This window comes from Ralstonia pickettii (genome assembly GCF_001699815.1).
In the GTDB taxonomy this organism is placed as follows: domain Bacteria; phylum Pseudomonadota; class Gammaproteobacteria; order Burkholderiales; family Burkholderiaceae; genus Ralstonia; species Ralstonia thomasii.
The window spans coordinates 1-56999 of the sequence record NZ_MCGB01000016.1 but is presented as its reverse complement, the minus strand read 5'-3'; the positions used below and the strand labels follow the sequence as shown (position 1 = coordinate 56999).

Sequence of the window (56999 nt, the reverse complement as noted above, 5' to 3'; positions counted from 1 at the left end):
GCGTCCATCGGCATCGCTGCATCGGTGCTGGTGCTGATCGGCCGACTGTTGCAGGGCTTCTCGGCGGGCGCCGAACTCGGCGGTGTTTCCGTGTATCTGGCGGAGATCGCAACGCCTGGGAACAAGGGCTTCTATACGAGCTGGCAATCCGGCAGCCAGCAAGTGGCCATCATCGTGGCGGCTGCCCTGGGCTATGCACTCAATCAGTGGATGGCCGCAGAGCAGTTGGCCGTGTGGGGATGGCGCATCCCGTTCTTTCTGGGTTGTGCCATCGTTCCATTCCTGTTCGTGCTGCGCCGCTCACTGAAAGAAACGGCGGCCTTTGAAGCAAGGCGTCATCATCCTCGGTCGGCCGAAGTGTTCGCGATGCTGGTGCGTCACTGGAAGATCGTCATCGGCGGCATGCTGCTCACGGCGATGACCACCACGACGTTCTACCTCATCACTGTGTACACGCCGACCTTTGGCAAGGCCGTGCTGAAGCTGTCGACAAGCGACAGCCTGATGGTGACGCTGCTCGTTGCGCTATCGAACTTCATCTGGTTGCCAATCGGCGGCGCCATTTCAGACCGCACCGGCCGCAAACCCATCTTGATGGCGATTACCCTTCTGGCCATCTGCACGTCATATCCGGCGCTGTCCTGGCTTGCACATGCACCCAGCTTTGGCCGAATGCTGACCGTGCTCCTTTGGTTCTCGTTCTTCTTTGGCATGTACAACGGCGCCATGGTCGCCGCGCTGACCGAGGTCATGCCGGTCGAGGTGCGTGTAGCCGGCTTTTCGCTGGCGTTCAGCCTGGCAACAGCCGTCTTCGGCGGGTTCACGCCAGCGCTGTCGACCTACTTGATCGAAGTGACACACGACAAGGCGGCGCCCGGCTATTGGCTCAGTTTCGCCGCACTGTGCGGGCTGTGCGCGACCCTGGGGCTGTATCGGCAAAAGCGGCGAAGTGCAGATCCCGTAGCTTCGCCGACCCCGTAGCGCACGTCACTGCGAAGGCTGCCGTGAGGTGCATGGCGCTTCCATCACAAGCGTTGCGCTGGGTGCGTTGTTGCTCCGCTGAAACGTCACCCCAGTTCCCCATACCCACGCATGCGCGCCTCACGTGCCATCACGGCGATGGGCCGGTAATGCGCCAACGTGGTCGGCACGATGTCTTCCAGGCGGAGCCTGGCGCGCAGACCGGCGTCATCGTGCAAGGCTTGGCGCATTGCGTTTCTCACGCGCTGCACCAGCGTGTCGCCTGCGCGGCGTGAGGCGATGAAGGGCAGGCCGGCCACATGCCGTGTCGAGCCGATCTGCCGTAGCCCCGCAACCAGGTCTGGCCTGTGCTCTGCGGCAAAGGCCAGCGTTACGCAGTCGATGGCGGCAACGTCGGCCTCGTCGTCGGCCACCGCCGCCAGCGACCGCAGGTGCGAGCCCGTGTGCACGACGGCCCCGAAGAACCGCGCGCCGCGCACCAGCGGCGCAACGGCGTGGCGCAGCGCGTTCATGCCGCTGTGCGAATCGGGGCTGTTGCAGGCCACGCGCGCCCCCCGGCATGCGGCCAGGGTGGCGGGGCCATCTTTGGCGCGCACCACGATTGCACTGCTATAGGCTTCCTGCTGGCAACCGGGCACCACAAAGCGCGGGGTGCCGATCAGCTGTACCCGCGATGCCAACCCGCGAATCAACGGGTAGCCGCAGGTTTGCGACAGCAACACGTCGTCGCGTCGCCAGAAAGCGTGCAGCGCGTCGGGGCTCTCGCCCGGGTCCACGGTGTCCAGCATCACGGGCGACATGCCACGGCCGAGCGCCTGGGCTGTTCGCTCGATCAGCGTGGCCCAGTCGTCCCGCAACGACGCAGAGACGTTGTACATCGGGAGGGCTGCCACCCAGCGCTCACGCTTCGCCATATTCGCGATACCCGCCATAGGAACGCGGCGCATACATGTGCCGATCGGAAGGACCATGGAACAGCGGATGCGCTACCGGCGCCGCCACACGCAGCGCGTAGCGTATCAGCCATTCCCGATACCCGCGGACATGGAAGCCGCCGTTGCGCACGAGGTAGTCGTCAGCGCGCCGACGGTAGACCCATGCCAATGCAAACCACGGTACGGAAGGCAGGTCGTGGTGCACCAGATGGTAGTTGTTGTTGAGAAACAGCAACCGCCACATCAAGCCGGCGTCGTTGATGACGCTTCGGGTGGCGTGGGAATCCGCCGGGCGATGCTCCTGGAAAGAGCGGATCGCCGCCAACGACAGCGCCGGATAAGCCACGCCCAGCAGCATGAGCCAGGCAGGCAGGCCACAGGCCGTCTGCAGCCAGACGAGCAGCACCGCGACCGCAAGCAGGTGGGCCGCCCACATGGGCGCGTCGCGCCAGTCGCCCGAGCGCAGCTTTGCGCAAGCATCCGCTGCAATGGTGAGAATCGAGAACGCGGGTTGCAGCAACATCCGCCCGGCCAGCGTATTGCGCGCGGCATACAGCTTGCGCATTGCCGGACTGGCCGCATGCCAATCGACGGCGTAGAGGAAGTAGCTCTCCGGATCGGTGTCCGGGTGCGTCAGTTCAGCCTCGTGGTGCCGCAGATGCAGGCGCCGGTACAGGCCATATGGCAGCCAGATGCCCAGCGGCGCGGCGCCGAGCAAGGCATTGAGCCACGGCAAGCGTGTCGGGTGACCATGCAGCAGCTCGTGCTGCAACGACAGGTACCACGTGGTGCATAACGTCAGCAGCACACACGCCAGCAGCAAACCGAGTTGCCGCACATGCGTGGCAACGCCAAACCAGGTTGCATAGACCGTGGCGATCAGCAGCCACGTCGGCAGCTCCGTGCGCCACAGCCAGTGACGGGCGGCCCGCGCCAGCTCCGTGCGCTGTCGGTCGTCAAGATAAATGGCCATGCGTGCATGCTTGCGTGGTGGAACGAAAGCACAGCATACGGGCCGGCCCCGCGCGACCGGAACGAAGGATTGCCGATAACGATATGTGGCAGCAATCCCCAGCGCACATGACGTTTGCGGATCGCCCTAATCCGGCACCACCGCCGTCACCTCGATCTCCACCTTCGCGCGGTCTTCGACCAGCGCTCCCACCTCCACTGCCGTCATCGCAATGCTGAAGCTGCCGATCAGTTCGCGGAACGCCTTGCCGATCTCGGGATAGGCCGCCACGTAAGCCTTCTTGTCGGTCACGTACCACGTCATGCGCACGATGTGCTCGGGCTTGGCGTCGCCGGCGGCCAACACGTCGACGATGTTCTGCAGCGCCTGCCGGACCTGACCGGCCAGGTCATCCGTGTGGAACACGCCCTGCGCATCCCAGCCGATCATGCCGGCCACGAACACCATGCGCCCGCGCGCGGATACACCGTTGGCATAGCCCTTGGGGCGCGGCCAGTTAGGGGGGAGGAGTACTTCCATGATGCGATTCCTTCTACTTTTATCGGGACTGTTGAACGCTCGCCTCGATCGCCAGCCGCACATCGGGCGGCATCGGCATCGCGCGATGCGTATTGAGATCGGTAAATACCAGCACCTGCTGTGAGCGCACGCGCTGTTCGTCGCCGGCCCAGCAATCCAGGCCCAACGTGAGCGATGCATTGCCGAGCCGCTCCAGCTTCAGCTTGAACTGCACATCGTCGCCCATACGGCTGATGGCGCTGAACTCGCAATGCAGCTTGACGATGGGCAGGCCGATGCGGCGCGGGCCCAGCATCTGCGCATACGAGACACCCAGGCCGTCGGTAAACCAGTCTTCGACCAGGCCGTTGAACAGCACAAGGTATTGCGGAAAGTAGACGATGCCGGCCGGGTCGCAGTGTGCAAAGCGGATGCGCGCGGCGCGCTCGAAGTGGTAGTCACTCATGATTTGCCGTGCTCACGCAGGCGGTAACGCAGCAGCTTGCCGACTTCACTGCGCGGCAGGCTCGCGCGAAATTCGATGGCACGCGGATACTTGTACGGGGCCACGGTCTGCTTCACGAAGTCCTGCAGCGTCTTGACCATCTCCGGCCCCGCCGGATGGCCGGGGTGCAATACAACGAACGCCTTGACGATCTGCCCGCGCTCTTCATCGGGCTCGCCGATCACCCCGCACTCGGCTACGGCCGGATGCTGCATCAGCGCGTCTTCCACCTCGGGCGCGGCAATGTTGTAGCCCGACGAGATGATCATGTCGTCGGTACGCGAGTGGTAGTGGAAGTAGCCTTCCTCGTCCATCACGTAGGCATCGCCCGTGAGGTTCCAGCCGTTGCGCACATACGCGCGCTGGCGGTCGTCGGCCAGGTATCGGCAGCCGGTCGGACCTTGCACAGCCAGGCGGCCCACCGTGCCCGGCGGCACGGGGTTGCCGGCATCGTCCACAACCTGTGCGACATATCCGGGGACGGCCTTGCCGGTGGCGCCGGGGCGCACGTCGGCATCGGCGGCGGAGATGAAGATATGCAGCATTTCGGTCGCGCCAATGCCGTCAATCAATTCGATGCCGGTGGCGTTCTTCCACAGCGTGCGGGTGGCCACCGGCAGCGCCTCGCCCGCCGACACACAGCGGCGCAGCGGCGTCGCACGCAACTCGTCTCCGCGCGCCGCGATGTTGCGGTACGTGGTAGGCGCCGTGAACAGCACCGTCGCGCCAAACGTGCGGATGCCATCGACCAGATCGTTCGGCGATGCCTTCTCCAGCAGCACCGTCGATGCACCCACGCTCATCGGAAACAGCAGCAGGCCGCCAAGCCCGAACGTAAATGCCATCGGCGGGCTGCCGATGAAGATGTCGTCCGCGCGCGGCTGCAGCACGTGCGGCGGCCAACACGCGCAAATGGCGAGGATGTCGCGATGAAAATGCATCGTGGCTTTCGGTACGCCTGTCGTGCCCGACGTAAAGGCAAGCAGGCACGTGTCATCCGCCGCCGTATCGACGTTGGCGAAGGCGGCCGGCTGGCGTGCCATGGCGGCCTCCAGCCCTTCCGGCGTGTCATCGTGAAAACACAGCATCTGCACCGGCTTGGCCGCTTGCGCCACGGCATCGCGCAACTCGTCGACGAGCCGCGCGTCGCACAGCGCGAAACCGATCTCGCCCTTGCCCAGGATCTGACCCAGCTCTTTGGCGCGCAGCAGCGGCATGGTCGTCACCGCAATGGCGCCCACTTTCATCACGGCAAACCAGCAGGCGGCCAGCATCGGGCTGTTGGGCGAGCGCAGCAGCACGCGGTTGCCCGGCACGACGCCCATCTCGTTGACCAGTACATTGGCGATGCGGTTGGCGTGCTCCTGGAGATCGGCGTATGTCCAGCGGGTGCCGGGCGCCTGGATGCAGAGGCGGCCGCCCTCGCCTGCGGCAACGCGGCGGTCGAGCAGTTCGGTCGCACAGTTCAACTGCGGCGGAAACTGCAGCGCCGGCAGATCAAAGCGATACACCGGTTGCAGCTCCGCCGGGGGCAGCCGGTCGCGGGCGAAGGTGTCGATATGGGCGCTGGGCATGGCGAGCTCTCCGTCTCTGGGCTGGGCAGTGTCAGTGCGCTGCCGGCGTGGCCGCGCGCAGGAGTTCGCGCGCGATGATGAGTTGCTGCACTTCCGTCGCGCCTTCGTAGATCCGCAGCGAGCGGATCTCGCGGTACAGGCGCTCCACCGGCTGCTCGCTCACCACGCCCAGGCCGCCCCACATCTGCACCGCGGCGTCGATCACCTGCTGCGCGTTCTCGGTGGCGGTCAACTTGGCCATGGCAGCCTCGCGCGTCACGTTGCGGCCCTGGTCGCGCTGCCACGCGGCGCGGTACGTCAGCAGCGCGGCGCTGTCGATGGCGGTGGCCATTTGTGCGAGCTTGGCCTGCGTGAGCTGGAAATCAGCCAGCACACCGCTGAACATCTTGCGGGTGGTGGCGCGCGCCAGCGCTTCGTCCAGCGCGCGGCGCGCAAAACCCAGCGCGGCTGCAGCCACCGACGTGCGGAACACATCCAGCGTGCGCATCGCCACTTTGAAGCCCTCGCCTGCCGCGCCCACGCGCTGGCTGGCCGGGATGCGGCAGTTGGTGAAACGCAGGCGCGCGAGCGGGTGCGGCGCAATCACGTTGATGCGCTCTGCAATGTCAAAGCCCGACGTACCGGCCTCGACAATGAACGCGCTGATGCCGCGCGAGCCCGGCGCCTCGCCGGTGCGGGCAAACACGACGTAGAAGTCGGCGATGCCGCCGTTGGAAATCCATGTCTTCTCGCCGTCGAGCACGTAATCCGTGCCGTCTTCACGCGCGGCGCACGCCATGGCGGCTACATCGGAGCCGGCCTCCGGTTCGGACAACGCAAATGCAGCGATGGCCTCGCCGCGCGCCACCTTCGTCAGATAGCGTTCGCGCTGCTCAGGCGTGCCGTGCAACGAGATGGCGCCCGAGCCCAGCCCCTGCATCGCAAAGGCAAAGTCGGCCAGGCCGGAATGGCGTGCCAGCGTCTCGCGGATCAGGCAGATGGCGCGCGTGTCGATGGTCTCGGCCGCGCCGCCGTGCGCCGTGCCGCCCACCGCGTGGCGCAGCCAGCCGGCTTGCCCGAGCGACTTGACCAGCGCGCGGCATTCGGCATCCACATCGGGGCCGTGGTCGTGCGCGATGTGCTTCGTGGCCCAGGCATCGAGTTCGGTTTCGAGCTGGCGGTGCTTGTCGCCAAAGAACGGCCACTGCAAATAATCTTTGTCGCTCATCTCAGTTGCCCTCGAATACCGGTTTTTGCTTGGCGACGAACGCGTGATAGGCCCGCGAAAAATCTTCGGTCAGCATGCAGATGGCCTGCGCCTGCGCCTCGGCCTCGATCGCCTGCTCGATCGTCATCGTCCATTCCTGGTGCAGCATCGTCTTGGTGATGCCGTTGGCGAACGTCGGGCCGGCGGCCAGATCGGCGGCCAGGGCTTGCGCTTGGCTCAGCACCTCGGCCGGTTCGCACAGGCGGTTGAAAAAGCCCCAGCGCTCGCCCTCTTCACCGCTCATCGAGCGGCCGGTGTAGAGCAACTCGCTCGCGCGGCCCTGGCCGATGATGCGCGGCAGGATCGCGCAGGCGCCCATGTCGCAGCCGGCCAAGCCAACGCGATTGAAAAGGAACGCCGTCTTGCTGCGCGCCGTGCCCAGACGCAGGTCGGAAGACATCGCCAGGATGGCGCCTGCGCCGGCGCATACGCCGTCAATTGCAGCGACGATCGGCTGCGGGCACGCGCGCATCGCCTTGACCAGCTCGCCCGTCATGCGCGTGAACATCAGCAACTCGGGCGCCCTCAGTTGCACGAGCGGGCCGATGATCTCGTGCACATCACCGCCGGAGCAGAAGTTGTCGCCCGCGCCGGCCAGCACGACGGCCTTGACGTCATCCGCCCACTTGAGCTGATGGAACAGGTCGCGCAGCTCGGCATACGAATCAAACGTGAGCGGGTTCTTGCGCTCGGGCCGGTTGAGCGTGATGGTGGCCACGCCGCCCTCCACGCTCCACAGGAAATGCTTGGCTTGATAGCCCGCCAGCGGGCGGCGGTTGCCGGCCAGCAGGGCCGGGTCCACAGGGTGATTCGGGTCGGTCATGATTGGGTCGGGTTCGTTCAGGGTTGATCTTCGCGGGCGTCCAGCTCTTGCTCACGCTGCGCGAGGTGGACGCGCAGGTGGCCGAGCTGCGCATACAGCGCGTCTTTGTTGGCGACGCCAAGGCCGTCGAACATCTCGATCAGCCAGCGTTCGTGCTCGGCGGCCATCTCGGCAAAGTGGCGGCGGCCGGCGTCGGTCAGCAGCACGCGAAAGGACCGGCGATCGTCCGGATCCGCCTCGCGTTTGACAAGCCCTTCCTTCTCCAACTGGTCGGTCAGGCCGGTGACGTTGCCGCCCGTCACCATCAAGTAGCGCGACAGCACGTTCATGCGCAGCCCGTCCGGGTGACGATCGAGTTGTGCCAGATAGTCGAAGCGCGGCAGCGTGGTGTTGAAGCGCGTGCGCAGGCGCTGGCGGATCTGCTGCTCGATCTGCGTGCTGCAGGCCAGCAGGCGCAGCCAGATTTTGACGTCCATGTGGTCGTCCACATGCGCGCGCGCTTCCAGCCCGATATGTTCGTCGCCCAGCGCCTGCACGACGGCGTGATGGCCGGAGGCACGCGTGGCGAGTGCGGTTTTGCGCCGGGTGCGTTCGGTGCTCACATCACCTCCCCGCCAGATACCGAGATGGCCTGACCCGTGACCGACGACGCGCCATCGGAGCACAGCCACACGACCGCGTTCGCCACTTCGTCGGGCGTGATGAGCCGGCCTTGCGGGTTACCCTTCACCAGCTCGGCCCGCGCTTCTTCTGCGCTGCGGCCGGTGCGGGCGACGATGCGGTCGATGCTCTCGCGCACGATGTTGGTTTCCGTATAGCCGGGGCAGACTGCATTGACCGTGACGCCGCTCGCGGCAAGCTCCAACGCAAGCGAGCGCGTGAGCCCGATCACGCCGTGCTTGGCGGCCACATACGCCGACACATACGCATAACCGCGCTGCCCGGCCGTGCTGGCGATGTTGACGATGCGGCCGCGGCCCGACGCCTGCACATCGGCCAACGCCGCCTGCGTGCACAGGAACGTGCCCGTCAGGTTGACGGCCAGCATGCGCTGCCATTGAGAAAGCGTGGTCTTGGCAAACGATGCACTCTCCGCCTGCCCCGCGTTGTTGACGAGGATGGAGATGGGGCCGAGCCCCGCGCGCGCGGATTCGAACGCCGCCGACACACTCGCCTCGTCGGTCACATCGCACGTCACGACATGCGCGCGTGCGCTATCGGGCAACGTCTTGGCGGTGGCTTCCAGCACGTTGGCGTTACGGCCCATCAGCGTGAGCGTGGCGCCATGCGCCGCGAGTTGCGCGGCAATCGCAGCGCCAATCCCGCGCCCTGCACCGGTAACAACGGCGTGGTGCCCGGCGAGCATTGCAGAGGTCGCCATCTCAAACCCCCTGCATGCGGTTGGCCTGCTCCAGCGGTGACAGCCCCGCCGCCTGCGCCGCCATCGCGCGCTCGCGCTCCAGGTTGCGCTCCAGTTGCAGCTTGCCCGCGCGGTATTGCTTGGGCCACGGCATGTCGAGATAACCGATGCGGGCGGCTTCGTTCAGCGTCCAGGCCGCGTTGGCGAGGTGCGGGCGCGCCACGGCACACAGGTCGGCACGGCCGGCCGCAATGATGCTGTTGACGTGGTCGGCCTCGGAGATGGCGCCCACGGCGATGGTGGCAATGCCCGCCTCGTTGCGCACGCGATCGGCAAACGGCGTTTGGAACATGCGGCCGTACACGGGCTGCTCCTTCTTGCTGACCTGGCCCGACGAGCAATCGATCATGTCGGCGCCTGCGGCCTTGAAGATGCGCGCGATCTCGACCGCATCGTCCGGCGTGATACCACCCTCCACCCAGTCGTGCGCGGAAATGCGCACCGACATCGGCTTGTTGCTCGGCCACACCTCACGCACCGCGTGGAAGACTTCGAGCGGAAAACGCAGCCGGTTGTCCAGCGATCCGCCGTATTCGTCGTTGCGCTGGTTCGTCAGCGGCGAGATGAACGACGACAACAGATAGCCGTGCGCGCAGTGCAGCTCCAGCCAGTCGAAGCCGGCTTCGGCCGCCAGCCGCGCCGAATGGACGAAGTCGTCACGCACGCGGTCCATGTCGTCGCGCGTCATGGCGTACGACCACTGGCTTACGCCATCCAAATACTGCTGGGGCGATGCGGAGATCAGCGGCCAGTTCTGCCCGTCTTCCAGCGGCAGATCGATGCCCTCCCACGCCACGCGCGTCGAGCCCTTGGCACCGGCATGGCCGAGCTGAATCCCGAGCTTTGCATCGCTGTTGGCATGCACGAACTGCACGATGCGCGCCCAGCCGTCACGGTGTTCGGTGTTCCACAAACCCGGGCAGCCGGGGGTGATGCGCGCATCCGGCGACACACAGGTCATCTCGGCCATCACCAGGCCGGCACCGCCCATGGCGCGCGCGCCCAGGTGCACGAGGTGGTAGTCCGCCGGTTGGCCGTCTTCGCACGAGTACTGCGCCATGGGTGACACCACCACGCGGTTCTTGAGCGTGACGCCACGCACCGTGAACGGCGTGAACATCGGTGGCACCGGGCCGTGCTGCGGCCCGCGCTGGGCGCCGGCCTGCTCGGCAATCCAGTTTTCAAACTGTTCGAGATAGCGCTTGTCGCGCTGGCGCAGGTTTTCGTGGCTGATGCGCTGGCTGCGCGTGAGCAGCGAATAGGCAAACTGCTCGGTCGGCAGGCTGGCGTAGCGGGCCACGTTTTCAAACCACTCGGTCGAATTGCGCGCCGCGTTCTGAATGCGCAGCACTTCCACGCTGCGCACCGCCTCGTAGTGTTCAAGCGCGGCACGCAAATCGCCCGGGTGCTGGCCGATGCTGCGTGCCAGTTCAATCGAATCTTCCAGCGCCAGCTTAGTGCCGGAGCCGATCGAGAAATGCGCCGTGTGCGCGGCGTCGCCCATCAGCACCACCGGCGTGCCGTGCGCGTTGGTGTGCACCCAATGCCTGCAAACCACGCGCGGAAACCGGATCCACTGCGCAGAGCCCCGCAGGTGCGTGGCATTGGAAATCAGCTTGTTGCCGTCGAGGTACTTGGCGAAGAGGCGCTCGCAATAGGCGATAGCGTCTTCCTTCTCCATGGTTTCCAACCCGGCGTCGCGCCACACCTCTTCAGGCGCCTCGACAATGAAGGTGGAGGTTTCGTCATCAAAGCGGTACGCATGCGCCTGAAACCAGCCGTGCTCGGTTTCTTCAAACGCAAACGTGAAGGCCTCGAACAGCTTGTGCGTGCCCAGCCAGACAAAGCGGCAGCGGCGCATGTCGATATCGGGTTGATACGTGGCGGCGTACTTGGTGCGGATGCGGCTGTTCAGGCCGTCGCTGGCGATGATGAGGTCGGCATCGGCGTAGGCCGTGTCATCTTGCACGTCGGTTTCAAAGACGAGCTTGACGCCCTCTTCCTCGCAGCGCGCCTGCAGGATGTTCAGCAGGCGCTTGCGCCCGATGCCGCAAAAGCCATGGCCGCCCGAGCGCACCACCTGCCCGCGGATGTGCACTTCAATGTCGTCCCAGTGATTGAACGCGTCGAGAATCTGCGCGGCGCTCTTGGCGTCGGCACGCTGCAGGTTGCCCAGCGTCTGGTCAGAGAACACCACGCCCCAGCCGAACGTGTCATACGGGCGGTTGCGCTCCACCACGGTGATGTCGTGCGACGGGTCCTGCAGCTTCATCAGCAGGGCAAAGTACAGGCCGGCCGGCCCACCACCAATACAGACAATCTTCATGACAACGGCTCCGCGTTTGATGCGGTATTACCTTAGTCATGAATAGTTTAGTTGTAAAGTAATTTGCTCAGCCGGCACCCCGGGGTTTACACCGAACCGGGCGGCGCCAGGCTCACACCCGCATGTGAGTCCCCACTCAGCACAGGCGCTGCCGGAAGAACGCCAGGATCTCGTCGCGGGCCCCCAACGTTGGCTCGCCAGCCGCGTCGATCAGGTGGGCCGTCACCACGCTGTGCGGACAAGGCACATGCCGGGCAAAGAACGAGGGCGGGTTCGGGTGCGCAGCGCTGTCGGGCAGCACGCGCGGCACAAAGCGAGGGCCCAGCGCCTGTGCATATGCAGCGAAGCGCTCGGCGCGGCAGAAGCGGTCGCCCTCAAACCGATAGGCCAGCACGGTCAGGTCTTCCTGCTCCAGCCGCTGGCGTACGGCGGCCGCTTCCTCTGGCGCGATCTCGATCCCGCCCGGCGCGTTCAATGGCAAGGACGGCTGGCACAGCACGGGCGCCAGCATGGCCGGCTCCAGCATCATCGTCAGCGCGAAATTGCCGGTGAAACACATGCCGATGGCACCCACCCCGGGGCCACCGCACTCCGCATGGGCCAGCCGCGCCAAGCTGCGCAGCCACTGCGTGACCGGGCTCGACTGGTTGGCCGCAAAGGCACGGAACTCCGCACTCACGCACGCATGGCGGAACACCGCGGCACCCGCCTCCGCCTCGGGCACCGCGCCATCCCGCCCGAACAACGACGGTATGTAGACCGTCAACCCCGCATCGCGCACCCAGCGTGCAAACCGCGCCACGTGCGGGCTGATGCCCGGCATTTCGGCCATGACGATCACGCCCGGCCCGGTGCCGGTCACATACACGGTCTTGGTGATGCCATCCATGGTGATCTGGCGGCGCGTGAAGTCTTCCAGGCGGTCGTCTTGCGGGATGGGGGGCGTCATGCGGTCGGCCTTGCGCGGAATGGAGATGCCCCCATTGAACGCCTCGGGCCGCTAGACTGGCAGTGTCGATTTCGACATCTTTCGGGCAACTTTGGTCATGGCGGATTTCACCCTCCTCGTACTCTCCGGCGCTTACGCCACCAGCGTGGCGGCAACACTGGACATCCTGCAGGCCGCGTCGACACTCGCCCCGCGTGTGAAGGCCCCGCGTCCAACCTGGCGCGTACTCTCAGCCGACGCGCCCAGCGCGCAACTGAGCAACGGTATGCAAGTGGAGGCCACCGCCCTGCCAAAGCGCCCCCGCCCCGATGGGGGCACCTGGATCGTGCCGGGCCTGGGCCTGGATCATGCGGGCGTGATTGCCACGCGCCTGGCGCAGGATGATGCCCAGCGAGCAGCGCGCGCCCTGGCCGCGCAGGTCGCAGCGGGCGGGCAGGTGGCCGCATCGTGCTCGGCGGTGTTTCTGTTGCAGGCGGGCGGCTTGCTGCACGGGCGTTGCGTCACCACGTCTTGGTGGCTGGCCCCGACGCTGCAGCAGTGGGAACCCGCATGCACGGTCGACGCAGACCGCATGGTGTGCGCCGACGGCCCGATCGCCACTGCCGGCGCCGCCTTTGCGCAAACCGACCTGATGCTGCATCTGCTGCGCACACGCTTTGGCGTGGCGCTGGCCGACGCCGTGGGGCGTGTGCTGCTGATCGACGGCCGCCACGCGCAAGCGCCGTTTGTGGTGCCCGCCATGCTGGCCAACGGCAACGCGCTGATTGCCCGGCTGGTGGCACGCATTGAAGCCGCCCTGCCCAACCCGCCCAGCGTTCAGGCGCTGGCCGACGAGCTGGCCATGTCGCAACGCACGCTGTCTCGGCACGTGCGGGAAGCGACCGGCAGAAGCACGCTCGCCCTGGTGCAGAGCGTGCGCCTGAACCGCGCCCGCATGCTGATCGAATCGAGCCGCATGACCATCGACAGCGTGGCCGAAGCCGTAGGCTACGAAGACGCCACCGCGCTGCGGCGCCTGATGCGCAAAGTGTCGGGCACCAACCCCAGCCAATACCGCCCGGCAGCCTAGGGTTACAGGCGGTTACACAAGAAGCTGCCGGGCCTTAATGTTGGTTTAAGACTTGGCCCCTAACTTGGTCACGTCGCATCCACCCAGACAGGACTACACACCATGTCCCCGCAAGAACAGCAAGCGCTGGAAAACTTCCTGGCCCAACTGACGCAGGCGCGCGCCGCGGCCAAGGACCCGCAGGCCGAAGCCCGCATCCTGGACGCCGTGGCTCGCCAGCCGGACGCGGCCTATCTGCTCGTGCAGCGGGCCATGCTGCTCGACCAGGCGCTGGCATCGGCGCAAGCGCAGATCGCCACGCTGCAGAGTCAGTTGCAGACCGCGCAAGCCGGCCGCAGCACGTCGTTCATGGACTCGGCCAACAACTGGGGCAGCCACGCCAACAGCCCGGCGCCCAACCCCGCCTACGCCCCGCAGCAAGCCGCCCCAGTACAGATGCCGCCACAGCCCCAGACGGCCCCGGCGCAACCCTCGCGCTCAGGCTTCTTTAGCGGCGGCCTGGGCAGCACGCTCGGCAGCGTTGCCACCACGGCAGCCGGCGTGGCTGGCGGCGCGCTCCTGTTCCAGGGCATCGAGAACATGTTCCATCACAACAGCGGCGGTGGCGGTTTCTTCGGCCAGCAGCCGGTGATGGGCGGCACCACGGAAACGGTCATCAACAACTACTACGACAGCGACAGCAACGGCAACAGCGGCACGACCAACACGGCGTCGCGCGATGACAGCCTCGGGCTGATCGACGACAGCGACCTCGGCGGTAGTGACTATTCGGATGACGATTCGATGTTGAGCTAGTCGCGCAAGGCGCGCCGCGCATCGGCAGACCGGAAGGTCTCCCCACGCGGCCCGCCCTTGATGTTGCGCAAGAGAAGGATGATGGCGCCGCCCCAGCGGCACTCAGTCAAGATAGGGCTTCAACAGCCCTTCGATCCAGGCCATGAAGACCCGGACGCGCGGCGACAGGTTGCGCCGATGGGCCACGACAAACGACGCAGGCAGCGGCTCAGGGCGCAGATCGGGCAGCACTTCCACCAGAGCACCGCTCTCGATATGTGGCGCGAGCGCGGTGTATCCCGCCTGGATCAACCCAATGCCCGCGAGCCCGGCGGCGTGATACGTCTGCACGCTGTTGACCTGCATGGCGGCGGGCAACGGAAGCCACGCATAACCATCGCCATCGGGGTATTGCCACCCCGCGTGCCTGGCGCCAAGCGTGAGCGTGTAATGCACCATCTGATGTCCCTGGCTGAGCAAGTCTTGGAGCGTATGCGGGACGCCATACCGTGCCAGATACGCGGGGCTTGCCGCATTGGTCATGCGCAGCTTGCCGAGCGGCCGCGCAATCATGGTTTCATCGGTGATCGGCCCGAACCGGATCACGCAGTCGAAGCCTTCCTGGACGAGATCGACGCGCCGGTCCGTGCTGGAAAGCTCCAGTTGCAGCTCCGGGTGCGCCGCCATCAGCTGCGGCAACGCTGGAACCACGACACTGCGCGCCAACTCGGTCGGCAGATCGACGCGCAGCCGGCCGCGTAACGGCCCGCCGTTCGCCAGGAACATCGATTGCAATTCCTGCGCTTCGGCCAGCAGGTCGCGGGCGCGCGCATAGAATTCGCGGCCGTCTTCAGTCAGCTGCACACTGCGCGTGGTCCGATGCAGGAGCGCGACACCCACATCCCGTTCGAGCGTGCGGATCACCGTTGAGACGCGTCCCTTCTGGATGCCGAGGCTTTCCGCCGCGCGCGTAAAGCTCGTCATTTCGGCCACACGGGCAAAGATCAACAGTGCGTCGAGGTTTTGCATTGTTCACCCGGGGAAGAACAGAACGTTCAAATTGGCGTCATTTATCACGCCGTCGCTGCTCGCTAAAGTGGCCTCCCATGTCGTCCACAGCGGACCACGTTCACGACAGGAAGCCACCATGACTGAAATCACCACCCAAGCAAAAACGGCCGTCGTCTATCACTCCGGCTACGGGCACACCGCCCGCATGGCAAGCGCTGTTGCCGAAGGCGCCGGCGCGGACCTCGTCGCCATCGACGCCGAGGGCAATATCGCCGAAGACGCCTGGGCCACGCTTGCCCGAGCCGACGCCATCCTGTTCGGCTCGCCCACCTACATGGGCGGACCCAGCTGGCAATTCAAGAAATTTGCAGACGCATCGTCAAAGCCCTGGTTTGAAGGCGCGTGGCAGAACAAGGTCTTCGGCGGCTTTACCAACAGCGCCAGCATCAATGGCGACAAGCTCAACACGCTCGAATACTTCGTTCTGCTCACGGGGCAGCACGGCGGCATCTGGGTCAGCATGGATATCAAGCCTGCGAACGTAAAGGCCTCCAAGCGCGACGACCTGAACCGCATGGGATCGTACATCGCGCCGATGGCGCAAACGCCCGCCGATGCGTCGCCGGAAGAAATGTCGCCAGGAGACTTGGAAACCGCACGCCGCTATGGCGCACGTGTGGCGAAGGTTGCAGCGCAGCTTCGCGCGGGGCGGGCTCAGGCACGTTGAAATGATCGAAGCGGACCTGCCGCCACTTCGAGCTTCAAATTTTCGACCTCGGAGAGCCTCACTCCAGCCTCAGTCAGTCGATCGCCACGGTTGGAGGCTCGCGCTCGGCAGTCTGACCCTGGCGCACGACTCTCGGAGGTCGAGATTTTCGAGCGAAGACAGCGGCATTGCACAGTTTGGGTGCCGTGCGTGAGCCTCCCACGGCGGAACACGGGCCCTTGAGGCCCGAATGCCGCCCTCAAACCTCCACGCTCGGCTAGGTGTCGGTGGCCGCCCGCTGTCGCGCCATCATCGATTGCAGGGCGTGCTGCAACTGATCGAGCGTGTAAGGCTTGCGAAGCGCCGTCCACCTGAACGCAAAGCGATCGTGGTTGGGAATGGGGTTGCCGGAGGCAAAGACGACCCGCAGTTCCGGATGCAGCGCAAACGCGTGCTGCGCGAGTTTAATCCCCGACATGTCCGGCATGATCAGGTCCGTAAACAGAACGTCGAACGCCTCCGCCTGCAGGGCTTCGAGCGCCTGCGCGCCGCTGGCCGCCTGCTGGGGCGTGATCCCGATCAGCATCAACAGCTCGCACACCGCGCCACGCAATGAAGCGTCGTCCTCCACCACGAGGATGCGCAAGCGCGCCGGCTCCCACACCGCGCCCGTGTCGAGATCGGGCGGCGTGTCGCCTTCCTCGGGTCCGCTCGCTTGCACCGCGTCGCTTCCGAGCACCTGGCGAATCTTGAAGGCGAGCTGCTGGCGGCTGTACGGCTTGCTCAGCAGCTCGACGCCCGGATCGAGCCGCCCACCGTGCACGATGGCGTTCTGCGTGTAGCCGGAGGTGTAAAGCACCTTCAGCGCGGGCAGTGTCTGAACTGCTCTCTGCACCATCTCCGTACTGCGCAGGGCACCCGGCATGACTACGTCGGTGAAGAGCAGGTCGATATGCACACCGCTCTCGACCACGGCCAGCGCCTGCTCTGCATTGTTGGCCTTGAGCACGGCATAGCCGAGGCCGCTCAGCAGATCGACGACGGTCTCGCGAACCTTTGCGTCGTCTTCCACAACGAGGATCGTCTCGTTGCCGTGCTTGAGCGCTCCAGCCTTGACGCGTGCGGGCTCGACCGCCGTACCGGTGGAGCGGGGCAGATAGACGCGCACCGTCGTGCCCTCTCCGACCTCGCTGTAGAGGCGAATATGGCCGCCGCTCTGTTTGACGAAACCGTAGGCCATGCTGAGCCCCAGGCCCGTGCCCTCGCCTTCGCGCTTGGTGCTGAAGAACGGATCGAAGGCGCGCTCCATGACTTCCGGGCTCATGCCCGTGCCGGTGTCCGTCACGGCCAGCATGACGTACTGCCCGGCCGGCACATCGGGCAGCGCTGATACATAGCCGTCGTCGAGCGTGGCGTTGGAGAGTTCGAGCGTGAGCTTGCCGCCTTCCGGCATCGCATCCCGCGCGTTGATCGCCAGATTCAGGATGACGTTTTCCAGCTGATGCGGATCGACCGCGGTATTCCACAGTCCGCCCGCGACCACCGATTCGATCTCGATCGCCTCGCCCAGCGCGCGCCGCAGCAGATCGTCCATGGCGCGCAGTTGACGTGCAGGGTTGATCACAACGGGTGCAAGCGGCTGCTGGCGACCGAAGGCCAGCAACTGGGCGGCAAGCTTTGCACCCCGGTCGACGGCATCGATGGCGTTATTCAGCCGCTCGGCGCTCCAGGCATCGCGCCCATGCCGGTTTTCGAGCAGTTCGAGGTTGCCCCGCAGCACCTGCAACACGTTGTTGAAATCATGCGCAACGCCGCCCGTGAGCTTGCCCAGTGCTTCCATCTTCTGAGCCTGGAACAGCGCTCTTTGCGTCTGCTCAAGCTGCTCGCCTGCGCGTCGTCGTTCCGTGATGTCGCGCGTGACCTTTGCAAAGCCGACCAGTTCGCCGTCTTCGTAGATGGCATCGATGATGACGTGCGCGAAGAAGCGGCTTCCGTCGCACCGTACGCGCCAGCCTTCGGCTTCGAATCGCCCGTCGCGCCGGGCCGTCTCCAGGCCCCGGAACGGCACGCCGGCCGCAACATCCTCGGGCGTATAGAAACGCGAAAAATGCGAACCGATAATCTCGGCCTCGGTATAGCCCTTGATGCGCCGTGCCCCGGCATTCCAGCTCGTGATGTGCCCGTCGGTCGACAGCATGAAGATGGCGTAGTCCGTCACGCCCTGAACCAGCAGCCGAAAATTCCGCTCGCTTTTGAGCACAGCGTCGTGAGCGGCCTTCTTGTCGCTCATGTCGCTGATCACGGTACCGAACCCGATCAACGCGTTGTTGCCGTCGCGCAGCGCCGTCATGGCGACGTTCGCCCAAAAGGGCGTGCCGTCCTTGCGGATGCGCCATCCCTCCTCGACGTGCCGCCCTGTCTGGGCGGCAGCATGCAGCGCGGCTTCGGGCGCACCCAAGGCCCGGCTCTCCAGCGGATACAAAAGGGCGAGTGGCTGACCAATAATCTCGTCCGGCCGATAGCCCTGCATCCGTTCGCCGCCAGGGTTCCACGTGGCGACAACGCCGGGGCGCGATAGCGCGAAGATGGAAAAATCCGAGGTGGATTCGGCCCACAACCGCAGCCACGCAAAACCGGACTCAGAAGACAAGAGATCGTGATTCATTGAATTGGCAGATCAGCGCGCAACCGCAGGCGTGTCGGGAGCGCATAGCAATGAGTGGACCGCGCCCGCATCTTTACCGAAACCGGCGCGATGGGCGACTGAAACGCCACTCCATCGAACCGGTCTGTCTGGCCAGAGGAACGCAGTTTGCATACCTTGTAGCCACAAGCGCAGCATTGGCCGTTCCCGCAACAATCGGGATGACAGCGGCGCGGCGCACGAGACGGCTTCCCGACCATGGCTTTCGCCACCATCAAGGAAACCCATGAACCTATCCGACTTCATCGAGGCAAACCTCCCGGGCCTCATCGACGACTGGACGGAATACGCGCGCAAGCTCGATGGCGGCCGCTCCCGTCTCTCCGATCAACAGCTGCGCAACTCGGCGCGCGACCTTCTCCGGCGAATTGCTGCCGATATGCGCGAGGGGCAGACGTCTGCACAACAGCACGCCAAATCGTGGGGCGACCGCGCACCTTCGGAATCGGGCTTCAATGAAGCCGCCCACGAGCACGCCGACGACCGCCTCTCGCACGGGTTCGACATCAACGATCTGGTGGCGGAATACCGCGCGTTGCGCGCCAGCGTGCTGCGCCGGTGGCAGCAAGATCCGCAGGCTCACGCCCTGGCGTTGCAGGAGATGATCCGGTTCAACGAGGCCATCGACCAGATGCTTGCAGAATCGGTGCGCCAGCATGCCCAGCAAACCGAACGCATGCGCGACCTGTTTGCCGGCGTGCTTGCCCATGACCTGCGTTCGCCGCTCGGCGCGATCCTGGCGTCCGCAGAAACGCTGCTGCACGACGATGGCCTGTCTTCGCGCAGCGTTCGGGCGGTCGCATTCATCCAGCGCGGTGCGATGCGCGTGCAGCAGATGATCGACGACCTTCTTGTTTTCACACGCACACGCCTGGGCGATTTCCTGCCCACGAGTTTCAGCACGCAGGATATGGGGCGACTGTGCAGCGACGCCATCGACGAAGTGTGCGCGTCGTACCCCGACGCGAAGATCGACCTGCGCCTGGCGGGCGAACTGCGTGGCAAGTGGGACGGCAGCCAGATCGGCCAGTTGCTGGTCAATCTATTGGCCAACGCGGTGCGCTACGGGTCGGGGCGGGTCGCCATCGAAGCCGCCGGGCGCGATGGGCAGATGACGATTGCCGTTTCGAACGAGGGCAACCCCATACCGCCCTCCGCTTTTCCAACCCTGTTCGATCCGCTGACCCGCGCAACACGGCCGGACCACAGCGGGAGCGCCGCCGGCATCGGGCTTGGCCTGTATATCTGCCGCTGCATTGTGGAGGCGCATCGCGGGACGATCGATGTGCAATCGTCGGAACACGGCACGACCTTCACTGTGCGGATTCCCTTTTCGGTGGCTGCTTGACCTTGTCGGTCGCCGTGCAAAAAAAAGCCGGCACCCTGAGGTACCGGCCCTTTCTCTTCTTTGGGCGAATCGCAGCGTCGATCAGCCCGCCTGACGCAGCGCAGCGGCTTCCTCCCCACGCTTGCCCATCAGCAACTGCACCACCACCGCCACAATGATGTTGAAGGCCAGTGCTGCCAGGCCGGTGTAGATGGTGTACTTGTCGCCGCCAATCACAAAGGTGTGCACGGGCTTGATGCCGTCGGAGAAGGCCAGCCAGCTGCCACCGATCATGCCCGCCGCCCAGCCGGCCAGCAGCGCCGGTGCGCGGAAGCGGTTCGAGATGTTGAACAGACCGAACACCACCGACGGGAACGTCTGCACGATCCACACGCCGCCCAGCAGTTGCAGGTCCAGCGCGAACTTGGTCGGCAGGAACAGAATGAACACCAGCGCGCCCGCCTTGACGATGAGCGAGATCACCTTGGCAACCTTTTCCTCACCGGCGTGCGAGAGGTCCGGCGCCACGTAGGGCTTCCAGAAGTTGCGGGTGAACAAGTTGGCCGCACCAATCGACATGACCGCCGCCGGCACCAGCGCACCAATGGCGATGGCCGAGAACGCAAAGCCCGTGAACCAGCTCGGGAACAGCGCGTTGAACAGCGCGGGCACCACGTCGTTGTTGTTGGTGACCTTGATGCCCGCGGCGTAGGCCATGAAGCCCAGCAGCGCAATCAGGCCCAGCAGCACCGTGTAGGCCGGCAGGAAGACGGCGTTCTTGCGGATCGTGTCTGCACTGCGCGCGGCAAAGATGCCCGTGAGCGTATGCGGATACATGAACGCCGCCAGCGCCGAGCCAATCGCCAGCGTGGCGAACGGCAGGAACTGCGCAGGCTTGAGCGTCAGACCCGTAGCACCGCCCTTGATGGCAAACGCATCGTGCGCGCTCGCAAACACCGCACCGTAGCCACCGAGCTTGGCCGGCACCAGCACCACCGCCACCAGCACCACGATGTAGATCATGATGTCTTTGACGAAGGCGATGAGCGCAGGCGCCCGCAGGCCAGCGGAGTACGTGTACAGCGCCAGGATGACGAAGGCGGCCGCCAGCGGCAGCTCGCCCGTCAAGCCCAGCGCCTTGATCACGACTTCCATGCCGATGAGCTGCAGGGCGATGTAGGGCATCGTCGCCACCACGCCCGTGAGCGCCACCGCAAACTCCAGCGAGCGCGAGCCGTAGCGGCCGTACACGGCATCGGCCGCCGTGACGTGGCCGTTGGCGTGCGCCACCTTCCACAGCTTGGGCATGATCAGGAAGACGATCGGGTACACCAGGATCGTGTACGGCAGCGCGAAGAAGCCGTACGCGCCCACGGCATACACGAGTGCCGGCACGGCGATGACGGTGTAGGCGGTATAGAAATCGCCGCCCACCAGGAACCACGTGATCCAGGTGCCGAAGTTGCGGCCGCCCAGGCCCCACTCTTCAATGTGGGCGCCCTTGTCGGAGTTGCCGCGCTGCCAGCGCGAGGCGATGAAACCCAGCACCGTGACCAGCGCGAAGAAAAAGATGAAGACCGCCAGTGCAGTCCAGTTGATATGTCCGTCCATCATTCTTCTCCTTTGCTCTGGCCGTTCTTGAAGACGATCCAGATCAGCAGCGAGGTGATCGGCACCCAGAGGAACTGGTACCAGTAGAAGAACGGAAAGCCGAAGAGCGCGGGCGTTTCCTGGTTGTAGAACGGCACCCACAGCAGGCCGATGAAAGGCAGTGCGAGCAAGAACTTCATGGGTTGTCTCCTGGTTCGGGGACTTCGGATGTTGTTTTGAACAGGTGAGGTGCCACGCCCGATGCGTGACCAGACGGATGTCTGACGGATTGCTTTCCGCCTTTGTTGTTATCCGGCGCACTGTGATCGCGCGCCTTCTGGAAGACCATCCGCACCTGTACGCAGCAGCCACACGTAGTACTACGTAGTAAGCGTAGACTTTTCGCGTGAAATAACCAATCGCTAAGGTGGGCGCGGGTTTCCTAGGGTTTTCACGAATTCCTGTCATGACAGACAGCCGCCGAATGCGTGAGCAAAACTCGCTGGCCACCACGGTGCCGCATGGCACCAAGCACAACGGGGAGCCGCAGTGGCTCCCCGTTGATTGTTGTGACGCAGCATAAGCCCTGGCGTGCCCAGGGTTTCTGCCGGGTGCAGCGCTGCCGCGTTGCGAATTCCGGGGGGGGCAAACGCGCCCCGAAATTCGGCAAATGCAATTGCCTGCTCGTGCAAAGGTCTGCGTGCCGAGGGACTCCTCACGCCAACCGATCCGATCGAATCAATAATTAAAGACAGAATTGATTTGATTAAATTATCAAAATTGAATTAAACCAATCAATGATTTTTTATTCGCTTTTTTCCCGCCTTTTCTTTAGTCTCTAGGCCGCGATTTTTGTTATGTATTCCATCTAAAGGAAATCGTTTGCCCGCAACCCGCAAATGGCGTGGTCATAAGGAAAAACCCGGACACGGATCTATTCAAGCACCCGTTTCTTTAGAGCAAACACTCAAAAAAGTGTGGTGTTTTGAATTTTTTTTCAATCTGATTGAAAAAATACTTGTAAGGTAGTTCCATCGTGCGCATTCACATCCCACTTAGCCCGGCAATCCCCTCGCCGGGTTTTTTTTGGGCGGTGCATCCGATGGCCTCGTCTGCGGCAATCCGTCGTGAACGCTGGGGACATTGCAAAGCGCTCAGGGGCGCTGGAACACCTCACGGCCATCACCCCCGCAGCGGCCGTGCGGCGCGCCACACCCAGCCCAAAGGCGCGCGAACTCGGCTTCTGCCGCTGCTGCTACGACCACCTTGCGGGGCAAGTGGGCGTGGCCGTCACGCAGGCGCTGCAATCACGCGGCCATCTGCTGTCGATGCCCGACAAGCACTACGAGATCACGCCCGCCGGCGTCACGTGGTTTGGCGATGTGGGGCTCGACGTGCGCGCCATTCGCCCGACACGGCGGGGGCTGGCGCGGCAATGCCTGGACTGGATCGAGCGCACGCATCACGTGGCGGGACCGCTCGGGGTGCAGTTCCTGCGTCGGCTGTGCGATGTCGGCTGGATGCTGCGCGCACGCGATTCACGCGCGGTGCTGGTCACGCCCAAGGGCTGGCAGTAGTTGCATCAGCGCCTGGGCGTGGATGAGGCGACGGTGCGCAGCGAGGCCGAACACCGTCACGCATGACGCCGTCGATCAGTGCCCGGCAAAGGCCAGCACTTCCGGCAGGCGGGCAAGCAGCGCATCGCGCGAGCGGATGCCGCCCGACGTCGGCTCAACCTTATCGTCCTGGATCAGGTTGGCAAACACGTACGTCTTGTCGCCCTTCCTGGCCCAGCCGACAAACCAGCCGTAAGCGTGCGCCTGGTCCCACGTGCCATCGGGCGACGTGTTGCCCGGCGCAGGGCCGGCAGTGCCCGTCTTGCCCTGCACCGCCCAGCCGCCTGGCACCTGCCAGGTCTGCACGGTACGGTCGACCATCTCGTAGGTGCGCGCAGACACCGACAACTGCCGGTTGACGATCCTGCGCATAAAGCCGACCTGCTCCTCCGGCGAAATCTTCAGTGACGAGGTGATCCACGAGCGGTCCATACCGTTGTTCTTGCCTGGATCGCCGCTCACATCCATGTTGCCGTAGCCGAGCTTGCGCACGTACGCCTGGAAGGTCTGCGCGCCCATCGCATGCGTAATGCGCTGCGAATACCAGACCACCGAATACTTGAGCCACAGCGCCGGGTCGATGGGCTGGTGCCAGGCGTCGCCGCCCCAGTCGGGGTCTCCGCGCTTGAAGTACTCAACCGGGGTGTGCTCGTCTTTGAGGAAGCCGTGGTCGAAGCCCATGACGGCCAGCGCGAGCTTGAACGTGGAAGCGGGCGTCACGCGCTCGTCGCACTTGCCTTCGTGCAAGACGGCCTTGCCCGTGGCGGCATCGGCCACGATCGTGCAGATCGGGTGCTCGGCGCGGGCAAAGGTTGCAAGCGCGGCAAGCAGGGCGCCGATGGCGGCGTGGCAGCGTTTCATTATCGATCAACCTCATGTTGGGGGAATGCAGAGAACTGCGCGGCAGCGTAGCAGCGAGGTTGCCGTCCTGCAGACCGCCACACGCGTAACGGCTGTAACGCGGGCGCAACTGCCAACCAGAAAAGAGGGGCTTGCAAATTTTTCGGCGGTCGGTAAAATGCGCCGCTCACCTAGCCCAGGTGGCGGAATTGGTAGACGCACTAGTTTCAGGTACTAGCGGGTAACTCCGTGGAGGTTCGAGTCCTCTCCTGGGCACCAGACACAGTCCCAAGCAGTTCAGGGGCGACAAAAAACCCGCGTGGCGATGAGCCTTGCGGGTTTTTTGTTGTCCGGATGGATACAGCGCGACGAAGCGGTTGCGCCCCGCACCAGCGAATCGCCAGCAAAGCCACGGCACCGCTCCCGCCAATGTATCGACAGGTTTGCGCGATCAGCCCCCGCTCCGATTCGGCAGCGCCGCTCAGAACGCCGCCATCGACAGCGCGACAACACCCCCGGCAGCGACGATTGCGTGGGGTGTCGTCACCAAACGCCGAATACATCAAGCCTTCCTGGCCGTGCCAACCTGACGCCGTAATGGGCGCTGCTTGCGTTATTGACACACCGTGCGGACGGGTCACCAGCCGTGGAACCGCGCCCACGTCTGCACCACACCCCGCGACGACACCGCCTGGTACTCCGGGAACTGCGCCCCCGTGGCGCACGCATGGTTCGGCAGCACACGCAACTTCGCGCCGACAGGAAAGCGTGCCAAGAGGTCTTCACGCGCCGAGCCATCGCTGGCCGCCAGAATGCCGTGCTCCTGGTTCGCGCCGATCAGCGTGAGCCCTTCGAGCAGCGTACCGTCGAGCGTGCACGGCTGCCCGTAGCCAAAGTCATGAGACTGCTTGGCGGTGCCGCGGTCTCGGCTCATCGCCATCCATCCGGCGTCGACAATCACCCAGCCTTTGTCGGGCTGATGGCCGATCACGGTGGTCAGCACGCTCAGTGCGATCTCGTCCATCGCGCACACGCCCACGTTGTGCATGACGAGATCGAAGAATACGTAGACGCCGGCACGCACCTCCGTCACACCTTCGAGGTGTTCGGTGGCCAACGCGGTGGGCGTCGAGCCCACGCTCACCGCCGCACACGGCACGCCAACATCCCGCAAGCGCTGCGCCGCGCGCACGCAACCGGCGCGCTCCTGCTCGGCCAGTGCAGCCAGCGCGGCGCGGTCGTTCAGATCGTAGCTGGAGCCGGCGTGCGTCATCACGCCGCCCACGTCGATGCCGCCGTCTTTCAGGATGCGGCCGACTTCCAGCAGCGCGTCCTGCTCGGGCGTGATGCCGGAGCGGTGCCCATCGGTATCGACTTCGATCCACACTTCGCAGCGCTCGCCGTGTGTGCGGGCGTAGTCGACGACCGCATGGGCGGCCTCGGCGTTGTCAACCACGAGCTTGAGATCGCAGCCACGCTTGCGCAGCGCCATCGCACGCGGCAGCTTGGTGGCGACAATGCCCACGGCGTACAGGATGTCCTTGATACCGGCGGCAAAGAAGGCCTCGGCCTCCTTCAACGTCGATACGGTGATGCCCTGCGCGCCCGCCGCCACCTGTGCGCGCACGACGTCGAGGCACTTGGTGGTCTTCACATGCGGGCGGAATTTCACGCCCAGCGCGTTCATGCGGTGCTGCATGCGGGCGATGTTGTGCTGCATGCGCGGCAGGTCGATCAACGCTGCGGGCGTGTCGATGGTGTCAATCACGTGTGTGTCGGTGGTCATGGCTGCATCCTCATGCGGCAAAACGGCGGGCCCAAGGCAGCAGGTCGTCCAGTGTGGGCGAGGTGATCTCCGGCAACTGGGCGCCCTCCACGGGCGTCAGGCCGATCCGGTTGTGCCAATACGTGCGCAGGCCGACGGTCGCCGTGCCGAACATGTCGTAGCTGGAGCCCGCCACAAATGCCGCGTCGGCCGCGTCTACGCCAAGTTGCTCGAGGGCCATGCGATACGGCTTCGGGTCGGGCTTGTACACGCCCGCCTGCTCGGCCGTGATGACGACATCCCACGTGATCGGCAACAGCGCGGCGGCTTGCCGGCCCAGCCGTTCCGAGCAGTTGGTGACCACGGCCAGCTTGCAGCGCGGCTGGAGCTGGGCCAGCGCTTGCGCAGCGCCACTCCACGGTGCGAGCTGCAACCAGTTCGCTTCCAGCGCTTCGGGCGCGGAAGCCGGCAAGCCGACGTTCTGCGCGGCCTGCCGCACCATCGCTTCATAAGGAACGTACGTGCCGCAGCCGTACGTCAGCCGCAGATACTCGGCGCGCCACGTGCGGCCTGCCTGTGCGGAGCCGGCAGCGCGGTTCCAGAGCGACCACGAATCGAGCAACGCGGTCAGGAGATCGAACAGGATGGCCTTGGGATAGCCGGTGTCGGGAGAAACGGTGGAGGCGGTGGAAACGTTCACGCTGGTCACCTGCAAATCGGTAGGGATCGGTGCAGCCGATTGTAGGTACCCCGCATCGGCTTTCGGTGAAGCTGGCTTGAATCTAAGATTCAGTATCACTACATCACGCGCGCCACGGCGGCTGCGGCTTGAAACGGCTTTGCAGCGCCTGCATGAAGTGACGCGTGCGTTGCGGCAACCCCGCGCGGTTGTGCGTGAGCGCGATCACGTTGGCGTCCGGCGCCTTCCAGCCGGGCAGCAATCGCACGAGTCGGCTTGCGCGCAGGTCGTCGGCGACATCCCATTCCGAGCGCAGAATCACGCCGCGCCCCTCGCATGCCCACTGGCGGATGACATCGCCGTCGTTGCAGATGAGCGCCCTGGGCACGCGCACGCTGCGGCTCGTGCGGCCCTTGCTGAAGTGCCAGAGCGACACATCTTCCTTGTTCTCGCGCAGCACGATGCAAGGCAGCGCGGCAAGGTCATCGGGCGTTTCCGGCAGGCCGAAGCGCTTCACAAACGCGGGCGACGCGCAGACAAAGCGTGCGTTCGGCGCAATCGCATGGCCGACCAGATTCGACACCTGCAATGCGCCGATATGCACCACCACATCAAAGCGGTCCGCCGCCTCGACAAGGGGTGCATCGGACAGCGCCAGTTCGATGTCGACATCAGGATGCTGCTGCTGGAAATCCGCAATGATGGGCGCCACGTAGCGCCGCCCAAACCCCAGCGGCGCATTCACCTTGAGCGTGCCCACGAGGCCGCCCCGGCGCGTGTGCAAATCCTCCGACAGTGCATCGAGCTGGCGGATCAGCTCTGCTCCACGCTCGCACAGCAGCGCGCCCTCTTGCGTAAAGCGCAGGCTGCGCGCGGTGCGGTCGATCAGCCGTGTGCCCAGCTTCTTCTCCAGCTGCTGCAGGCGCTGCGACACGGCCGATGGCGTCAGGTCCAGCGCCCGCGCCGTCGCCACCAGGCTGCCGTTGTCCCGGATGGCGAGCAGGAAGCGCAGGTCGGCGGAATCCGTCATGGGTTACTTGCCGGCAAAGCGGTCCGTTGCGGCCAGCAGCTGATCGAGGATGCCCGGTTCGGACCACGCATGGCCGGCACCTTCGATCAGGTGGAAGTCCGAATCCGGCCACGCCTGATGCAGCGCATACGCATAGCGCGCAGGGCACGGCATGTCGTAGCGTCCATGCACGATCACGCCGGGAATACCTGCCAGCCTGTGCGCCTCGCGCAGCAACTGGCCCTCTTCCAGCCAGCACTGGTGCGTAAAGTAGTGGTTCTCCAGCCGCGCGAAAGCCAGCGCGAAATGGTCGTCGGCGTGCTTGGCGCTGTTGGCGGGGTCGGGCAACAGTGTGATGGTCTCGCCTTCCCACACACTCCACGCGCGGGCAGCTTCGATCTGCTTGGCGGTGTCGTTGCCGGTCAGCACTTTGCGATAGGCCGCAATCATGTCGCCGCGCTCGGCCTCCGGAATCGGTGCCTGAAAGCGTGCCCATTTCTCGGGGAACATCTCCGACACGCCGTACTGGTAGTACCAGCGCAGCTCGGCCTGCGTGACGGTGTAGATGCCTCGCAGCACCAGTTCGCTCACATGCTGCGGAGACTTCTGCGCGTAAGCGAGCGCCAACGTCGAGCCCCACGAGCCGCCGAAGACAAGCCAACGGTCCGCACCGGCGATGGCGCGCAGTCGTTCGATATCGGCCACAAGGTGCCAAGTGGTGTTCGCCTCCAGGCCCGCGTGCGGCGTTGACCGCCCGCAGCCGCGCTGGTCGAACAGCATCACGTCGTAGCGTGCCGGATCGAACACGCGGCGGTGGTCTGCCGAAACCCCGCCGCCCGGCCCGCCGTGCAGGAACACCGCCGGCTTGGCGCCGGGCGTGCCGACGCGCTCGTAGTAGATCGTGTGGCCATCGCCCACGTCGAGCATGCCGGTTTCATACGGTTCGATGGGCGGATACAGCGTGCGCAGTGCAGACATGGTCGGTCCTGTCGAGAGGTTGCCGTGGGAATGGGCTGATTCTACAGACGGGTTCCCGCTTGCACATATTTTTGAACGACGTATAAAATTGCACCTCGTTTAATAATAGCGAGCCCACCATGTCGTCCAGTCCGTCCCCCATCGAAGCCGGCCGCCGCGAACGCAAGCGCATCCAGACGCTGGACCACCTGGCGGCCACGGCCTTTTCCCTGTTCGAGCAGCACGGTTACGACGCCGTGACGATGGAGCAGATTGCCGCGCAGGCCGATGTGTCCAAGGGCACGCTGTACAACCACTTTCCAGTCAAGGAAGCCCTGCTGGCGCACCAGTTCCACGCCGAGCTGGCGGCAGGCGGCGCGCAATTGCGTGGGCAGATCGAGGCACAGCCGGATTTCGCCTCGCGCCTGGCGGTGCTGCTGTCCGCCTCGGCCGACTGGTGCAACGTGCGCCGGCCCTATCTGGCCGCGTATTTCCGCTACCGCTTTGCCAGCGCCGACCTGGCTGCCCGCGACCGTGACGCAGACAAGCGCAGCGGGCTCGAAGCGGTGTTCATGGCACTCATTGACACAGCGCAGCACTCGGGCGAACTCGACACGCGGCTCGATGCGGAGCACCTCGCGGGGCTGTTCGAGTACTTGTACCTCGGTGCGCTGATGCGCTGGCTTGCGCGTCCGGACATCGACCTGCACGCGGGCTTCTCCGCGGTCATCGATCTGTTCCTGCACGGCGTGGCGCGCAAGGAGGCGTGATGAACACGCTCGTGCTCGATTGGCCGGCTGCGGCGGCGGCCGGCGCCGCAGTGGCCGGCGGCAAAGGCTGGCAGCTTGGACGGATGGCGATGCTCGGCGTGCCGGTGCCCGATGGTTTTGTGCTGGTGGCAGATGCCAGCCGCGGGCGCAGTCGCGGAGATGGCGTGCCCGACGCCGTGCTGGCTGCCATCACCGAAGCGCTGACGGCGCGCGGCTGGCAGAACGCGCCACTGGCCGTGCGCTCGTCCGCGCCGCAGGAGGATTCCGCGCAACGCTCGTTCGCGGGCATCCACGAAACACGCCTGAACGTCATCGGCGCGCAGGCGCTGGCAGAAGCGGTACGCGCCGTGTGGGACTCGGCGCACGCACCGCAAGCGTTGGCATACCGCGAGCGCTTTGGCATCGACACCGCCGACCTGGCGATGGCCGTGGTCATCATGCCGATGTTGCCGGCGGTGGCCGCAGGCATCGCGTTCACAGGCGACCCGCTGACCGGCCGCGATGACCACATCGTCATCAACGCGCACTGGGGCCTGGGCGAAGCGCTGGTGGGCGGCCACGCCGATGGCGACGTCGACCGGCTCGAAGTGGCGCCGCAAGACGACACGCTGCTTGTGGTCGAACGCCAGATCGGCACGAAGCGCCACATGACGCGCGCGCTGACCGAAGGCGGCACGACACTCGCCGACACCGCGACAGAAGACGCCCGCCGTGCCGTGCTGGACGACGCTCAGCTCATCGCCTTGACCACGGTTGCACGCGACACGGCCCGCGCGCTCGACTTTGCCCAGCCGCGCTACGACATCGAATGGGTGTGGGACGGACAGCGCTTCTGGATCGTGCAGGCGCGCCCGATCACCGCGGCCGCCCGCTCCACCTACCCCGCCCTGCAAACCCAACCGACGTTCTGGACGCGCGGCAACACGCGCGAGATGTTTCCCACACCGCTGTCGCCCATCGACTGGTCGCTGTACGGCCATGCGGCCAACCGGATGCTGACGCTGGCGTACTCGCTTGCGGGCTACTCGCTACTGCCGGGCCTGGAGCGCGCCAGGCTCTTCGGCGGCCACGTGTACCTGGATGTTTCGTTGATGCAGTGGGAGGCGTTTGACGCGTTCGGCATTGCGCCCGATGCCATCAACCGCATGCTGGGCGGCACGCAGCCCGAGATTGCGCTGCCCCGCACCACGTGGGCGCAGCGGCTGGCGCGAGGCGCACGGCTCGTGCGATATCTATTGAGAGCAGGCGCTGCGCGCCGCCATGCGCAGAGCGATCTGAACCGGGCCCGCAAGCAAGCCGCGCAATGGCGTGAAGACGCGTGGCCGGAAGCGACCGCCGAGCTGGCCACCTGCCTGCGCGAGCGCTTCAACATTGTGCGCCGCGCAGACAGCCTGTTCTTCCTGCAGGGCTCGGCGGGCGGCGCCGTTTCGGGGCTGGTCGACGTGATCGAAAAACAGTGCCCCGGCGAGGGCCACGCGCTGGCCGCCGCGCTCATGGCCGGCACAGAACCCAGCGTCACCGCACAGCAGAGCCATGACCTGATGGCGCTGGCACAAACGGCCGCCACCGATACCGAAGCGCTCGCCTGGCTTCGCGGCGACAGACGCATCGGCACGCAGTGGACGCAGCAACTGCCGGCGCACAGCCCGTTCCGCCTGCACTTCAGTACGTTCGTGGAGCGCTACGGCCACCGCGCCATTGAAGAGAGCTACTTCCGCCACCCGCGCTGGCGCGAGCAACCGGACTACTTGCTCGACCTCGTGGTCGGCCTGATCGGCACCGATGCCGGGGCGGGGCGGCAAAGGCAGCAGACGGCGTCTGAGCGAGCGTGGGAACGTCTGCCGTGCTGGGTGCGGCCGATCGTGCGGGGCATGCTCAAGGGTGCCGTGCGTGACAGCAATCAGCGGGAGGCCGCGCGCAGCGCGCTCGTGGCATATCTGGAAGCGCTGCGCATCGGCCTGCTGAAGCTGGCGGACAGGTTGGTCGGCAAGGATGGACTCGATGCGCCGGAAGACATCTTCAACCTGACACTGGACGAATGCGTGGCTGCAGGCACCGGCGCATTGCCGCTGCGCTTTGCGGCCCAGCGTGCGCGTGAACGCCGCCGGCAATTGAACGATTGGGCTGCTGCGCAGGAGCCGGACATCATCGCCGAACATGGGGAGGTGCCGGTCGCGGCCACTGTGCCGATCGCCCTGGCCGCAGACGCCTGGAGCGGCACAGCCGTCGGCGCAGGCTCGGCACAGGGGCTGGCACGGCTGGTCGACCACGCTGCCGCCGGCACGGCGCTGCAAGCCGGCGACATCCTGGTCGCGCCCAGTACCGACCCCGCGTGGACGCCGCTCTTCTTGAAGGCCGGCGCACTGGTCATGGAGACCGGCGGCTACCTGTCGCATGGTGCCATCGTGGCGCGCGAGTTCGGGATTCCGGCGGTGGTGAACGTGCCCGGCATCCGGGCCCAGTTGAAAGACGGCGAGACCATCCGCGTGGATGGCAACACCGGCACGGTCAGCAGAGTGGCGGGTTAGCCACCCCAATGTGGTGATGAGGCGACACTGGCGAATCCAAATTGCTGCGGCGCAATATTCGGACTAACATTCGGGTATTCCCTAGTAGGGTTATCCCTAAATCAGTCTTCAGAAGGAATCGCCATGAACACCGTCGCTCTCAAAGCCGCTCCCGCCTCGCGTTTCGCCCGTTTCTGGCAAATCGTGCGCCGTGAAGCCAGCCGCGCCGTCGCGCTGCACGTGGAAAGCTGCGGCATGATGGCCGAGTTGTATCGCCGTTCGGGTCGCTAAGCCGAACCGACGGTTCCGGCATTTGTTGCGTCGCACCGTCTCCGGTGTGGCGCTGACACGGCAAGCGTGCCATCCCGAAAGATTTCGAGGGCGCAGCCCCAACCGGCAAAGCGTACCTATTTCTGCGTGCCGTCTGATGGCGCTGGAAGGTGCTGGGCGTCGTCTCCTGCGTCCTGACGATTGCGCGCCAGCGCGCGCGCATACACCGACGGCGCACCCGCTGCATGTGCCGTCACATAGCCGGTAATGCAGGCCAACATGAGCGGCAGCACCACCTGGTAGGACAGCGTCATCTCGAAGATCATCAGGATCGACATGAGCGGTGCATGCGTGGTGGCGGCCAGCAGTGCCCCCATGCCGACCACCGCGTAGCTGACGGGCACCGGCGCCGCATCCGGCAGCAGCGCGTGCATGCCCGTGCCGTAAAGCAACCCCAGCGCCGCGCCACAGAAGAGGGTGGGCGTGAATACACCACCCACTGCACCCGAGCCCGCGCTCGACGCCGTCGCCACCACCTTGCAGATCAGCACCAGCGCCACCGTCTGCCACAGCCAAGGTTCGTGCAGAAAGGCATTAACCACACTGTAGCCGTTGCCCCAGACCTCGGGCACGCCCGTGGACAACGCACCGACAATCAATCCGCCAGCGGCCAATTGCAGCGTGAGCGGCAGCTTGGTCTGTGCAAACGCGTCGCGCGCGCGGTCAATCAAACCCAGCAGCAGTGGTCCCACCATCCCCGCCGCCAGACCCAGGCCCAGATACGTCAGCACTTCCCAGCCGGAAACGAAATCGAAGTGCGGCATCTCGTAGACGGCCCCATAGCCGAAGAATTGGCGCACCACGATGTCGGCGGTGACCGCCGCCACCAGCAGCGGCCCCAGCGTCGCCGTGGTGATGACCCCGAACACGATTTCGCAGACGAACACGGCGCCCGAGATGGGCGCGTTGTAAGCAGAGGTGATGCCAGCAGCCGCGCCGCATGCCACCAGCAGACGCAATTGCTCGACTGGTACGGGCGTCCAGTGCCGCAGCACGCGGCCGACCAGCGAGCCGCACATTGCTGCCAGTTGCACCATCGGCCCTTCGCGCCCGATCGACGCGCCGCTGGCCACCGAGCACAACGACGACGCACTGCGTACCAAACTCTGCCGCGCGCTGAGCACGCCATCGCCCACCGCAATGGCCTCCATATAGTCTTCAGCGCCTTTGCGCGGGATCCACTTGAGGCCCACCTGCAAGGTGATGCCTGCCAGCAGTCCACCCACGGTCGGCACCAGCAGGCGCGCCCACCAAGGCAGCGCCCGCGCCGTAGCCACCAATCCTTGGTCCGTACCCGAGAACCACCATTGCAGATGACGCAGGCACTCGCGAAACAGGATCGTCGACAAGGCGCCCGCGCAGCCGATCACGCCGGCAATCACGAACACCAGATGCTCGCGACCGAAGGGCAGTCGGGCAATCGCGCGCCGCCACCATGGCTGGCGCGGCATATCCGGTTGAGGCGGCGGCGTGTCGGTCATGTCGATTCACATCAGGACGGATCGACATGATAGCGGCGGCGCCGCACCGGTTTTAGGTCGATGTCGCAACCACGGCGTCTGGCAACCACGCCTGCGGTACGTCTGCGCTGCGACGATTCGGGTCCCAGGCAATGACGCGCGCCTGCACGAGGTTTTCGATCACGAAAGGGTCGCGCGCGAGGATGGCGTCGATCTCTTCGCGAGAACCGGCACGCGCCAGGATGCCGCCGCCCTCACGCGGGAAGAACGGCCCCGACATCAGGAAGTGGCCGCTCGCATAGTGGGCATCGAGATGCGCGCGGTGCGCAGGCAGCACGCGGTCGAGTGCTTTGAGCGGTGCGGTGTAGTTGAAAAGAATCAGGTACAGCATGCGATGGCTCCTTATCGGATGAGGTGACACCTTCGAAACACGAGACCCGGCAACGTGAAACAACAACGCCGAGCGTCCCGCAGAAATGGGTACGCTTTGCATGGAAACCCTGCGCCGCGCAGGGTTCTCAAGGGCGTAGGAGCAACGCACCCGAGGTCTGCCCGGCCTCCAGCGCGGTGTGCGCGGCGGCCGCATCTTCGAGTGCATAGGTACCGCCCACCGGCACGCGCACGCCATCGAGCATGCGCTGCAATGCTGCCTGTGCCCCCGTCCGGTAGTTCGACAGATCGGCCATGTAACGGAACACGCCTGGCCGCGCCAGCGCAATGGAGCGCGCGGGCCCAAGCGCCGCGAGATCGACGACGTTCGTTTGCGCGTTGCCGACATCGCCCGCCTGACCGATGCTAGCCACCATCCCGAACGGCCGCGTCACCGCCAACGAGGCCGGCAGCATCGCGCCGCCAACGCCGTCGATCACGTAGTCGACGCCTTCTCCACCAGTGAGTTGCAGCACGGCGTCGCGCACATCTTGCTGGCGATACAGCACGACGTGGTCCGCACCGTGCCCAATGGCGACGGCGGCCTTGGCTTCGCTGCCAACCGTGCCGATCACGTGCGCACCCTGGCGCTTGGCCCACTGCACCAGCAATACGCCCAGACCGCCGGCTGCCGCGTGCACAAGCACCGTATCGCCGGCGCTCACCTGCCGTACCCGCGTCAGCAGCATGTGTGCGGTGATGCCGCGCACCAACGTGGCGGCCACGGTTTCGTCATCCAGCGCATCGGGTAAGGTAATCGCGCGTTCGGCCGGGATGTTGCGGTGGCTGGTGTAGCCGCCGGGCGCGCCATCCATCAGGCCGGCCCAGGCCACGCGCTGGCCAACCACAAAGCCGCGTACATCCGTACCCACGGCTTCCACCACGCCAACGCCCTCAACACCGAGCACCGCCGGAAATGCCGGCACCGGATACAACCCGGCACGGTGATACACATCGACAAAGTTCACGCCGATGGCGGTGTGCCGCACCGTCAACGCGTTTGGTGCGGGCGGCGGCAACATCAGGCTGGCGGGCCGCAAACCCAATGCTGGTCCTGGTTCGCGGAGTTGGATCACCTTGGCATGCATAGCAAATGTCCTCGCAGAAATGGGTACGCTTTTTGGATTCGTCGATGACGGGTCCTACGTTCGTCACGTTGTGAAACAAGCGTAATCCGTTCAGAATCACCCGGGAATTCACAAAAGCTGACCATCTTCTGTGCAAAAAAGCTCAGACCGGCCGAAGAAAGTGCGTGCGCTTGCGCGTGCGGCAGCGGCCGAACCTTCTTCTTCCTTGCAGTGGGATGACGTGCGCTACTTTCTCGTGCTGGCGCGCGAAGGCAGCTTGTCAGCCGCAGCGCGGCGGCTGGCGGTGGAACACACCACGGTGGCGCGGCGTGCCGATGCCTTGGAGCAATCGTTGGGCGTGCGCCTGTTCGACCGCCTGCCGCGCGGCTGGCGTTTGACCGCCGAAGGCAACGCGCTGGCCGAGCGCGCTGAACGCATGGAGCAGGAAGCCGCCGGCTTTGCGCGTGCAGCCGCCGGGGCCGGTAGCTTGCGCGGGACGGTGCGTATCTCCGCGCCGCCCACGGTGGCCAGCCATATCATCGCGCCAAACCTGGCGACCCTGCGCCGGCAATGGCCTGGCATCGACCTCGTGCTGCTGGGTGAAAAGCGCAACGCCAACCTGATGGCGCACGAAGCTGACTTGGCGGTGCGCTTGTCGCGCCCGACGTCGTCTGCCCTGGCGACACGGCCGTTGGGTGACCTCGGCTATGGTCTGTACGCCACCGCAGAAGTGCTCGCACGCCCCGAATCCGAATGGGAATTCATCGGCTACGACGAAAACCTGCGCCACGTGCCGCAGCAGCGCTGGCTGGACAACTACGCAGGCGAACGTCGCGTGGTCTTGCGCTGCAGTGATCTGGCAGCAATGCACCAGGCAGCGTTGGCCGGACTGGGTGTCGCCGCGCTCCCGCACCTGCTCGGCGCGCCCGCAGAAACGGGTACGCTTTTGCGTCGATTGCCCGTCGACGACCCCGCGCTGCATCGAGAAATCTGGTTGGTGATCCACCCCGACGTTCGACGATCACCGCGCGTGCGGGCTGTGGCCGACGCGTTGATCGCGTTGTTCGACGCACAGCGACACGTGTTGACGGGGTTTTGAGCGTACGCAGAAACGGGTACGCTTTTGGGTGAAAAAGAACCGCAAACCCAATGGATATGCGGTTCTTACGCCTCGGCAACATTGCATGCCGAGGCGCGTTCGGAACACTCAGCCGCCCAGGTAGGCTTCGAGCACGCGCGGATTGCCCAGCAGGTTTTTGCCGCTGTCGGCCAGCACGATCTCGCCGGTTTCCAATACGTAGCCGTGTTGCGCGATCTTCAGCGCCTGGCGCACGTTCTGCTCGACCAGGAAAATCGTCAGGCCCTCGGCATTGATGGTGCGCAGGATGCGGAAGATCTCCTGCACGATGATCGGCGCGAGGCCCATCGACGGTTCATCCAGCAGCAGCACGCGCGGGCGAGCCATCAGCGCGCGGCCGATGGCCAGCATCTGCTGCTCGCCGCCCGACAGGTTGCCCGCCAAGCCGTCGATGCGTTCCTTCAGGCGCGGGAACAGGTGGAACACGCGCTCCAGGTCGGAGGCGATCTGCCCCTTGTCCTTGCGGGTGTAGGCGCCCAGCTCCAGGTTTTCGCGCACGGTCATGGTGGTGAGCGTGGCCCGCCCTTCTGCCACCTGCACGATGCCGCGTTCCACACGCTTGTGGGCCGACCACTGCGTGACGTCTTCGCCTTCGAACAGGATCTGGCCGCGCACGTTGCCCTGCGACTTCGGAATCAGGCCCGAGAGCGCCAGCAGCGTGGTCGATTTGCCCGCACCGTTTGCACCGACCAGCGAGGTGATCTCGCCCGCCTTGAGCGCAAAGTCGATGCCCTTGACGGCTGCGATGTGCCCGTACGACACATCCAGCCCTTTCACTTCCAGCAAGGTGGTCATGCCGTCTCCTTCTGCGCGGCATCGCCGGTCGCTTCATCGTCATCATCCCGGCCCAGATACGCTTCGATGACTTGCGGGTCGTTGCGGATCGCCTCTGGCGGCCCCTCTGCGATGATGCGGCCGAAGTTCAGCACCGCAATGCGCTCGCACAGGCCCATCACGAAACGCATGTCGTGCTCGATCATGAAGATCGTGTAGCCACGCGCCTTGATGTTTTCGATCTCGGCCATCAGGTCGACCTTCTCGCCGGTATTCATGCCGGCGACGGGCTCGTCGAGCAGCAGCAGCTTGGGCTCGGTGGCCAAGGCCCGCGCGAGTTCAAGCTTGCGCTGGTCGCCGTACGAGAGGTTGTCGGCAATGTCATGCGCCTTGTGGTCGAGCTTGACCCACGAGAGCAGCTCGAGCGCACGGTCGCGCGCGCGCCGCTCGGCCGCGCGGTACTTTGGCAGCGAGAGCAGCAGGCCCGGCGCACCGTAGTCGAGATGCCGGTGCATGCCCACCACGACGTTTTCCAGCAACGTCATCTCCTTGAAGATGCGGATGTTCTGGAACGTGCGTGCGATGCCCATCTGCGTGATCTGGTGCGGCTTTCTGCCGACCAGGTTCTCGCCATTGAACGTGAGCGCCCCGCCCGTGGGTGCGAGCAGGCCGGTGATCAGATTGAACACCGTCGTCTTGCCGGCGCCGTTCGGGCCGATCAAACCGAAGATGCTGCCTTGCGGCACGTCAATGTTGACGTCCTGCAAGACCGACAGGCCGCCAAAGCGCTTGGAAATGGATGTGAGTTTGAGCATGGCGGCCTCAGTGCGATTCATTGGAAGCAGCCGGGGCGGTGCCCGTGCCCGGCATCGTGCCGCCGCGCTTCACGCCAAACCAGCGCGCGAAACGCGCCGGGTCCCAGATGCCCTTGGGCAGGAACAGCACGATCACCATCAGGATCAAGCCGTTGACGACCAGTCGGAAATCCTTGAACGCACGCAACAACTCCGGCAGCAGCGACAGGATCAGGCTGCCGAGCACCGGGCCCGTCAGGCCGTTGGTGCCGCCCAAAATCGTCATCGTGAGAATTTCCACGCCGCGGTCGAAGCCGAATTCGTTCGGGCCGATGAAGAACGTCAGGTGCGCGTTGAGTGCGCCCGCCAGCCCGGCAATGGCCGCGCCCAGCGTAAACGCCAGCAGCTTGGCGCCCGACACGTTGATGCCCATGAGGCCCGCAGCGGTTTCGTCTTCCTTGATGGCCTCGAATGCGCGGCCGACCTTCGAGCGGCGCATGCGCGCCAGCACGAACAGCGTGGCCAACACGGCCACCGCCACATGCCACCACTGGGTCAATTGAGGAATGCCGTTCAGGCCCAGCGCGCCGCCGGTCCAGTTCTCGGTATTCAGGATCAGCACGCGCACGACTTCGCCGAAACCAAGCGTGGCCATGGCCAGATAGACGCCCGAAAGACGCAGCGTCGGCCGGCCGATGACGACGGCCACCACGGCCGGTGCCGCCATGCCGCCCAGCAGCGCGACCGAGAACGGCATCTCGGCATTCATCGTCAGCAGTGCGGAGGTGTACGCGCCGATGCCCATGAAGGCCGCGTTCGCCATCGCCAGCAGGCCGCACGACAACGTGAGGTAAATGGACAGCGCGAGCAAGGCATTGATGCCCAGCGTGAGCACCAGGTTGCTGTAGACCGACCAGAAGTTGTCGAACCATTCCATGTCGGTCTCCTTATGCCTTGCGTTCCAGCACCTTGCCGAACAGCCCTTGCGGGCGCACCAGCAGGATCAGGAACAGCAGACCGAACGCCACGGCGTCGCGCATGGTCGAGCCGATGTAGGCCACCGACAGCACCTCGGCAAACCCGAGGAACAGCCCGCCGAGCATCGCACCGCGAATGTCGCCCAGGCCGCCCAGGATGATGACCGCGATGCCCTTGTGCAGCATCGGCTGGCCCATCAGCGGGAACACGGCGTTGGAGTACAGGCCGATCAGCACGCCCGACAACCCGCCCAGCGCGGCGGCCGCAAACGAGGTCAGCAGGAACAGCCCTTCGACATTGATGCCGAGCAGCGCCGCGGCCTTGGGCGACTCCGCAATCGCCCGCAGCGCGCGGCCGAGTTGCGTGCGCTTGAGCAGCAGCATGAGCGCCGCCATCAGCGCGAACGACAGCACGATGATGCCCAGCTCCAGCGGCGTGAGGTGGATGCCGCCCAGGTCCAGCGAGGCATCCGACACGAGCCCGGCCGGGAAGCGCAGGTTCTCCGCCCCGAACACACCTTGCATGGCGTTGTTGATGGCGATGCCCGCGCCAATGGTGGCGATCATCGGAATTAGGTGCGGCGCGTTGCGGCGGCGCAGCGGGCGCAGCAGCAGGACGTCGATGATGAGACCGGCCACACCGCTCACGACAAAGCCGACGGCCAGCGCCGCCCACAGCGGCAGTTCGAAGTGGAGAACGACCTGCAGCGCCGCATAGGCACCGAGCATGAAGACCGCGCCGTGCGACAGGTTGATCACGCCCAGGATGCCGAAAACCAGCGTGAATCCCAGGGCGAACAACGCATACACGCAGCCGAGCGACAGCGCATTGACGAGTTGCTGTTCCAGCATGATGAATCAGAGTGAGGTGCGGCCGGACGAGACCAAAGCAGTCACCAGGCAGCCACAAAAAAAACGATGGGGCGTAGGTTTAGCTACGCCCCGCCTGTCTCGTTCAAAGGGTTTCAACGAGAACCGAAGATTACTTCTCGATCGTGTACTTGCCGTTCTTGGTCACGCTCACGATCGGCGTCTGCACGGCGTCGTAGCCGGCCGGCTTGCCGCGTGCGGTGACTTGGCGGAACGCAAACGCGCCGGTCGCGCCGGTGTGCTTGACTGCCGGCAGTGCATCGCGGATCGCCTTGCGGTCGGCTTCGAGGTTGCCGCTGAACTTGACCGTCTTCAGCGCCTTGCTCGCGATGTACATGGCGTCATACGCCTGCGCCGCAAACTGATCCGGCGCTGCCTTGTACTTGGTGGTGTAGGCGGTGATGAACTTGCTGTTCTCGGGCGTGTGGTTCTCGATCGACCACGGGCTGCCCACCCACAGGTTGTCGGACTTGTCGCGGGCGAGGTCGAACACCTTGACCGAGTTCATGCCATTGCCGCCGATGACCGGCACGTTCAGGCCAAGCTGGCGCGCCTGCACCATGATCGGACCACCCTCCGCAATCAGCGCGGACAGTACGATCGCGTCCGGGTTCGTCGCCTTGATCTTGGTGAGCTGCGCCTTGAAGTCCACGTCGCCCTTGGCGAACGTTTCGGTGGTCGTCACCGGGATCTTCAGGTCTTCAAGCGCCTTCTTGAAGTTGTCGTAGCCGCTCTTGGTGAAGACGTCGTCGTTGCCGTACAGCACGGCCACCTTCTTCACGCCGGCCTTCTTCACAACGGTCTGGATCGTGGCCGGCAGCACGTCGGCTTCGGTCACGGAATTGCGGAAGACGTAGTCGCCGATGCTGGTGATGCCATCTGCGGTGTTGGAAGTGCCAAAGGCAACCGTCTTGGACCCCTGCGCAATCGGGTCCGCCGCCTGTGCCGAGTTGGACAGCGTGGGGCCGAACACCATCGCCACCTTGTCCTGGAAGATCAGCTTCTTGAAGACGTTGATGGCTTCTTCCTTCTTGCCCTGCTCGTCTTCGATCACCAGCGCGATCTTGCTGCCGTTGATGCCGCCTGCGGCGTTGATCTCATCAGCAGCCAGCTGGAAGCCGTTGCGGATGGCCACACCGTATTGGGCTGCGCCGCCCGACAGCGCTTCGGCCACACCGATCTTGATGTCCTGGGCCGCGAAAGTCGTGCCCGTTGCGATTGCCGCCCCCGCAGCCACTGCCGTCAACAGCAGCCGTTTGATCATTTTTTTCATGCGAACCTGCTCCTTGTTTGTCCGTCGCGATTGCTTGAATGCGATGCGTCTCGAAGATGCGCTGGCCCAACACCGTCGCTCCCCCGCATGCGCCCTGCATCGCGTCCGGACGCTCGCCTGCCGGCGTTCGCGCCACGAAGACAAACGACGTTGGCGAAACAGCGGAAGACCTGCCGGGCGAGCGATGCCGGATCGGGCATGCGTGCACCGGGAGTGCGTCGGAGTGTGAAGCGAAGGCGCCATGGGTACAGCGCTCTTGTGCGCCGCGCCAGGGTCGCCGGCGCGTGCAGTCAGTCGCGGGACTTTACCGGAAAGCGCACGACCGTGCGATAGGGGATTGTCCGCCGCCCGGCCTGGAGGGCCGATGTTGCGCCGCAATATTGCCTGCGCAATACCGTCAAATCGACGTGGAGCGTACCCGTTTCTGCGTGCCTTGCGGCACTGCGAAAATCAGCCCGCCGATAGCTCGTCGGCGCTGACAAACAGGCCCTTGCCGCGCGATTTCGCTTCGTACAACGCTTCGTCGGCAGCTTCGAAGACGACGCTCTGCGCCAATGTGCGCGCGTCAAAGGTCGCGATACCGATGCTCGCGCCCACCTGCACCATCGCTTCGCGCAGGCGAAACGGCTTGTTGCATGCGGCCAGGATATTAGCGGCAACCGTCTTCGCGTCGTCCGGGTGCGACAGGTGCTCCAGGATGACGGCAAACTCGTCACCGCCAAACCGCGCCACGCCGTCGTACGGGCGCACGGCCCGCGCCAGACGCTGCGCGAAGGTACGCAGCAGGGCATCGCCCAGAGCGTGCCCGTACGTGTCGTTGACGACCTTGAAGCCGTCAAGGTCAACCAGCAGCAGTGCGCCGGTGGAACCATTCACACGCGCCTGGTCGAGCGCCGCCAGCAAGCGCTCTTCAAAGCCGGCGCGGTTGGCCAGGCCCGTGAGGTGGTCGGTAGTGGTGAGCGCGCGCAGGCGCAGCTCCTGTTTCTTGCGCTCCGTGATATCAAGGGTGACAGAATGCACACCCGCCACGCGGCCTTGCGCGTCGAACTGCGGAAGGTAGCTGACCTCTTCGCAGCGGTACGGATCGCGGCCGCGGAGTTCGCGCTCGAAGACCATCGTCTCGCCGCCCAGCGCGCGCCGCAGCGCATCGCGAAGGATGCTGTAAGCATCGTCACCCACGACTTCACGCACCGTCTGTCCGAGCATGCTCGCGGCCGCTCGTCCATACGCCTTCTCGTAGGCGGCATTCAGGAAGCGGAAGCGCTCGTCGGTGTCGATGAAGGCCACCAGCGCGGGCAGTGCGTCGGTCACGGTTTGGAGCGTTTCGCGGCTGCGCTGCAGCGCCTCCTTGGCAGCCCTGTCCTGCGTGACGTCGCGCATGACCGATGAGAAGTACTCCATACGCCCAGCGGGATCGCGGTGCGCAATGATCATGTGGTTGATCGGTACGACCTGGTCCTCGGCACCTCGCGCGGTCGTTTCGCCAATCCAGACGCCATCGCGCGCCGCCGCAGGCACGGCCACCTCGCGCAGCCAGCCCATCGTCTCGGGTGGGTAGAAATCCGCAACGGTCAGGCCTTGGAGATTGGCATCCAGCGCAATGCCGGCAAAGCGGCGGCCGGCCGGATTCATATAGGTGACGTTGCCCTGTATGTCGCTCTGCGCAACAAAGTCGGTGGTGGAGTCGAGGATCTTGGTCAACACGCGCGACGCCTGTTCCGCCCGTGCCCGCACGGTGATGTCTTCCATGGCCCCAACGTGGCCCACGGCCTCGCCGTCCACTCGCACCGGCGCGGTCGTAACGACGAGCAACCGCTCGCCAAGGCCCGGCACGATCACGCGCTGCTCGGCGTGGTAGCCGGCCCCCCGCGCGAGCGCATCGCGCCAGCCGGCCATGATGGCATCGCGGTCGTCCGGATGCAGGCGCGCAAGCCACACGTCGGCCAGTGCCTCTTCGTGCGTGGCACCGAGCAGGCGGCGATACGCCTCGTTGGTATAGACAGTCCGGCCGTCCACATCCGAGCGAAACAACCCGAGTGGCGAGGCATCGTTCACGGCTTCCAGTTCGGCGCGCTGGCGAACGACCTCGCCCATCAGCTTGTGAAACGCCGTCGACACCGCGTCGATTTCCGCTGAAGCACCGAGCCGCTCAAGCGGCGGCGCATTGCGCAAGTCCGTGGCAGAGAGCTGCGTCATGGCGGCATGCAGCCGGCCAAGCGGGCGCAGCAGCCACAGCATCGCCGCCCACACCGACACGCCGATCAGCGCCGCCAGCACCAGCAGCGACCAGCGAAAACGCTGCCGCATGAGGAAGAGCTGCCGGTTGGCTTCGGCGCCGGGCAACACGGCAGCGAGGGTCCAGCCGGCCGCGATGATGTCTTGCCTGGTGGCCACGTCGCCGCCACGCTCAGGCAGCGCATCCGGGTCTGCGCGGAAGGCCGCGGCCGCCGTCGGATCGGCATCGAGCGGCGCGAGCGTCTTGTCGGCCTCGGGGTGCACGATATAGACGGCGTTGTCACCTCGCGTCGCCAGGTAGACGTGGCCGGTCTGCCCCACGCGCATGTCGCGCAGGTCGCCAAGAAAGTTCGGCTTGAGCAGGTACAGCGACGCGCCGATCAGCCCGACGAGATTGCCGTCCTGATCATGCACGGGCGCGGCCAGGATGACGATGGGCTCGCTGCCCACGCGGTTGCGCAGCGGCGCGGAGATTGTCGGCTGGTCAACCACCATGACCTGCCTGAAATAATCCCGATCGGAAATGTCGATGCCGACCACGCCTTCGCGGCGCACCGTCGCGGCTGTCACCTTGCCCTCAGCCGAGGCCAGGAACACGCCGTCGAACAGGCCGCTGGCCGGCTGGATGGATTGGTAGAACGCCGCTTCCTGCGCGGGCGTGTCGAACCGCACGGAGCGCATCTGCTGGGCGGTGCGTTCGAGCACGCCCAGGTACGTGTCCAGGCGCTTCTGGAGGTCTTCCGCCGACTCCTTGACCAAGGCTGTCTGCTGCACCTTGATCTGCGCCATCACTTCGCGGCGGATCGGCTCGCGTTGCGACCAGCCGAACAGGCTCACCACCGTCACGCTGATGACGGTCGCCATGATGGCCGCCTGCGACTTCAGGGTCAGTTTCATCGGACCGTCGGCTGACACCGGCGCCCCTCGCGTCCGGTGTCGTGTTTAGTGGGAGGGCAGACACCATAGTGCTATGCCCGCCCGGCATTGTCGAGCCGCCGCGGCGTCTAGCGACGGCCGCAGACGTAGGCGGCGGAGCGTGCAGCGAGCGTACCGGGGCGGATGCGCATCCAGTGCGCGCCGGCTGCGGTATCGGTATCGAGCGTGGCGCCGTCGGGACCGCGCACCACGTAGTCGACCAGGCGAATGCGCTGGCGGTGGCAGTCGATCTCCTGGCGCGAGAGGATCACCGTGCCGGGCCGGTAGTGCGCCCCATGGGCGCGGCGTTCGCTGCGCCTGAGCACGGTGCGGGCCAGAAAGGTCTTGTGACCGGTACGGTTCGAGCGCAGCGACGTGCGATCGATGGAAGCCACGACGGACGTCGTCGTCAGATATTGGTGCCAGCGCGCAGCCTGGGCAGGCACCGCCAGGCCGAGGGCGCCCACGCCGACACTGCATATCCAGATCCACCGCCACATCATGCGTTTCACGACCGTCTGTCCTGCCATATCAAGAAACCAAGAAGCGGCACTGCTGCCGCAGGCACCTATTGTAACAATTGGCCCGCAAGACTCGCGCCTGCGCCCTCAGGTAGCATGCCGCCAACCCAATCGCCCCGACTACCCCATCCGCCATGCCCACCGTTGCCCTGCCTGCCCTCGTTGCCCACGCCGTCGCGGCCTTGCTCATCGCAAGCGTGCCCGTCGCGGCGTGGTTCTGGCTACGGCGGCGCTTTGGCCTGGCGTGGCGCGACATCGGCGTGGGCGCGGCGGTGTTTGTCGTGTTTGCGCTGGTGCTGGAACGCACGCTGCACCTGTATCTGCTGCAGCTCAATCCGATCACGGCGCATTGGCTGCGCATGCCCGTGCTGTTCGTCATCTACGGCGCGCTGATGGCCGGTTTGTTCGAGGAAAGCGGGCGCTGGATCGGCCTGCGCTTTCTCGTGCGCAAGCCTGCAGACGCCGCCACACCCGTCGCGTACGCGCTCGGGCACGCCGGCATCGAAGCCTGGCTGGTCGGTGCGGCATCGCAGGCGCAGATGGTGATGTTCGGCATTGCCGCCAACCGCGGCGAGCTGGAATCGCGTCTCGCGGCCAGCGGCGCCGCGGCCATGGTGGGGACGATTCACGCCATGCTCGCGCAGCTCTCGCCGTGGCTGGCCCTCGGTGCGGTGAGCGAGCGTGTTGCGGCGATGTTGATCCAGTTCACGCTCACGCTGGTGGTGTGGCACGCGGTGCGCCAGCGGCGTTTTGTGATCGTCGTGCTGGCGGTGGTGCTGCATGCGCTGGCGGACTTGCCCGCTGCGCTGTACCAGGTGCATGTGCTGCCGCTGGCCGTGACTGAAGCGATCTACGCCGTGGCGGCCGTGCTGCTGGCAGCAACGTGCTGGCCGCCGCAGGGTGGCCGCAGGATCGGCGAATCCTCGCTGCGCTAACTACTGCGGAACCGGTCCGGCTCGATGCCGTGCCGGTTGAGCTTGTCGTACAGCGTCTTGCGCGGCACGGCGAGCAGGTCCGCCGCGCGCGCGACGTTGCCCTCCGTGGCGCGCAGTGCTTCTTCGATGGTGGTGCGTTCGACCGCCATCATCCGCCCGGCCAGGGAATGCTGGCTCGCTTCGGAAGCCACCAGGCCATCGTCCAATCCGAGGCAGAAGCGCTCCGCCACGTTCTTCAGTTCGCGCACGTTGCCGGGCCAGTCGTGGTGCTGCCAGCGCATCATGTCCTGCGCAGACCAATCCGGCGCGGCGCGCTCGTAGCGCACCGCGGCCTGCTGCAGAAAGTGGGCCATCAGCAACGGAATGTCTTCGGCACGCTGACGCAGCGCAGGGAGCGCAATCGACACGACATTCAAGCGGTAGTACAGGTCTGCGCGGAACTGGCCGTGATCGGATGCTTCCTTCAAATCGACCTTGGCGGCGGCCACAACACGGCAATTGACCGGCACGCTCGCGTTGCTGCCCAGCCGTTCGATGCTGCGTTCCTGCAGCGCGCGCAGCAGCTTGGCCTGCAGCGACAGCGGCATCGATTCGATTTCATCGAGGAACAGCGTGCCGCCATCTGCGTATTCCATCTTGCCGATGCGGCGGCGGTTGGCGCCCGTGAAGGCGCCCGCCTCGTGGCCGAACATTTCGCTCTCGAACACGGATTCCGGCAACGCCGCGCAGTTCAGCGCAACGAACGGCCCGCGACGTCGGCTGCCTTCGTGAATGGCGCGCGCGAGCACTTCCTTGCCCGAGCCGGTCTCGCCCGTGACGAGGATGTCGGCATCGGTCGGCGCCAGCGCGGTGACGAGCCGGCGCACGTTCTGCATGACGGCGCTCTGGCCGATCAACGGGTACGCCTGCCGTCCCTGCAGCGCTTCACGCAACCGCAGGTTTTCGGAAGTGAGCCTGCGCTTTTCCAATGCGCGCCGCACCACGTCAACCAGGCGTTCGGAGTGGAACGGCTTCTCCATGAAATCGTAGGCGCCGGCGCGCATGGCAGCCACGGCCATCGTCACATCGCCATGACCGGTGATGAGGATGACCGGTAACTGGCGGTCGTGCTGCAGCATCTCTCGCAGCACGGCCAGGCCGTCGCGGCCGGGCAGGCGCACGTCGGTGACGACTACGGCCGGCGTTTGCGTAGCAAGCGCAGCCAGCGCGCTTTCCGCATCGGCAAACGATTGCACGGGCACATCCGCCAGCGTGAGCGCCTGCTCGCAGCCCAGGCGCACCACGTCATCGTCTTCGATCAGGAAGACGGGCGCGTGGTCAATGGGGGAAGAATCCGGCGTACCGTGTTCAGTCATGTGGGTTTCACAACGCGTTCAAGCTCGATGATGAATTCTGCGCCCGGCGTGCCGTCACCGGCATTGCGACCTTCTAGCCGGCCGCCAAAATCTTCGATAATCGCCAGCGAAATCGCCAGCCCCAACCCCAGGCCCTGACCATCGTCCTTGGTGGTGAAGAACGGCTCAAACAGGCGCGGCAGCACGTCGGCGGGAATGCCCAGGCCGAAGTCGCGCACGGTGATGCGTACCCATTTCTCGATGGGCTGGACGCTCACACGCACGATCGCCGATTCGGCTGCGGGCGCCTCGGCGGTGGCATCGATGGCGTTGCGGATGAGGTTGACGAGCACCTGCTCAAGCCGCACGGCATTGGCCCAGACCGCAAGATCGGTCGGCACCGGCTCGGTCACCACGGTCACGCCGGCCTGCCGGCGACGCGTCTCAACCAGCATCAGCGCCTGGCGGATGGCTTCGTCTACCGACACGGCAGCGCGTGCCCCATCGCCCTTGCGCGAGAACGCCTTGATGTGTGAAACGATGCGCCCCATGCGTTCGGCAAGCTGGCTGATGTGCGTGAGATTGCCGCGCACTTCGTCGATGCGGCCGCGCTCGGCAAGCTGGTTGGCGTTGTCGGACAGCGTGGTGAGCGCGGTGAGCGGCTGGTTGAGTTCGTGCGTGATGCCGGCGGCCATCTGGCCGAGTACGGCGAGCTTGCCGGCCTGCACGGCGGCATCGCGCGTTTCGCGCAGGATGCGTTGCGCGGCGTCAAGCGCCTCGACCTTGCCGGCGAGTGCGGTGTTGGCGGACGTCAACTCGGCAGTGCGCTGGGCGATGCGCGCTTCCAGATCGCGCTGGACTTCGCGCAGCGCGGCGCGCGCGCGGTGCTGCTCTTCGCGCCGGCGCTGACGCAAACGCAAAGCGACGAGCACGGCAAAGATCAGCGCCATCGCAAACGCGGCGCTCGCACCGGCCACCAGCGCGGTGCGCTGCTCATCGCGCGGATCGATCAACACGGCGACTTGCCAGCCGAGCAGCCCCACCGGGCGGTACTGCACACGCAGCGTCGATACCGATTTTCCGGGCAATGCCACGCGCACGGTCTGCGGGGGATGGTCCGCAGAAAAGGGTACGCTCGCGGCTCGCCCATCGTTCATGCCGAGCGGGGTGAGGATGTGCGGCGCGTACTGGCGCGTCGCGTCGAGTGCGGCGCGCTGGTTCGCGCTCAAGGTGCCGAGCGTGCGGTATTTCCATTCGGGTACGGACGACAGGAAGATCACGCCGTGCCGATCCACCAGCAGCACCGTATCGCCGCTGCGCGACAAGGTGGCCTCGAACGCGTCGAGGTTGACCTTCACGACCACCACGCCGATCGGCTTGTTGTCTTCGCGCACGGGGGCGGCGACGAAATAGCCGTTCTCGCCGGTGGTGTTGCCGACGCCGTAGAAGCGGCCGAGCCCTTCGCGCATGGCTTCGACAAAGTACGGGCGGAACGCGTAGTTCTGGCCGACGAACGAGGTCGGCAGATCCCAGTTGCTGGCCGCAATCGTGAGACCGGTCGTATTGATCAGGTGAGCGGCGGCCAAGTCGGTGGCCGCCTGGACTTCTTTCAGATAGGCGTTGGCTGCACGGCGCGGAACGGCGTCGCCGGCCTCGGGGTTCTCTAGAAGCGCGACGTGCAGCACGTGTTCCAACGCCGCCAGTCTCGGCAATGATTCATAGCGCGCCAGTGTGCTGCGCAGGTTCTGCGCGTAGAAGGTGGTGCGCTGGCCGGCCTCTTCGGCCCGCGTGGCAACGTAGCGCTGCAGGGCGACGGCGTAAGCGCCCCATCCCGCTGCTGCGCAGCATGCCGCCATGGCCAGCGCGACAGCCACGCGCCAGCCGCGCCCGCGTGCGGGTGGGGCAAGGTCGGGGTGGCCGTCTGTTGGCGACATGGGTCAATGTTCGATGCGGGAATGCTTGCGAGTATCGCGCATGAACACGTACACCAACAGCGACAGGAAGATGGTGCCCGTCACGTACCAATAGAACAGCGACTCGTGACCTGCCTGCTTAAGCCACAGCGCGATGTACTCGGCCGTGCCGCCAAAGATCGACACCGTAAGCGCATACGGCAGACCCACGCCCAGTGCACGAACCTCGGCGGGGAACAACTCCGCCTTCACCACCGCGTTGATCGATGTGTAACCCGAGACAATCACCAGCGCCGCCATGATCAGGAAGAACGCCGTCCACACGTTGGTGGTCTGGCTGATGCCGGTCATGATGGGCACGGTGAAGAGCGTGCCCAGCACGCCGAAGGCAATCAGGATCGGACGACGGCCGATGCGGTCGGACAACCCGCCCACGATCGGCTGCAGCATGGCGAACAGCAGCAGCGTGGCGCCGGACACCAGCGTCGCCTTGTCCTTCGACAGACCGACCGTGTTGGCCAGGAACTTCTGCATGTAGATCGAGTACGTGTAGAACGCCACCGTACCGCCCATCGTCAGGCCCACGACCGTCGCAACGGCGCGCGGATGCTTGGCCAACTCTGACAGCGTGCCGCGCTTCTTGTTGGCCTTCGCGGCGGTAAAGGACTGCGTTTCCTCCATGTGCGAGCGCATGGCCATTGCCACCAGCGCACACAGCGCGCCGACAAAGAATGGAATGCGCCAGCCCCACGCCTCAAGCTGCGCCGGCGACAGCACGAACTGCTGCAGCGCGATCAGCAGCGCCAGCGCCGTCAGTTGGCCGGCGATGAGCGTGACGTACTGGAAGCTCGAGTAGAAACCGCGGTTTTCCTTGTTGGCGACTTCGCTCAGGTACGTGGCCGAGGTGCCGTATTCCCCACCGACCGACAGCCCCTGCAGCAGACGAGCCAGCACCAGCATCACGGGTGCCGCAACGCCGATGGTCGCGTAGCTCGGCGTGAGCGCGATGATGAGCGAGCCCGCGCACATGAGCACCACCGAGAAGAACAGTGCGCGCTTGCGGCCATAGCGATCGGCGTAGATGCCCATCAGCCAGCCGCCCACCGGACGGGCCAGAAAGCCCACCGCAAACACGGCCGCCGTATTGAGCAACTGCGCGGTCTGGTCTCCCTTGGGGAAGAACGACTTGGCAAAGTACAGCGCAAACGCCGAGTAGACATACCAGTCGTACCACTCGACCAGATTGCCAATTGAACCGGAGAAGATGGAACGCAGACGACGGCGAACGTCTGCGGGAGTGTCTTTGGTGGGGGCCTGCGCGGGCGAAAACTCGCCCGTGACCGCGCCAGCCTGAGGCTGCGTCATGGTGTCTCCTTGGAGCGTTGGCGGCGGCCTTTGCTTGTGACATGTCGGCACACCCAGCTGCGTGTGCGACGTCCGAGCGGTCCGCCGGTTTATGGGTGGTCGCTCTTACTCAAGAAGCATTCCATGCGAAAAGCAGACTCGCCGATCCGCCGCAAAAGCCCGTGGCGCGAGGCTTTGCGGGAAATCGACGGAACGGTGGACGACAGGAGAAGTGTGCGGTTTCTCAGAATCAGCCGAGGCAACCTGTGCGGAAACCCGCACGGCCGATTCGATTCTGAAGGCGGCGATGCTCAGGCGGCCACGCTCAACGGAATGGCGTCGCGGACCAACGATTCCACCTCGGCAGACAAATCTTCCCGCGTGTGCGACAGGCCAAGGCGGTCATGCAGATACGCCTCGAAGTCAGCACGCACTTCCGGATGGCGCAGCGCGAACTCGACGGTCGCCTGCAGGTAACCGAACTTGCTGCCGCAATCGAAGCGCTGACCACGGTAGCGATAAGCCAGGATCTGCTCTTCAGCCAGCAGGCTCTGGATGGCGTCCGTCAACTGCAGCTCGCCGCCGGCGCCCGGCTTCAGATTGCGCAGATGATCAAAGATGCGCGGCGTCAGGATGTAGCGCCCGACCACGCCCAGGTTGGACGGCGCATCCTTCGGCGCGGGCTTTTCGACGATGCCATCGAGCTTGACCAGGCGGTCATCCCATTCACGGCCAGCCACCACGCCGTACGAGCGCGAGGCTTCCGGCGCAATCGTTTCGACGCCGACGATGGAGCAGCGGTAGTGATCGTAAAGTTCCGTCATCTGCTGCATGACTGGCGGCTGGTTGTCCAGCAAGTCATCGGCCAGGATCACGGCGAAGGGTTCGTCGCGTACCAGTTTCTGCGCACAGAGCACGGCGTGCCCCAGCCCCAGAGTCTCGGGCTGGCGCACATAGAAGCACTCGACGCCCGCCGGCTTGATCGACTGCACCATCTCCAGCAACGCCTGCTTGTTCTTGGCAGCCAGTTCAGTTTCAAGCTCGTACGCCTTGTCGAAATGGTCTTCGATAGCGCGCTTGGCGCGGCCCGTGATGAAGATCATCTCCGTGATACCCGCAGCGGCAGCCTCTTCCACCGCATATTGGATCAGCGGCTTATCGACGATCGGCAGCATCTCTTTCGGGCTGGCCTTGGTGGCGGGTAGAAAACGTGTACCGAGCCCCGCCACGGGAAACACGGCCTTGGTGATCTTCTCGTTCATGACAACTCCATTGGTGAGACGTAGCGTCATGAGCAAGTCATATGCCAGCGTAAGCCCCCGGGTCCAACCTTTGGTGGCGCACGATCTGGCGTGCCCCGCGCAACGTGGCGGGCACTGCGTTGCCGCCTTTCCTACAACCGGTTGCAACGCCGTCGCATCAACTTTCAGCGCCGAAAGTTGAAAAAGCGTACCCAATTCTGCGTACCGCTTTACGCCAACTTGCGGCTGGCCAGACCAGTAAGCGCCCGCTAACAGTGCGCCAAGAAATCAGGAAGATGGCTTGACCCAGCCGCGCGAGACCGGTGCGGTGCGCTCGGGCGTGCGCCGATAGGCGTCGATCTGGGCGTTCAAATGCGCGACCTCGGCTTCGAGGGTGCGGATGCGCTGGCGCAGTTGATCGGCTTCACTTTGCGTTTGCTGGCGTACCGCGTCGTTCTGCAAGCGCAGAAAGCGCTCCGTCCCCGCCAGCGCGCTGGCCGCCCCCTCCAGGCGGGTCACGGTTTCCATGGTCTGCTCTAGGCGCTCTAGCGTTGCATCGGTCAATTTGGGGGGCACGGCAGGCGCCGTGGCAAGCGCCTCGCCGAGACGACGCTCCAAGTCGGCCATGGCGGCCTGCAATTGCCGGTTACGCGCGGCTTCGTGTTCCAGCGCGCGCTCCGCCACCTCTGCACGAATGCGCGCTTCCATCCATTCGGCGCCCGCACCCGGCGCGCCAATGGCGCGCGAGGCGATCCGGTTGCGCTCGTCACGCGCCGGAAGCGTACCCGTTTCTGCGTGCGCCAATGGGATCGGCCACGGCTCTACCGCGTCCGCTGCGGCACCGGCTGCAGCCGGCCCGCGCCCCTGCGCTCGATCGACCGCTTTCTGTAGCGTCGTATTGCTCGGACGTCGGTGTACTCCCGCCTCCGCCAACCACTGCACGTAGCGTCGAACGCCATAAACACGACGCGTCACAGCCTGGACAGCTTCGATCACTTCATCCAGGAACACGGCGTTGTCGTGAGGGAAGGCGATATCCAGCCGCCGGATCGCTTCAACGATCCGCTGCTGCTGCTCTGCCGAGAAATAGAGACCGGGACGTGCCATAAGGGCTAACAAGTGCCCATCTAGTGTACACGAAGGGTTAAAAACCTCAATGTTGTCTTAATAGACTTCATTATTTTAATATCGGCATAATCTATTTGCAGTCGAATTCACAAGGGCCGAGGTACCCCCCGGGTGCCGAGCCTGCCCGTTTCGAGGCATCTTTAGCAGTGAGTTGAGCCGTTCTGTAGACGCACCCGACGTAAGTGGGCGCGCGCAGAAACGGGTACGCTTCAGCACGCTGACAGGCTTCTGGCGCGCGAAATTGAGGCAAAAAAAAAAGCGCCCTATGGGCGCTTATGGTGAAGAGAGCTGCGGCGAAATTACAGTAGGGCGACGTCCAGGCCAAACCGGCTTTTTAGCGCCTCGACGAGCGATTCCCGCGCACCACGGTCTCCCAGCTTCACATCAAGCATGACGCGTCCGGAATCCCATTCCTTAATTGTGCCTAGAAGATCACCTTCAGCGCTTCGGATCTTATACTGGCGGCTGACTTCCTTGACCTTGCGGGTACGCCCCTCCTGGGCCACCTTGCGGATCTGCTCCACGTCGCGACTGGAGAGGCCCTCTTCCAGTACGCGATGCACCAGCTCGCGCGTGCGGTCTTCGCCAGCGCTCTTAAAGTACAGTGTCAGCTCATATCCTGTTGCGATACCAATTCCGGCCGGCCGCTCCTTCATCACTTCGAGCACTGACTCGGGCAGCTTCAACAGCGCCAGTGTCTTGTTGACTGTTCCTGCGGATACGCCGGTAATCTCGCAAATATCTTCTTCTTTTTTAACTTTTCCTTCGTCCAGCAGCTGTCGCCAAGCGATTGCGTTGTCCAGCACGGACTGGCCGGACCGCTGCTCGTTCAAGACGAACGACAGACGGTAAAAATCAATGTCCGACAGGCCGTCCTCGACGAAGCAGTCCATCTCGGCCTTCCCCGCAGCCGCCAAGGCCCGCTTACGGTAGTGGCCGTCGATCAGGACAAACCAGCCCGGCCGCGCGGGGTCTGGTGCTGCCAACCCTGGTGTCTGCTGGCCGTGTGTGGCGATGGATGCCGCCCGCTCCTGAACGATCTGCGGATCGTAGATGCGGCGGGCGTTGAGCGGATTTTCCTGCAACCGTTCAAGCGGAACCTTGATGACCCGGCGTTCGGAGGTATTCGCAGGTGCGGGACTTTCAGCGCTGAAAGCGGAGACGGGAGCCGCTTGGCCAAGCAGGCCGCGGGGATGCGATGTAATCGCTTTTTCTGCCAAAGCAAAGCGATCGACCGGTGTCGCCTTGGTTTTCTCCGCGGCTATACCGGCCAGCATGCCATCTTTGAGCGATTTCAACTTCGCGCTCATACACGTTCCTCCTGCAACAACTGCAACACCTCGTCGATCAAGATGTCGACTTCACTCACGGCTTCCCGGGCGCCCGACACACCGTGTACCGTCGCGCCGATGGCCTGGCACTCACGAAATGCAGACCGCGATCCGATCATGGAATCCATCAAAGGAATATCTCCATCATCACCAAGAATTTCAATTGCTTGCTTGGCTAGCGAGACACGCCGCTGCACCATGTTCGCCAGCACGCGAATACGCAGCGTCTCGTTGGTGACTTGGGCCTGCTGAGCCAGGGCTTTGGCAGCCACTGCAGCCCACAGATCAGGCGGTGACGGCACCACGGGGATCAGCGCAATGTCGGAAATCAGCAGCGCGCTTGACGACGACGGTGAGTGGACCGCCGGAGGGCAATCGACCACGATGTAGTCGTAGTCCGCGACAAACTTGCGGACCTCCCGGTGCATGGCGCCACCGGAAGGCGCCAAACCAATCACCGAAGCCGGGAAGGGCTTGTCTTCGGGCGCTTGAGCGGCCCACCGCGTGGCCGTTCCTTGCTCGTCCATATCGACCAGCAGCGTCTTACTCCCCCGCAAACCAAGGGTTCCGGCGATGTGCATGCTGACCGTGGTCTTGCCACAGCCACCTTTCTGATTGAATACCGTTACGATCTTGGCGCTCACTGCTCCTCCACTTTCAGCGCTGAAAGTCAGCAGCGCTCATCTTAGGGAAGGCGACATGAAAACACAAGTTCGATAAAATTCAATTCATACAAATTTCACCGAAATAGAGAGACCGCAGACGTGACGGAAAGGCGGTTTTCAATTCACCTAAATTGAGATGTAAATGCGGTCTTTGGCGCATAACTTTATGCGTTCAACCCGGCATTTACGGGCTTCCTAGGTGTTTACCAGTGAGATGCATAAAAGCGACATTTCGGAAAAATGCCGCCCATCGACACTCCGCTCCAAACTGGTTATGATGCTCAGACAGTCGTCTGAAGACTTTGTCTACGCAAGATTCGGAATCAGCCGGTTCTTCGTGCGATGTCCGGATCGGCTGGACGACGTGTTTTTTGTTATTTAAAGGAATTTTTGCATGGCCACGGGTACTGTCAAATGGTTTAACGAAACCAAAGGCTTCGGCTTCATCACTCCGGACGGCGGCGGCGCGGATCTGTTCGCGCACTTCTCCGAAATTCAGGGTTCGGGCTTCAAGACCCTGAAGGACGGCCAGAAGGTCACTTTCGAGGTGAAGCAAGGCCCGAAGGGTCTGCAAGCCTCGGCGATCAAGCCGGAATAAGTTTCGGGCTGATCGCCTGAGATGAAAAAGGGGAGCTTCTGCTCCCCTTTCTTTTTGCCTGGCGCTTCTTGCTGACTTCAGGCCAACTTCCGTACGCTCGTACGCGAAGGCTGCAGAATCAGCGCCTTGGAAGAGTCTGCATCCACCTTGGCGTCCGGATAGACAACCAGCACGTCCTTCAGCGCCTTGCGGAACAACGCACGGAATTTCCGCTCGCTTTCCGTTTCGGTACCGAATTGCATCTGCAGCGCTTCCCAGGGGATCTCGGTACGCTTCTGGATCGTAAAGAAGCGGTATGTGAGCCAGGAATACACATCCAGCGCAAACGGCGATTGCTTGAGCGCCTTCAACGCACGCATATCCACCGGCACCGGCCGATTCACGAGCTCGTTGAAGAACGGTTCAGACAGCACCACGAAGCTCTCGAACATTGAGCCCTGGCCCGGCTGCATCGGATCCCACCAGGTGGACAGCTGATCGGCCAACAGATAACCGATGCGATCGATCGAGAGCGGTTCCTGGTTCTGATTCTGGCTGCTGGGCGCCGACTTGTTCTGCACGATGGCAATCGTGGCAGAGAAGAGGCGAATCATCTGCTGGCGCACCAGCGTCATGGTGCCCCGCTTGCCGCCCGTGGCCATCGGGATGCCCAGGTTGTACATGAACTCGGACAACGAGTTGCCCAGCGAAATGCGCCGGTCTTCCACCGTGCCCTGGAATTCGCCGCGCTTCTTTTTGGCCATGATCTCCTTGCCGATCCAGGCCAGCATCAGGCGAGGATACGAGCCATATGGATAGCCGAAAGAGACGGTCTCGGAGACGATGCGCTGCCGCCCATTGCTGGCCCGCTCGGAGCGCTGCTGCGTGAAGTAGCCCGGCTGGATCATCAGCGAGATGTTGCCGCTGGAACGCGTCCAGACCGGCGGTGCACCTTTGGGAGCGCGATAGGGAAGGGTGACCTGCACGCTGGCGCGACTGAGGAAGCCGACCTCGCCGCTTTGCCAGGCGTCTTCTCGTTCCATTGCCTGTGCTTCGTCGAACAGGCGCTGAAACTTCTCCGGCGCGGCAATGACTTGCCCTCCCGAGGGGACGATGATGCGGCCGGGCGAATTGTCGTCCGGTTTCCCATTGGGTGTGAGGCGCTTGGTGACCATGGTGGGCAAGAATTGTTCAGACCCTTTGTACTAAAACGCCTTCGCCTTGTCACGCAGAATTGGGTACGTTTTCTGAATTTTGCTCGTTGTCGCGGGAAGGGCATCGGTGGGCAACCGTTAAGGTTGTCCACGGAAGACCTTTCCTTACTACAAGCTATATATACCTTCTACGTTTACTACAGGTAAACCGTATACGCGGCCCGCAAAGCCTTGTCAGCGCTTGGTTCAGAGGGGTAAACCGAACCAGATTCTGCGAACGGCCGAACCAGATTCTGCGCGATGGCGTACCCGCTTCTGCGCGAAACCGTACCCGCTTCTGCGCGTTGGGCGTACCGGAATCTGCGGGGACAACATCATGTTGTCCACAGTGTTATCCACAGAAAAAAGGGGGAGAGCCGCACGATTCGGTCCGCTTTTGCGAGTGCGTACCCGTTTCTGCGAGGGATTCGTCGATTTTTTGGGCTCCCTCAGCCTGATAACTGACGAAGCGTACCTGTTTCTGCGTGAGTAAGGGCGTTTTCGCACGGACTACCCGTACCCAAATCTGCGTGCGTGCCGATCCACGTGACTTCCTGGCTCTTATTCTTGCGCCATCTATAAGAAAGCGAGCACACGCTTCGAATTGCTTGGTTGCACACCGTGCGTACCTGTTTCTGCGTGGCGGCGGGTAAGCTGGATGTGGCTGCACGTCATCGAGCCTTCCGCCTGACCTGTGCATTCTGAACTTTCATCGCTGAAACCTGGTTGAGGGAAGGCTGCTTGCCGATATCTCAAGGCTTGGGCGTTCTACACCGCGTACCTGTTTCTGCGGGTAAAAAGCCTTATTGGCCAAAGGCTTGGCGTGAAGGCTTGCAGATACGGCGAACCTGTTTCTGCGAGAAGTCCCGCAGAAACAGGTTCGCCCGATTCGAGGCCCTGCCCGCAGAAACAGGTTCACTTTGAGCTGAGCCTTGGGCGCGATCGTGCGCAGAAACGGGTACGGTTTCGTTTTTCAGTGGCTCGCAGAATCGGGTACGCCC

51 protein-coding genes and 1 tRNA gene (1 of these 52 running past the window's edge) are annotated in these 56999 nt (G+C 64.6%); 13 read left to right on the top strand and 39 right to left on the bottom strand.

Going from position 1 to position 56999, the window contains the following annotated elements; genetic code table 11:
* Positions 1 to 981, top strand: the 3' portion of a protein-coding gene (locus tag BEK68_RS02125) for an MFS transporter (protein ID WP_024542602.1). The gene continues 342 nt to the left of window position 1, outside the view; 981 of the gene's 1323 nt are visible here — the last part of the coding sequence; its start codon lies beyond the left edge, outside the window; its stop codon occupies positions 979 to 981.
* A gap of 86 nt (positions 982 to 1067) precedes the next feature.
* Here the strand turns inward: BEK68_RS02125 and BEK68_RS02120 are convergent, their stop codons facing one another.
* The 11 genes from BEK68_RS02120 to BEK68_RS02070 form a co-directional block, all read right to left on the bottom strand.
* Positions 1068 to 1859, bottom strand: coding sequence for a phosphate/phosphite/phosphonate ABC transporter substrate-binding protein (locus BEK68_RS02120; protein WP_249262880.1), 792 nt, complete (start codon positions 1857 to 1859; stop codon positions 1068 to 1070).
* A gap of 22 nt (positions 1860 to 1881) precedes the next feature.
* Positions 1882 to 2889 carry a fatty acid desaturase gene (locus BEK68_RS02115; RefSeq protein ID WP_024542600.1) on the bottom strand — a complete coding sequence of 336 codons (1008 nt, stop codon included), beginning with the start codon at positions 2887 to 2889 and terminating at the stop codon, positions 1882 to 1884.
* Between the two features lie 126 nt (positions 2890 to 3015).
* The gene (locus BEK68_RS02110; protein ID WP_004632330.1) at positions 3016 to 3408 is read right to left on the bottom strand and encodes a RidA family protein; all 393 of its coding nucleotides are present in this window, start codon (positions 3406 to 3408) and stop codon (positions 3016 to 3018) included.
* Positions 3409 to 3427: 19 nt separating this feature from the next.
* Entirely contained in the window at positions 3428 to 3853 is a 426-nt protein-coding gene (locus tag BEK68_RS02105) for an acyl-CoA thioesterase (RefSeq protein WP_024542599.1), read from the bottom strand.
* A complete protein-coding gene (locus tag BEK68_RS02100) occupies positions 3850 to 5466 on the bottom strand; it encodes an AMP-binding protein (protein WP_024542598.1) in 1617 nt (538 codons plus the stop codon). Before BEK68_RS02100 ends, BEK68_RS02105 begins: the two co-directional genes overlap by 4 nt.
* A 31-nt stretch (positions 5467 to 5497) precedes the next feature.
* On the bottom strand, positions 5498 to 6673 hold the full coding sequence (locus BEK68_RS02095) for an acyl-CoA dehydrogenase family protein (RefSeq protein ID WP_024542597.1): 1176 nt from the start codon (positions 6671 to 6673) through the stop codon (positions 5498 to 5500).
* A gap of 1 nt (position 6674) precedes the next feature.
* Positions 6675 to 7535: an enoyl-CoA hydratase family protein gene (locus BEK68_RS02090; RefSeq protein WP_024542596.1), complete on the bottom strand. Its 861-nt coding sequence runs from the start codon at positions 7533 to 7535 to the stop codon at positions 6675 to 6677.
* Positions 7536 to 7552: 17 nt separating this feature from the next.
* On the bottom strand, positions 7553 to 8137 hold the full coding sequence (locus tag BEK68_RS02085) for a MarR family winged helix-turn-helix transcriptional regulator (RefSeq protein WP_024542595.1): 585 nt from the start codon (positions 8135 to 8137) through the stop codon (positions 7553 to 7555).
* Entirely contained in the window at positions 8134 to 8916 is a 783-nt protein-coding gene (locus BEK68_RS02080) for an SDR family NAD(P)-dependent oxidoreductase (RefSeq protein WP_024542594.1), read from the bottom strand. Before BEK68_RS02080 ends, BEK68_RS02085 begins: the two co-directional genes overlap by 4 nt.
* A gap of 1 nt (position 8917) precedes the next feature.
* The gene (locus tag BEK68_RS02075) at positions 8918 to 11281 is read right to left on the bottom strand and encodes a bifunctional salicylyl-CoA 5-hydroxylase/oxidoreductase (RefSeq protein WP_024542593.1); all 2364 of its coding nucleotides are present in this window, start codon (positions 11279 to 11281) and stop codon (positions 8918 to 8920) included.
* A gap of 136 nt (positions 11282 to 11417) precedes the next feature.
* Entirely contained in the window at positions 11418 to 12230 is an 813-nt protein-coding gene (locus BEK68_RS02070; protein ID WP_027693597.1) for a dienelactone hydrolase family protein, read from the bottom strand.
* 97 nt (positions 12231 to 12327) lie between these two features.
* Here BEK68_RS02070 and BEK68_RS02065 point away from each other — a divergent pair, with 97 nt between their 5' ends.
* Positions 12328 to 13299: a GlxA family transcriptional regulator gene (locus BEK68_RS02065; RefSeq protein WP_024974456.1), complete on the top strand. Its 972-nt coding sequence runs from the start codon at positions 12328 to 12330 to the stop codon at positions 13297 to 13299.
* Between the two features lie 102 nt (positions 13300 to 13401).
* Positions 13402 to 14094 (top strand): DUF2076 domain-containing protein, encoded by a 693-nt coding sequence (locus tag BEK68_RS02060; protein WP_028866775.1) that lies wholly within the window; start codon positions 13402 to 13404, stop codon positions 14092 to 14094.
* A 102-nt stretch (positions 14095 to 14196) separates the two neighbouring features.
* Here BEK68_RS02060 and BEK68_RS02055 read toward each other — a convergent pair whose 3' ends face one another.
* A complete protein-coding gene (locus BEK68_RS02055) occupies positions 14197 to 15102 on the bottom strand; it encodes a LysR family transcriptional regulator (protein WP_004632344.1) in 906 nt (301 codons plus the stop codon).
* Between the two features lie 118 nt (positions 15103 to 15220).
* On the opposite strand from BEK68_RS02055, the gene BEK68_RS02050 reads away from it, so the two are divergent.
* The gene (locus BEK68_RS02050; protein WP_027693584.1) at positions 15221 to 15811 is read left to right on the top strand and encodes a flavodoxin family protein; all 591 of its coding nucleotides are present in this window, start codon (positions 15221 to 15223) and stop codon (positions 15809 to 15811) included.
* Between the two features lie 256 nt (positions 15812 to 16067).
* On the opposite strand, the gene BEK68_RS02045 is transcribed toward BEK68_RS02050, so the two are convergent.
* Positions 16068 to 18455, bottom strand: a complete 2388-nt coding sequence (locus BEK68_RS02045) for a hybrid sensor histidine kinase/response regulator (protein WP_028866776.1) — start codon at positions 18453 to 18455, stop codon at positions 16068 to 16070.
* Positions 18456 to 18720: 265 nt separating this feature from the next.
* Between BEK68_RS02045 and BEK68_RS02040 the strand changes: the two genes are divergently transcribed.
* A complete protein-coding gene (locus tag BEK68_RS02040; RefSeq protein WP_028866777.1) occupies positions 18721 to 19842 on the top strand; it encodes a sensor histidine kinase in 1122 nt (373 codons plus the stop codon).
* Positions 19843 to 19923: 81 nt separating this feature from the next.
* Here the strand turns inward: BEK68_RS02040 and mctP are convergent, their stop codons facing one another.
* Positions 19924 to 21432 carry a monocarboxylate uptake permease MctP gene (mctP, locus tag BEK68_RS02035; protein ID WP_004632352.1) on the bottom strand — a complete coding sequence of 503 codons (1509 nt, stop codon included), beginning with the start codon at positions 21430 to 21432 and terminating at the stop codon, positions 19924 to 19926.
* Positions 21432 to 21611 (bottom strand): DUF3311 domain-containing protein, encoded by a 180-nt coding sequence (locus tag BEK68_RS02030; RefSeq protein ID WP_004632354.1) that lies wholly within the window; start codon positions 21609 to 21611, stop codon positions 21432 to 21434. The genes mctP and BEK68_RS02030 overlap by 1 nt, the downstream gene beginning before the upstream one ends.
* A gap of 927 nt (positions 21612 to 22538) precedes the next feature.
* Between BEK68_RS02030 and BEK68_RS26040 the strand changes: the two genes are divergently transcribed.
* The gene (locus BEK68_RS26040) at positions 22539 to 22988 is read left to right on the top strand and encodes a hypothetical protein (protein WP_037042897.1); all 450 of its coding nucleotides are present in this window, start codon (positions 22539 to 22541) and stop codon (positions 22986 to 22988) included.
* 75 nt (positions 22989 to 23063) lie between these two features.
* On the opposite strand, the gene blaOXA is transcribed toward BEK68_RS26040, so the two are convergent.
* Positions 23064 to 23888 carry an OXA-22 family class D beta-lactamase gene (blaOXA, locus tag BEK68_RS02020; RefSeq protein WP_065851551.1) on the bottom strand — a complete coding sequence of 275 codons (825 nt, stop codon included), beginning with the start codon at positions 23886 to 23888 and terminating at the stop codon, positions 23064 to 23066.
* A 173-nt stretch (positions 23889 to 24061) separates the two neighbouring features.
* On the opposite strand from blaOXA, the gene BEK68_RS02015 reads away from it, so the two are divergent.
* A tRNA-Leu gene (locus BEK68_RS02015) sits at positions 24062 to 24146 on the top strand.
* A gap of 358 nt (positions 24147 to 24504) precedes the next feature.
* Here BEK68_RS02015 and BEK68_RS02010 read toward each other — a convergent pair.
* From BEK68_RS02010 to pip, 4 genes are all read right to left on the bottom strand, one after another.
* Positions 24505 to 25653, bottom strand: a complete 1149-nt coding sequence (locus BEK68_RS02010) for a DSD1 family PLP-dependent enzyme (protein WP_028866921.1) — start codon at positions 25651 to 25653, stop codon at positions 24505 to 24507.
* Positions 25654 to 25663: 10 nt separating this feature from the next.
* Positions 25664 to 26332: an HAD-IA family hydrolase gene (locus BEK68_RS02005; RefSeq protein ID WP_028866920.1), complete on the bottom strand. Its 669-nt coding sequence runs from the start codon at positions 26330 to 26332 to the stop codon at positions 25664 to 25666.
* Between the two features lie 103 nt (positions 26333 to 26435).
* Positions 26436 to 27341, bottom strand: coding sequence for a LysR family transcriptional regulator (locus tag BEK68_RS02000; RefSeq protein ID WP_028866919.1), 906 nt, complete (start codon positions 27339 to 27341; stop codon positions 26436 to 26438).
* A gap of 3 nt (positions 27342 to 27344) precedes the next feature.
* A complete protein-coding gene (gene pip / locus BEK68_RS01995) occupies positions 27345 to 28298 on the bottom strand; it encodes a prolyl aminopeptidase (RefSeq protein ID WP_028866918.1) in 954 nt (317 codons plus the stop codon).
* Between the two features lie 119 nt (positions 28299 to 28417).
* Here pip and BEK68_RS01990 point away from each other — a divergent pair, with 119 nt between their 5' ends.
* The 3 genes from BEK68_RS01990 to BEK68_RS25670 all read left to right on the top strand — a co-directional run bounded on the left by BEK68_RS01990 (position 28418) and on the right by BEK68_RS25670 (position 31845).
* Positions 28418 to 29047 carry a TetR/AcrR family transcriptional regulator gene (locus tag BEK68_RS01990; RefSeq protein ID WP_024974439.1) on the top strand — a complete coding sequence of 210 codons (630 nt, stop codon included), beginning with the start codon at positions 28418 to 28420 and terminating at the stop codon, positions 29045 to 29047.
* Positions 29047 to 31575, top strand: coding sequence for a PEP/pyruvate-binding domain-containing protein (locus BEK68_RS01985; protein WP_028866917.1), 2529 nt, complete (start codon positions 29047 to 29049; stop codon positions 31573 to 31575). The genes BEK68_RS01990 and BEK68_RS01985 overlap by 1 nt, the downstream gene beginning before the upstream one ends.
* A 123-nt stretch (positions 31576 to 31698) precedes the next feature.
* Positions 31699 to 31845, top strand: a complete 147-nt coding sequence (locus tag BEK68_RS25670; RefSeq protein ID WP_004632373.1) for a hypothetical protein — start codon at positions 31699 to 31701, stop codon at positions 31843 to 31845.
* A gap of 116 nt (positions 31846 to 31961) precedes the next feature.
* Here the strand turns inward: BEK68_RS25670 and BEK68_RS01980 are convergent, their stop codons facing one another.
* The 3 genes from BEK68_RS01980 to BEK68_RS01970 form a co-directional block, all read right to left on the bottom strand.
* Complete coding sequence (locus tag BEK68_RS01980) at positions 31962 to 33365, bottom strand: ClcB-like voltage-gated chloride channel protein (protein WP_024974437.1); 1404 nt, start codon at positions 33363 to 33365, stop codon at positions 31962 to 31964.
* A 52-nt stretch (positions 33366 to 33417) separates the two neighbouring features.
* A complete protein-coding gene (locus tag BEK68_RS01975) occupies positions 33418 to 33735 on the bottom strand; it encodes a YciI family protein (RefSeq protein ID WP_004632378.1) in 318 nt (105 codons plus the stop codon).
* A 127-nt stretch (positions 33736 to 33862) separates the two neighbouring features.
* Entirely contained in the window at positions 33863 to 34861 is a 999-nt protein-coding gene (locus BEK68_RS01970) for a quinone oxidoreductase family protein (RefSeq protein WP_065851549.1), read from the bottom strand.
* A gap of 205 nt (positions 34862 to 35066) precedes the next feature.
* Between BEK68_RS01970 and BEK68_RS01965 the strand changes: the two genes are divergently transcribed.
* Positions 35067 to 35939, top strand: a complete 873-nt coding sequence (locus BEK68_RS01965) for a LysR family transcriptional regulator (protein WP_028866914.1) — start codon at positions 35067 to 35069, stop codon at positions 35937 to 35939.
* Positions 35940 to 36047: 108 nt separating this feature from the next.
* On the opposite strand, the gene BEK68_RS01960 is transcribed toward BEK68_RS01965, so the two are convergent.
* The 7 genes from BEK68_RS01960 to BEK68_RS01930 form a co-directional block, all read right to left on the bottom strand.
* The gene (locus tag BEK68_RS01960; RefSeq protein WP_065851547.1) at positions 36048 to 36773 is read right to left on the bottom strand and encodes an ABC transporter ATP-binding protein; all 726 of its coding nucleotides are present in this window, start codon (positions 36771 to 36773) and stop codon (positions 36048 to 36050) included.
* Positions 36770 to 37567 (bottom strand): ABC transporter ATP-binding protein, encoded by a 798-nt coding sequence (locus BEK68_RS01955; RefSeq protein WP_028866888.1) that lies wholly within the window; start codon positions 37565 to 37567, stop codon positions 36770 to 36772. Before BEK68_RS01955 ends, BEK68_RS01960 begins: the two co-directional genes overlap by 4 nt.
* 7 nt (positions 37568 to 37574) lie before the next feature.
* Positions 37575 to 38483: a branched-chain amino acid ABC transporter permease gene (locus BEK68_RS01950; protein ID WP_028866889.1), complete on the bottom strand. Its 909-nt coding sequence runs from the start codon at positions 38481 to 38483 to the stop codon at positions 37575 to 37577.
* Positions 38484 to 38493: 10 nt separating this feature from the next.
* Complete coding sequence (locus tag BEK68_RS01945) at positions 38494 to 39375, bottom strand: branched-chain amino acid ABC transporter permease (protein WP_004632391.1); 882 nt, start codon at positions 39373 to 39375, stop codon at positions 38494 to 38496.
* 130 nt (positions 39376 to 39505) lie between these two features.
* Positions 39506 to 40666, bottom strand: coding sequence for an ABC transporter substrate-binding protein (locus BEK68_RS01940; protein ID WP_004632393.1), 1161 nt, complete (start codon positions 40664 to 40666; stop codon positions 39506 to 39508).
* A 450-nt stretch (positions 40667 to 41116) separates the two neighbouring features.
* Positions 41117 to 43798 carry a diguanylate cyclase domain-containing protein gene (locus tag BEK68_RS01935; RefSeq protein WP_065851545.1) on the bottom strand — a complete coding sequence of 894 codons (2682 nt, stop codon included), beginning with the start codon at positions 43796 to 43798 and terminating at the stop codon, positions 41117 to 41119.
* Positions 43799 to 43905: 107 nt separating this feature from the next.
* The gene (locus BEK68_RS01930) at positions 43906 to 44346 is read right to left on the bottom strand and encodes a surface-adhesin E family protein (RefSeq protein WP_004632395.1); all 441 of its coding nucleotides are present in this window, start codon (positions 44344 to 44346) and stop codon (positions 43906 to 43908) included.
* A gap of 125 nt (positions 44347 to 44471) precedes the next feature.
* Here BEK68_RS01930 and BEK68_RS01925 point away from each other — a divergent pair, with 125 nt between their 5' ends.
* A complete protein-coding gene (locus BEK68_RS01925; protein WP_004632398.1) occupies positions 44472 to 45272 on the top strand; it encodes a YhfC family intramembrane metalloprotease in 801 nt (266 codons plus the stop codon).
* Here BEK68_RS01925 and BEK68_RS01920 read toward each other — a convergent pair.
* The 7 genes from BEK68_RS01920 to BEK68_RS01890 all read right to left on the bottom strand — a co-directional run bounded on the left by BEK68_RS01920 (position 45269) and on the right by BEK68_RS01890 (position 54207).
* Positions 45269 to 46627, bottom strand: a complete 1359-nt coding sequence (locus BEK68_RS01920; protein ID WP_065851543.1) for a sigma-54-dependent transcriptional regulator — start codon at positions 46625 to 46627, stop codon at positions 45269 to 45271. The two genes, BEK68_RS01925 and BEK68_RS01920, sit on opposite strands and share 4 nt — an antisense overlap.
* Entirely contained in the window at positions 46624 to 48540 is a 1917-nt protein-coding gene (locus BEK68_RS01915; protein ID WP_004632402.1) for a sensor histidine kinase, read from the bottom strand. The genes BEK68_RS01920 and BEK68_RS01915 overlap by 4 nt, the downstream gene beginning before the upstream one ends.
* A gap of 3 nt (positions 48541 to 48543) precedes the next feature.
* Positions 48544 to 49884: an MFS transporter gene (locus tag BEK68_RS01910; RefSeq protein ID WP_028866835.1), complete on the bottom strand. Its 1341-nt coding sequence runs from the start codon at positions 49882 to 49884 to the stop codon at positions 48544 to 48546.
* A gap of 290 nt (positions 49885 to 50174) precedes the next feature.
* The gene (gene galU, locus BEK68_RS01905) at positions 50175 to 51125 is read right to left on the bottom strand and encodes a UTP--glucose-1-phosphate uridylyltransferase GalU (RefSeq protein WP_004632405.1); all 951 of its coding nucleotides are present in this window, start codon (positions 51123 to 51125) and stop codon (positions 50175 to 50177) included.
* Positions 51126 to 51392: 267 nt separating this feature from the next.
* Positions 51393 to 52211, bottom strand: coding sequence for a DNA-binding protein (locus BEK68_RS01900; protein WP_024542650.1), 819 nt, complete (start codon positions 52209 to 52211; stop codon positions 51393 to 51395).
* A gap of 320 nt (positions 52212 to 52531) precedes the next feature.
* Positions 52532 to 53542 (bottom strand): ParB/RepB/Spo0J family partition protein, encoded by a 1011-nt coding sequence (locus BEK68_RS01895; protein WP_024974426.1) that lies wholly within the window; start codon positions 53540 to 53542, stop codon positions 52532 to 52534.
* On the bottom strand, positions 53539 to 54207 hold the full coding sequence (locus tag BEK68_RS01890; protein ID WP_004632410.1) for a ParA family protein: 669 nt from the start codon (positions 54205 to 54207) through the stop codon (positions 53539 to 53541). Before BEK68_RS01890 ends, BEK68_RS01895 begins: the two co-directional genes overlap by 4 nt.
* A 415-nt stretch (positions 54208 to 54622) precedes the next feature.
* Here BEK68_RS01890 and BEK68_RS01885 point away from each other — a divergent pair, with 415 nt between their 5' ends.
* Positions 54623 to 54826: a cold-shock protein gene (locus BEK68_RS01885; RefSeq protein ID WP_004632415.1), complete on the top strand. Its 204-nt coding sequence runs from the start codon at positions 54623 to 54625 to the stop codon at positions 54824 to 54826.
* A 77-nt stretch (positions 54827 to 54903) separates the two neighbouring features.
* Here the strand turns inward: BEK68_RS01885 and BEK68_RS01880 are convergent, their stop codons facing one another.
* Together BEK68_RS01880 and BEK68_RS25900 are read right to left on the bottom strand one after the other, a co-directional pair.
* Positions 54904 to 55980, bottom strand: a complete 1077-nt coding sequence (locus BEK68_RS01880) for a replication protein RepA (RefSeq protein ID WP_004632417.1) — start codon at positions 55978 to 55980, stop codon at positions 54904 to 54906.
* An 821-nt stretch (positions 55981 to 56801) separates the two neighbouring features.
* Positions 56802 to 56999 (bottom strand): hypothetical protein (locus BEK68_RS25900; RefSeq protein ID WP_212634767.1); only part of this gene is annotated, 198 nt, incomplete at its 5' end.

Excerpts from the sequence above, each read along its gene's own strand:
- BEK68_RS02120 (WP_249262880.1), bottom strand. The coding sequence starts at position 1,859 with ATGTACAACGTCTCTGCGTCGTTGCGGGACGACTGGGCCACGCTGATC.
- BEK68_RS02115 (WP_024542600.1), bottom strand. The coding sequence starts at position 2,889 with ATGGCCATTTATCTTGACGACCGACAGCGCACGGAGCTGGCGCGGGCC.
- BEK68_RS02110 (WP_004632330.1), bottom strand. The coding sequence starts at position 3,408 with ATGGAAGTACTCCTCCCCCCTAACTGGCCGCGCCCCAAGGGCTATGCC.
- BEK68_RS02105 (WP_024542599.1), bottom strand. The coding sequence starts at position 3,853 with ATGAGTGACTACCACTTCGAGCGCGCCGCGCGCATCCGCTTTGCACAC.
- BEK68_RS02100 (WP_024542598.1), bottom strand. The coding sequence starts at position 5,466 with ATGCCCAGCGCCCATATCGACACCTTCGCCCGCGACCGGCTGCCCCCG.
- BEK68_RS02095 (WP_024542597.1), bottom strand. The coding sequence starts at position 6,673 with ATGAGCGACAAAGATTATTTGCAGTGGCCGTTCTTTGGCGACAAGCAC.
- BEK68_RS02090 (WP_024542596.1), bottom strand. The coding sequence starts at position 7,535 with ATGACCGACCCGAATCACCCTGTGGACCCGGCCCTGCTGGCCGGCAAC.
- BEK68_RS02080 (WP_024542594.1), bottom strand. The coding sequence starts at position 8,916 with ATGGCGACCTCTGCAATGCTCGCCGGGCACCACGCCGTTGTTACCGGT.
- BEK68_RS02075 (WP_024542593.1), bottom strand. The coding sequence starts at position 11,281 with ATGAAGATTGTCTGTATTGGTGGTGGGCCGGCCGGCCTGTACTTTGCC.
- BEK68_RS02070 (WP_027693597.1), bottom strand. The coding sequence starts at position 12,230 with ATGACGCCCCCCATCCCGCAAGACGACCGCCTGGAAGACTTCACGCGC.
- BEK68_RS02065 (WP_024974456.1), top strand. The coding sequence starts at position 12,328 with ATGGCGGATTTCACCCTCCTCGTACTCTCCGGCGCTTACGCCACCAGC.
- BEK68_RS02060 (WP_028866775.1), top strand. The coding sequence starts at position 13,402 with ATGTCCCCGCAAGAACAGCAAGCGCTGGAAAACTTCCTGGCCCAACTG.
- BEK68_RS02055 (WP_004632344.1), bottom strand. The coding sequence starts at position 15,102 with ATGCAAAACCTCGACGCACTGTTGATCTTTGCCCGTGTGGCCGAAATG.
- BEK68_RS02050 (WP_027693584.1), top strand. The coding sequence starts at position 15,221 with ATGACTGAAATCACCACCCAAGCAAAAACGGCCGTCGTCTATCACTCC.
- BEK68_RS02045 (WP_028866776.1), bottom strand. The coding sequence starts at position 18,455 with ATGAATCACGATCTCTTGTCTTCTGAGTCCGGTTTTGCGTGGCTGCGG.
- BEK68_RS02040 (WP_028866777.1), top strand. The coding sequence starts at position 18,721 with ATGAACCTATCCGACTTCATCGAGGCAAACCTCCCGGGCCTCATCGAC.
- mctP (WP_004632352.1), bottom strand. The coding sequence starts at position 21,432 with ATGGACGGACATATCAACTGGACTGCACTGGCGGTCTTCATCTTTTTC.
- BEK68_RS02030 (WP_004632354.1), bottom strand. The coding sequence starts at position 21,611 with ATGAAGTTCTTGCTCGCACTGCCTTTCATCGGCCTGCTGTGGGTGCCG.
- blaOXA (WP_065851551.1), bottom strand. The coding sequence starts at position 23,888 with ATGAAACGCTGCCACGCCGCCATCGGCGCCCTGCTTGCCGCGCTTGCA.
- BEK68_RS02010 (WP_028866921.1), bottom strand. The coding sequence starts at position 25,653 with ATGACCACCGACACACACGTGATTGACACCATCGACACGCCCGCAGCG.
- BEK68_RS02000 (WP_028866919.1), bottom strand. The coding sequence starts at position 27,341 with ATGACGGATTCCGCCGACCTGCGCTTCCTGCTCGCCATCCGGGACAAC.
- pip (WP_028866918.1), bottom strand. The coding sequence starts at position 28,298 with ATGTCTGCACTGCGCACGCTGTATCCGCCCATCGAACCGTATGAAACC.
- BEK68_RS01990 (WP_024974439.1), top strand. The coding sequence starts at position 28,418 with ATGTCGTCCAGTCCGTCCCCCATCGAAGCCGGCCGCCGCGAACGCAAG.
- BEK68_RS01985 (WP_028866917.1), top strand. The coding sequence starts at position 29,047 with ATGAACACGCTCGTGCTCGATTGGCCGGCTGCGGCGGCGGCCGGCGCC.
- BEK68_RS25670 (WP_004632373.1), top strand. The coding sequence starts at position 31,699 with ATGAACACCGTCGCTCTCAAAGCCGCTCCCGCCTCGCGTTTCGCCCGT.
- BEK68_RS01980 (WP_024974437.1), bottom strand. The coding sequence starts at position 33,365 with ATGACCGACACGCCGCCGCCTCAACCGGATATGCCGCGCCAGCCATGG.
- BEK68_RS01975 (WP_004632378.1), bottom strand. The coding sequence starts at position 33,735 with ATGCTGTACCTGATTCTTTTCAACTACACCGCACCGCTCAAAGCACTC.
- BEK68_RS01970 (WP_065851549.1), bottom strand. The coding sequence starts at position 34,861 with ATGCATGCCAAGGTGATCCAACTCCGCGAACCAGGACCAGCATTGGGT.
- BEK68_RS01960 (WP_065851547.1), bottom strand. The coding sequence starts at position 36,773 with ATGACCACCTTGCTGGAAGTGAAAGGGCTGGATGTGTCGTACGGGCAC.
- BEK68_RS01955 (WP_028866888.1), bottom strand. The coding sequence starts at position 37,567 with ATGCTCAAACTCACATCCATTTCCAAGCGCTTTGGCGGCCTGTCGGTC.
- BEK68_RS01950 (WP_028866889.1), bottom strand. The coding sequence starts at position 38,483 with ATGGAATGGTTCGACAACTTCTGGTCGGTCTACAGCAACCTGGTGCTC.
- BEK68_RS01945 (WP_004632391.1), bottom strand. The coding sequence starts at position 39,375 with ATGCTGGAACAGCAACTCGTCAATGCGCTGTCGCTCGGCTGCGTGTAT.
- BEK68_RS01940 (WP_004632393.1), bottom strand. The coding sequence starts at position 40,666 with ATGAAAAAAATGATCAAACGGCTGCTGTTGACGGCAGTGGCTGCGGGG.
- BEK68_RS01935 (WP_065851545.1), bottom strand. The coding sequence starts at position 43,798 with ATGAAACTGACCCTGAAGTCGCAGGCGGCCATCATGGCGACCGTCATC.
- BEK68_RS01930 (WP_004632395.1), bottom strand. The coding sequence starts at position 44,346 with ATGGCAGGACAGACGGTCGTGAAACGCATGATGTGGCGGTGGATCTGG.
- BEK68_RS01925 (WP_004632398.1), top strand. The coding sequence starts at position 44,472 with ATGCCCACCGTTGCCCTGCCTGCCCTCGTTGCCCACGCCGTCGCGGCC.
- BEK68_RS01920 (WP_065851543.1), bottom strand. The coding sequence starts at position 46,627 with ATGACTGAACACGGTACGCCGGATTCTTCCCCCATTGACCACGCGCCC.
- BEK68_RS01915 (WP_004632402.1), bottom strand. The coding sequence starts at position 48,540 with ATGTCGCCAACAGACGGCCACCCCGACCTTGCCCCACCCGCACGCGGG.
- BEK68_RS01910 (WP_028866835.1), bottom strand. The coding sequence starts at position 49,884 with ATGACGCAGCCTCAGGCTGGCGCGGTCACGGGCGAGTTTTCGCCCGCG.
- galU (WP_004632405.1), bottom strand. The coding sequence starts at position 51,125 with ATGAACGAGAAGATCACCAAGGCCGTGTTTCCCGTGGCGGGGCTCGGT.
- BEK68_RS01900 (WP_024542650.1), bottom strand. The coding sequence starts at position 52,211 with ATGGCACGTCCCGGTCTCTATTTCTCGGCAGAGCAGCAGCAGCGGATC.
- BEK68_RS01895 (WP_024974426.1), bottom strand. The coding sequence starts at position 53,542 with ATGAGCGCGAAGTTGAAATCGCTCAAAGATGGCATGCTGGCCGGTATA.
- BEK68_RS01885 (WP_004632415.1), top strand. The coding sequence starts at position 54,623 with ATGGCCACGGGTACTGTCAAATGGTTTAACGAAACCAAAGGCTTCGGC.
- BEK68_RS01880 (WP_004632417.1), bottom strand. The coding sequence starts at position 55,980 with ATGGTCACCAAGCGCCTCACACCCAATGGGAAACCGGACGACAATTCG.